The following is a 56,493-nucleotide window of genomic DNA, read 5'->3' on the forward strand; positions in this document are numbered from 1 at the left end:
GTCATTTTCTTGTCCGGGGTGGATCAATAAGATGGCAGAGGTGGATCCAACCTATGTCCTTCTTCATGCAGCGATAACGACATAAAAAGTGCATGCCATCGTGTTGCAGACATGCATACAAGACATTAAACTGGTCATGTATTATTCTGTAGATAATAGATCTGTGATAAAATCTTTGTCATTCATGTCTTGTATGCTGGAAACACTTCTATAATACCGCGATGAATGAGGCGAGCCACCAACAGTTGTACCAGCAAATTTCCACTGTTTTCAAATGAAACCGAGCAGTGCTTGCGAGATTTGTACAACACCATGTTTCAGAAAGGATGGTATGCTCTTGACGGAGCACAACAACAAACCATCCAGCAGAGCCTTCAAGAATATTCCGGCATGCAAACCCAACTCCCGCCAGGTAACATGCCCCACTAAGGATGAAAAAGGCCCCTTTAATAGGGAGCCAAGTGCTTTAAATGTATCAAAAATGTGCGATACATGCGCAAGACTAAGTGAGGGGTCCTAAAATGACAGCGTTGTACGAAAGTTATAAACAGTATAGCTGCAAGTAATAGGAGCTTTTCTTCAAAGAAAGGCTTTTTATTTTGAGCTGATTAAGTATATTTCAATGGATAAGTGCCTTAATTAAATAAAATTTTATTGTTTATCGATAAATAATGTGCTAAAATCAGTGATAAAATCAATTAATGTAATACATCAAATGATATGTGGGTCCGCACTCTTTTAAGAAGGATCTGCGAGGATTGGATTGCCAGCCTGGAGATAACACCTACAGACGCCTGAAAAGCTCCAGCTGGCATTTGCTTGTCCAGCCTTCTGCAGTACACGATGGTGTACGGTTGCGGGGGATAGGTGAGAATAAGAGTATTCGGGGAGGAAGAGGGTTCCAATGAAAATTCCTTTTATCAACGATAAACAATCGAAAGAATCCATAGTTTACCCGGAGGGGCCTGATCATATAGCCATCATTATGGATGGCAACGGCCGGTGGGCTCAGAAGCGGGGAATGCCCAGGATTGCAGGGCATAAAGAAGGTATATCTACTGTCGTTAAAATTGTCAAGGCTGCGGTTAAGTGCAAGGTGAAGTTCCTGACCATTTATACGTTTTCCACGGAGAATTGGAAACGGCCCAAGTCAGAAGTTGATTTTATTTTAAAGCTTCCCAAGGAGTTTTTACATACGTATCTGCCAGACCTTTTAACAAACAACGTACGTATTGAAACAATCGGTAATATGGAAGGTATTCCAGCCTCCACTCGGGAAGCTGTACAGTATGCAGTGGATCGGACGCGCCACAATGACGGTCTCCAGCTTAATATTGCCCTCAATTATGGTGGCAGAAATGAAATTCTGGACGCGATGAAAAAAATGCATGCAGACTTAATCGACGCGAAGTTGACCTTGGATGAAGTGAATGAACAGCAATTGTCAAATTACTTGGATACAGCCGGTGCGGCAGAACCCGACCTCCTTATACGAACCGGCGGGGAAAAGCGCTTAAGCAACTTCCTGCTCTGGCAGCTGGCCTATACGGAATTTTGGTTTACTGATATATTATGGCCGGATTTCTCTGAGAGGGAATTCCGGCAGGCGCTTGAAGAATTTCGGAACCGAAAGAGAAGGTATGGAAGTATATAGGGCAAACATCATCTGTGATCTCTGCTAAGTTGAAACTCATGATAAAAACACTATACCTGTAGGACTGTGTCCCCCAGGTATAGTGTTTTTGCAGTGATCTATCTGACTATATTTTATGTTTCATCCTTTTGGACATCCTTCTTCTTCATTGGGATGAAATTGAAAATTTCTTGTGTTTCAAAACTGTCAATGAGTCGTCCAAGCCAGTCATAATAATCCAGCCAACCTTGAAGCTTCTCCATGTCTGTTTGGGCATGTTCCTGAATTTCCTGAGACTCATCAGAGTTTCCCACCAGACCTTCTAACTCACTGATGGTTTCTTCAATCGCCTTCGTATTCATGGTGACGGCTGGTCTCCACTTGTTGATGAAGTAATCAAAAAAACGCTGATAAGAATCGTCCCTGACTACATATAAATCTTTTCTGACACCCTTTACCCAGGTCTTCTCCACCATATTTAAATCAAGCAGAGTTCTTACCGCAAGGCTCATGCTGGCTTTGCTCATACCGAGCTCTTCTTTCATATCATCAAGAGTTAGAGGTTCATTTGAAAAGAAAAGAAGGCAGTACAGCCTTCCCATGGAAGGTGAGACTCCATAAAGATTCATGTTTTGCGATATTGCTTTGGTCACTCTAGCTCTGGATTGTTCTAATGTTTCATTGCCTGTCATCGATCTCACATCCTATCACCTATGCTCTGCTCGTATAATTTAGCCTACATCGTCCACCAATAAATGTAAAGACGGCTTTCTTGATGAAAAATGGTTTGTAACTAAGCAATTTTGCTATATTCCGATATTTATTGCGTTTAGTATATATTAAATGGATTATATGGACAATAATAATTAAATATGAAGATTGTGGATAAATACAGCAAGACGATATAATTAAAAAGTCTTATCGAGCAAGTTTGTTAAATAAGAGCATTTTACTAGTACATACTTGTTAAAAAAGGAAATATAAAGGAGTGCTTTACAACATGTTTGGATTTAGTTGGAAAAGATTAGGGATTGTTGCTGGACTGTCGTTGTCTCTTGTAGCGGCTGGTTGTGGCCAGGATGATACAGAGGAAACTACGGATAACGCAGATAATAATGGAGATAATCAGACAGAGAACACGGCGAATATCGGAGAGGCAATAGAATATACGATAACAGGTATTGAACCTGGAGCTGGAATCACCCAGGCAACTGATGATGCACTAGCAGAATATGAAAACCTGGCTGGGTGGGAACAGGAAAATTCTTCAACAGCCGCCATGTTAACGGAATTAGGAGATGCTATCGACAATGAGGAACCGATCGTCATTGCCGGTTGGTCTCCTCATTATAAGTTTGCAAAATGGGATTTGAAATATCTTGAAGACCCGAAAGAGGTCTATGGCGGAGTGGAAGAGCTGACTACATTGGCTAGAAAAGGATTGCAGGAAGATATGCCTGAGGCCTATACGATTCTTGACAGATTCAAATGGGAACCTGAGGATATGGAATCTGTCATGCTAGCCGCACAGGATATGGACTTTGAACAAGCTGCCCAGCAGTGGGTGGATGAAAATCAGGAAACTGTCGCAGAGTGGACAGACGGAGTGGAATCTGTGGATGGTCAAGCAATTGAATTAGTACTGACTCCATGGGATACCGAGCGTGCTTCCACGAACGTGGTCAAATTGGTGTTGGAGGAAAAAGGATATGATGTGACAATGACACCTGTTGACCCATCTGTTACGTTCCAAGCTGTAGCGACAGGTGATGGTGATGCTACTGTTGCTGCATGGCTGCCTCAGACTCATGGCGCATTTTATGAGGAGCATGAAGGGGATTTTGATGACCTTGGAGCAAACCTGGTAGGTGCCAAGATCGGACTCGTCGTCCCATCCTATATGGAAATTGATTCGATCGAAGACCTCGAGCCTGCCGAGTAATAATGGAATAATATCTTGTGAAAAATATGCTTCCCTTTAATGGACCGGTCAGATCGGGACATCTAAGGGGGAGCTTTTTTATGGACAAGAGAAACATAACAAGAACGCGTGTTCCCTGTTTAATGAAGGACAGCTAATAGCGGATATGAAAAGAGAGAGGCTAGATGTAGGAACCTCTTCTCCCAAGGCCATTGCAAATGTCCCTAGGTTCCAGTAGGATAATGATAACATTCAATGACCTCTGATGATGATCATTTACATGGGAAGGAGAGGTATAGTGATGGCAACGGAAGCATTAAAGGTCTACCCGGTGGTGGTGCCTTCCTCATTTGATTTGCAATCTTTTAATTTCTATCTTGTAAAAACACAGGGCGTGTTGCTCCTGGTTGATGCTGGAATCAATTCCCGAAAGTGCTGGGAGGAATTGAATCGAGTATTGAAGGAAAACAGCATGTCCCTTAAGGAGATTGATAAAATTGTATTGACGCACAGCCACGCGGATCATACTGGCCTGGTGAACCGAGTATTGGCGGAGCATAAGGTACCGGTATATGCCCATGAAGACGCCGAAGCCCGCGTAAAGCGCGACGCCAACTATTTGGCTGAGCGGATTAAGTTTTTCAGGCATTTATATCAAGAGATGGGCTGTGGCAGCCGGGGAGAACAACAACTAAAGTTGCTGGAGAGGAGAGCGGTGGAAAATGCGTCCCTGGCGATAGTGGGAGATATCTATCCACTTCATGAAGGAGATGTGCTCGATGGCCTTGAGGTGGTCGAAACACCGGGGCACTGGCCGGACCATATCATCCTGTACCATCAGCAAGAAGGTGTATTGTTTGGAGGGGACCATTTGATTGAGCATATTTCCACTAATGCACTTATTGAACCCGATCTCAATGGAAATAAGTTGCCGACACTTGTCCAATATGAACAGTCCCTGAAAAAGTGCCAGAAATACGAGATGGATACGGTCTATGCTGGGCATGGGGAAATGATCAGGAACCCCCGTGGGCTTATTGAAAAAAGATTGAACGGAATAGAAAGAAAGGCAGAACGTATAAATAATCTCATTCACAATATAGGGTCTTGTACCGCAGATATGATCGCACGTGAATATTATTCCAAGGTATATGACCGGGAATTCCCATTAGTAATGTCAGAGATCATCGGCCATTTGGACAGACTGGAAACCAGTGGGAGGATTGAAAAAAGGAAAGTAAATGGGGAATGGATGTATCAGGAACTGGATACCTACACAGGTTGAATGGTCGCTAAAGGCTCGCAAACGGTGGTATAGCCCGGTCTGTAGTATGAAGTATAATGTACTAGGCATAACCGGCCCGAATGAAAGAAATCCCTGACCTATAAGGAGATCAGGAATTTCTTTCTTCCAGTTCAGGGATGCTCTGGTCGACGAACAATACAAGACTGCCACTGTCTGCCTGGTCGTAAAAGACGGCAGCTTGCTGATCGTCATACCCCATATCCTGTAAGGTGTCACGTATAGGATCATCACCAACCAGGAAATGTTTGAACTTATCTTTCCAGCTTTCCTCTTCTTTTGTTTGTACGACGGTATCCGTAGTGCCGCGGACCAGAGATATATCTTCCTTATTCTTGGTCATGACAAACACCTCTGATTCTTTATAACCTTGTCCTTTTAAATCCCGCAGTTTTTCCAACACTTCTTCTTCCTGTTCATACGTGCCAACATGTTTTGTTGAAGGGCTCATTGCAGATTCCTCCTCGTTTCTTGTATCTACTATCTACATACCTATTTCCTTTTATGGAGGGATTGAAACAAGGAATGACTGTGCAGAGAATTTATCCTTCATTAAAGGGATGAAGTAGTTTATCCTTTGTCATTAACGGCAATAGTTCTAAGAAGCCGATGATCGGCTGATCACGGAAAACTTCTATCAGGAGTTTAAAGGAGGTTATGCACATGACAGTACTTCAAGATGTGATGACAGAGAGCGTTGTCGATGCAAAGCCTACGGATGATTTATTGACACTGGCAAAGGAAATGGAAACAAAAGATGTAGGGATGATTCCGGTAATGGAAAACGGAAATGTTTCAGGAATATTGACGGACCGGGATATCGTTACAAAAGGTTTGGCCAAGAATAAGGATATTGAGAAGGTTACTGCAAGCGAAATTATGAATGAGAATGTGGTGACAGCATTGCCGGATATGGATATCAGTGAAGCAGCAAAAGTCATGCAGGATCATCAGATTTCCCGCTTGCTGGTAGCGGAAGATAACCAGGTAAAGGGTGTCATCTCCCTCGGTGACATTTCCTTAAGAGATAATGATGAATTGAGTGGTGGCACATTGGAAGAAGTGAAGAAACCCAATCACTAATCGGTTATGAAAAGTAAAAATAGTTGAAAGCAAGCCTCCTACCATTTATGATGCAATGGTGGGAGGCTTTTTTGTTAAAAATAAAAGGGGTTGACAATATACCTTTAGGGGTATATGATGATATCAGACTTCCTCGAGAGGAGCTGCAAATGAATATTGTAATTGGAATTATCATTGCCTGGATTGTCGTCCAGTTATATAGAAGAAACATACCGGTTACCGGGGTAAGGAAAGTAGACTCACTCATCCCCACAGCAATTGAGGAAGATGGAATGCTGCTGGATGTGAGGGATTTTCAATCTTCTTCTGACAATCAGGTCGGCCAGGTCCAAAACATGCCATTGCCATACCTGCAGCGGTATTATAAGGAACTTCCGGATAAAAAGATCATCCTGATTGCCGCAGATCATGTAGAAAAGAATTTGGCCGCCCGTTTTTTAAAGGGAAAAGGTGTCAGTATAAATGGCTATTATTTGGATAAAAGTAATGGAAAGGAGCGATATTCCTATGAAATATGATGAAAAAGTCACCAATCGTATGAAACGGATTGAAGGGCAAATCCGAGGGCTGCTGCGGATGATGGAAGAAGAAAAAGACTGTAAGGACGTCGTTACACAGCTTTCTGCAGTGAAAAGTGCCATTGACCGTACATCTGCCTTGATTGTCAGTAAAAATTTGGAAGAGTGCATTCGCCAAGAGCAGGAGAATGGGCAGAGTGCAGAAGAACTGATCAATGAAGCGGTCAGCCTCCTTGTGAAAAGCAGGTAGTACCGCTTCCTTCCATAAATGTTGACGATAGTAATCAAATGTAGTACCATGTAATGAGTAAAGGCTGATGATATGCAGCCGTTATTTTTTAAGTAGAACTATACCCATACAGGTATATGTAATGATAAAATAACGGAAAGGGGAAAATATATATGGCAGAGAAGAAAAAAACAACAATCATTCTATTCAGTGGTGATTACGATAAGGCGATGGCAGCATATATCATTGCTAATGGAGCTGCCGCTTATGATCATGAAGTGACGATTTTCCATACTTTCTGGGGCCTTAATGCACTAAGAAAAGAGAATCAAGTGCCGGTCAAAAAGGGTTTTATGGAGAAAATGTTTGGGAAGATGATGCCTAGAGGCGCAGATAAGATGGGGCTTTCCAAGATGAATTACCTTGGAATGGGACCTAAAATGATCAAGGATGTTATGAAAAAGCATAACTCAATGCCTCTGCCGCAGCTTATTGAAATGGCGCAGGAGCAAGATGTGACATTGCTGGCATGTACCATGACCATGGATCTTCTGGGATTGCAAAAGGAAGAACTGCTGGATGATATCGAGTATGGTGGAGTGGCCGCCTATATCGGTGAAGCGGAAGATGGAAACATCAGCTTGTTCATCTAATATTTTTTTACGGTTCCACATACCCCATAGGGTAAATTGATAAAACTGATATAAATAGTGAGGATTAGAAAGGAGAGGTTTCCAAGATGAAGGAAATCACAGCAGAACAACTGGCAAAGAAAATTAAAAATGGAGAAAGCGTGAATGTTATTGATGTAAGAGAGGACGAAGAGGTAGCACAAGGGAAAATCCCTGGCGCTAAGCATATTCCATTGGGAGAAGTTCCTGACCGTTTGGATGAACTGGATAAAGGTGAGCATTATTATATGGTTTGCCGTTCAGGCGGGCGAAGTGGAAATGCAGCCCAGTTCCTAGCTGAAAAAGGATATGATGTAACAAACATGGCCGGCGGTATGCTGGACTGGAAAGAAGAAGTGCAGAAATAAGGAGGAGATGTATGATGAGTATCACTGCAAATGAAGTGCTGGATGCGAAGGGCCTTGCTTGTCCCATGCCGATTGTAAAAACAAAGAAAGCCATCACCAATCTGGATCCAGGACAGGTGATTGAAGTACAGGCGACGGATAAAGGTTCCACTGCCGACATCAAGGCATGGTCGGAAAGCACGGGGCATCAATACCTGGGGACAGTAGAAGAAGGAGAAGTCCTCAAGCATTATATCCGTCGTGCAAGTGAATCAGAGGCTTCTGAAGAAACACATCACGATATTGTAGCAGATCTTGAAGAATTGCGCAGTAAACTGGACGGAGATGAAGACATTACGGTACTGGACGTTCGTGAGCCGGCAGAATATGCATTCGGTCATATACCGGGTGCGGTGAATATACCGCTCGGGGAACTCGAGGGCCGGATGGAAGAGCTGGATAAAGACAAAGATATCCATGTTATCTGCCGTACAGGCAGCAGAAGTGACCTGGCTGCACAGAAACTGGCGGAAAAAGGATTCGGGAAAGTAACGAATGTGATACCCGGTATGTCCAAATGGGACGGACCGGCAGATAAAGAAAACTAAACAAACTATTGGAGGTTTTAAACCATGGCTAACACAAAAGTAGCAATCATTGCATCAAACGGAAGTCTTTTTGATGCTTACAAAGTATTCAATATCGCGACAGCTTCTGCAGCATCCGATGCGGAGGTAGGCATCTTCTTTACCTTTGAAGGGTTGAACATGATCCACAAAGAAGCACACAAGGATCTTCCATTGCCTGAAGGAAAGGAACATTTCCAGGAAGGATTTCAAAAAGCAAACGTTCCATCCATCGAAGAGCTTGTCAGTATGGCTCAGGAAATGGGAGTTCGCCTGATTGGCTGTCAAATGACAATGGACGTTATGAACCTGGAAAAAGATGCATTCATTGAAGGAATTGAAGTAGGCGGAGCAGCAACGTTCATTGAATATGCGAAGGACGCGAATATTACCCTGACATTCTAAGGAGGCGTTATTTTTGACAAAAGCAATCTCACCTAAGGAACTGGCTCAGCGAGTGACCAACCGGGAAGACACATTAATTTTGGACGTCAGAAACACGGATGAATTCGACGACTGGAGAATTGAAGGCGAGAATGTCGAAGTCTTGAATGAACCTTATTTCAATCTTTTGGACGGGATTGAACCTGTTGAGGGTAAACTGGAGAAAGATCAGGAAATTATTGCTGTTTGTGCCAAGGGCAATTCTTCCGAAATGGTGGCTGAACAGCTGGAAGAATCAGGATTCACCAAAGTATACAGCCTGGAGGGCGGTATGCAGGCGTGGAGCGAACACTTGGAACCTATCAAAGTAGGTGATTTGAATGATGGCGGAGCGATCTATCAGTTCGTCCGTCTCGGCAAAGGTTGCCTTTCTTATTTCATTGAGTCCAATGGCGAGGCAGCGGTCGTCGATACTGCTCGTATGATTGAGGATTATGAGCAGTTTGCCGAGAAGCAGGGAGTAAAGATCAAGCATGTTTTGGATACTCACCTGCATGCAGACCACATTTCCGGAGGGCGCGAGTTAGCAGATAAAACTGGTGCACCCTACCACCTTCCGCCTGATGATGCCTCCGAGGTTACCTATGAATATCAGCCGTTGAAGGAAGGGAATGATCTAGTGGTAGGCGGTACAGCTATCCAGGTGCAGCCTGTCTATTCACCTGGGCATACCATTGGCAGTACCTCACTGATTATTGAAGACAAATATTTGCTCACCGGTGATATCCTGTTTATTCAGTCCATCGGCCGTCCGGATTTGGCCGGGAAGGCAGAAGATTGGGTAGGTGACCTTCATGAAACCTTGTATAAGCGCTATAAAGAGCTGTCAGATGACTTGATCGTCCTTCCGGCCCATTATTCTTCCATCGAAGAGCAAGGAGAAAAGGGCGAAGTAGCTGCACGCTTGGGCGATCTATATCAAGAGAATTCCGGCCTGCAGGTTGATAGTGAAGAGAAGTTCCGTCAGATGGTAACAGAAAACCTGCCGCCACAACCGAACGAACATGAAAAAATCAGAGAAACAAATATGGGTAAAGTTAATCCTGACCATGATGAACAAAAAGAAATGGAAACAGGACCAAACCGCTGTGCGGTTTCATAAATAAAGGAGGAGAATAAAATGGAAGCAACAAAAGTATTGGATGCAAAAGGTCTGGCATGTCCGATGCCAATCGTGAGAACAAAGAAAGCAATCGAGGAAATCAATGCAGGGGAAGTATTGGAAGTTCATGCGACAGATAAGGGAGCTAAGAGCGACCTCACTGCATGGGCGAAATCCGGTGGTCATGAATTGCTGGAGGATACCGAAGAAGACGGCGTATTGAAGTTCTGGATTAAAAAAGGCTAAAAAAGGAGACCCGATTTGATTGATCGGGTCCCTCTTATTTAGGGGGAATATAGGGGGAGTATATACCAATGGAATACAGTTTATTATTTATCATCACTCTTTTTCTTATCGGTTTCGTCGGTTCCTTCATCTCGGGGATGGTAGGCATCGGTGGATCCATCATCAAATATCCAATGCTGCTGTATATTCCGGCAATGGTTGGCCTTTCAGCGTTCACTGCCCACGAAGTTTCCGGGATCAGTGCTATTCAAGTGCTGTTCGCCACGATTGGCGGAGTTTGGGCGTACCGGAAAGGCGGATACTTGAATAAATCACTGATACTATATATGGGAATTGCCATCTTGATAGGAAGCTTTATCGGAGGGTACGGGTCCCAGTTCATGGATGAAGGTGCTATTAATATTGTTTATGGAATTTTGGCGACAATAGCAGCCATCATGATGTTTGTACCAAAGAAAGGTATTGACGATATACCTTTGGACCAGGTGACCTTTAATAAAGGAGTGGCATCAGTATCGGCTCTGATTGTAGGCGTAGGTGCCGGTATTGTTGGTGCCGCAGGTGCATTCGTTCTCGTGCCGATCATGCTGGTCGTTCTTAAAATACCGACAAGGATGACCATCGCCACCTCACTGGCGATTACATTCATTTCATCTATCGGTTCAACTACAGGGAAGCTTCTGACCGGACAGGTGTTGTTCGTTCCTGCTGTCATCATGATTATTGCAAGCTTGATTGCTTCTCCACTCGGAGCGAAGGCAGGTCAGAAGGTCAATACGAAAATCCTGCAAGGCATATTGGCCGTTCTCATACTTGGAACAGCGATTAAAATTTGGACTGACGTATTTTAATCGGCGTATCATCGTTTTTCTCTCCTCATCCAGGGGAAGGATAATGGTAAAGGAGATGATGGAATGTTCGATTATACGGTTACTACCAAAAAGTCCGTTGATGAAGCTATCCACTCTTTAGAAGAAGTATTGAAAGAGGATCAGTTTGGAGTGCTTTGGAACTTCGATATCAGGGATACTCTAGGAAAAAAAGGATTTGATTACGACAAGGAATTCCATGTTCTAGAAGTATGCAATCCGGGGGCTGCCAAGGAAGTATTGACCAATAACCATATGGCTGGATACTTTCTCCCATGCAAAATCGTCGTTTATGAGCATGAGGGGACTACCCACATCGGCATGCCGAAACCGAAAAAATTGATGGAATTGACCGGAGATCATTCATTGGATGAATTTGCCGAGGATATCGAAAACCGTTTGATCTCAGCCATGGACAAGGCTAAGTAAGTATTCCCTTGGCACCGGCTGCTGGCCGGTGTTCCCTCTTTTATATTCAGTCTAGATAGATCAGTTGTTTGACAAATATACCCCGGGGTGTATAATGTAATTAGAACATGAGGGAACAAAAGGAGGAACAATCAATGGATATGTTTACATGGCTGCTCATCATCGTTGCCGCATATTTTCTGATAAGCAGAATGATGCCTGCAAAAGGTGTAGCCAACATTACCACAGAGGAAGCAAAAGGGAAGTTCAAGGAGAAAGGCACGCAATTTGTAGATGTGCGCACTGCTGGTGAATATAAGGCAAATCATCGTAAGCCATTTAAGAACATTCCCCTGCATGAGTTGAAAAACCGTCTAGCGGAGTTGGATAAAAATAAGGAAGTCGTAGTGATCTGTCAGAGCGGGATGAGAAGCATGAAGGCTGCTAAGGTTTTAAAAAAGCAAGGCTTTCATAATATCAGCAATGTACGCGGTGGCATGGGTGCGTGGAGTCAATGATCTGCCAATAAGGAATCATTTATATTTTTTTGAATCCAATATACCCTTATAGGTATTAATTTGGAGGTGTGAAAATGAATTCCATTACTGTATTCACAACAACACAGTGTCCATATTGTGTGATGCTGAAAAGTTTTTTGACGGCACAGAACGTGGATTTTGAAGAAGTGAATGTAGAACAGAACCCGGAGATTATGCAACAACTTGTTGCCGAGACCGGGCAGATGGGTGTTCCGCAATCCAAGGTGAATGGCCAATGGGTTGTAGGTTTTGATCCCGATGCCATTGCAGGTTTGCTAAAACAGTAGAGTCAAAAATGAAACTAAATGTATGGAGGGAATGCATGATGTCAATGAAGGCAATGACTGCTAGTGAAGCAGCAAAAAAAGTGATCAATAAAGAAGAACTTTTCGTTTTGGATGTAAGAAACACAGAGGACTATGAAGACTGGAAGATTGAAGGAGAAAGGTTTGAATACTTGAATGTCCCATATTTTGATTTGATTGATGGGGTGGAGGGTATTTTGGACAAACTTCCATCCAACAAAGAAATACTTGTCGTATGTGCAAAAGAGGGGTCATCTGTCATGGTAGCGGATATGCTATCCGAACAAGGCCTTGATGTTTCCTATCTACAAGGTGGGATGAAAGCGTGGAGTGAGCATATGGAGCCTGTAAAAGTCGGCGATTTAGATAACGGAGGGGAGTTGTATCAATTTGTCCGTCTTGGCAAAGGGTGCCTCTCTTACATGGTCACCTCTCACGGAGAAGCTGCTGTCATAGATGCAACTCGGATGACCAATATCTTTACAGACTTTGCAAAAGAAAAAGGTGTGGAGATCAAGCATGTCTTCGATACACACCTTCATGCGGACCATATTTCTGGAGGCAGAAAGATTGCGGAGCAGACAGGTGGACAATACTGGCTTCCTCCAAAAGATGCAGGTGAAGTGACATTCGATTATCAGCCGCTCGAAGACGGGGAAAGTGTGACGATTGGAGAAACGACAATTGAAATCAACGCCTTATACTCCCCGGGGCATACGATCGGCTCTACTTCCTTTGTAGTGGATAACAGCTACCTGATGTCTGGAGATATCCTATTCATTGACTCCATTGGTCGTCCGGATTTAGCAGGTATGGCGGAAGATTGGGTTGGTGATTTAAGGGAAACATTGTACAATCGTTACCGTGCTCTTTCTGAGGAACTGGTTGTTCTCCCTGCTCATTTCATGATCATCGATGAGTTGAATGAAGACGGATCAGTTGGACAAAAACTTGGAAAACTGTTGGAGGAGAATCATGGGTTGAATATGGAAGATGAAGGAGAGTTTCGTCGAGTGGTTACGGAAAACCTACCGCCACAGCCTAATGCATACCAGGAAATCCGAGAAACCAATATGGGAAAGATCACACCGGAAGAAGAGGAACAGCGTGAAATGGAAATTGGACCGAACCGCTGTGCAGTAAGGTAATCATATACAGTTATAAGCAAACCGGAGCCGTTCCTGCAGAGCGTCTCCGGTTTTAAATATAATGAAACAACATAGTGTTTTTACATATTTTAACGAAACTTTCATATTCCACCTATATAATGGATGCATCGTAGTGTCGGATACCGAGGATAAGGAGATGGTCACTAATGAAAAAAATCTTGATAGCTATTATATTGGCGGCGATGTTCGGTTGGGCGGTATATGACTTTGTCTCGACAGATGAGTCCCCGGAGGATAGTGGATTCCAGGCAACGGATCAAACGGAGACAAAGGATGCAGGGGAGGGGGCCGAAGCGCAGACTGGACTGGACATAGGGAATCAGGCCCCTGATTTTACCCTGCAAAGGCTGAATGGAGAGGAAATAGAATTGTCAGAACTCCGCGGCCAAAGGGTGATGCTTAATTTTTGGGCTACATGGTGTCCGCCGTGCCGGGCGGAAATGCCGGATATGGAGGAGTTCTACCAAAATGAAAATGTTGTTGTCCTAGCGGTGAACTTGACGGAGACTGAATCGAGCAGACAGGGCGTAGAAGACTTTGTTGAAGAATATGGGCTATCGTTCCCTGTATTGTTGGATGAAGATACTGTGGTGGCTAATGCTTATGCGATCCAGCCAGTACCGACCACATACATGATCGACTCCAATGGCGTTATTCAATACAAAGCGTTTGGGGCGATGAACTATGACATGATGGTCCGGGAGTTTGAAAAAATGGAATAGCTGTCCTTCATTTCGTATACTCAAATGTAGAGGTGGTTTAGATGAACCAAACCGTGCTCATAGTGGAAGACGATAAGATGATCCGGGAGCTCGTGAGCATTTATTTGAAAAGAGCCGGATACCAAGTGTCTGAGGCTGCAAATGGAACAGAAGCGAAAGAAATGTTCCTGAGACACCATCCATGCCTGGTTATCCTGGACCTTATGCTGCCGCATATCACAGGAGAAGAGCTGTGTGGCTGGTTCCGCAGTCATGAGAGAAATGAGGTATCCATTATCATCTTGTCTGCTAAAGCGCGTACAGAGGATAAAATCAATGGCTTGAGGTTAGGGGCCGATGATTATGTCACGAAGCCTTTTGACCCGGAGGAACTGATGGCACATGTGGAAGCTGTATTAAGGAGAACAGGGCAATTCTGCCAAAAAATTGCTTATGGAGGGCTATGCATAAAACCGAGGAAAGGTGAAGTCCTCCTGTTTGATCATCCTGTGAAGCTGACCAAGCATGAGTTCAATTTGCTATATCATTTCATGGAGAATCCAAATGTAGTCCTTTCCAGGGAAGATTTGATTCAGCATTTATATCCGTTTGCGGACCGGACAGTCTTGGATCGGACGATTGATGCACATATTAAAAAGCTGCGGGAGAAAATTGAAACTAACCCATCATCTCCCCGGAGGATCAAGACGGTAAGGGGAATGGGGTATAAGTTTACCGATGAGTGAAAGAAGAAATAACTGGATTCCTGGCAGATTCTTGTTGCGGTTGACCTTGCTGAATATAGTCATCGTTACCTTGTTCATACTGATCAGCGGTTTTGGTATTTATCAGACGGCATGTTTTCTTATAGATCGAATGGGAGTCATGAATGATGAGACTCAGCGCAGCTATAATGCTGCTCTACTTCAATATTTCTGGTATTTTGCAGGCGCTGCTATATTAACAGGGACTGTCAGCCACTATTATTTTACTAAGCGGCTGATCCGGCCGCTGAGGGAAGTAATAGAGTCTACCAGGAAGATGAAGGATGGGGAGAATCCCACATCCATTTCAGTAAAGGGCGGGGATGAACTCAGCCAGCTGGTCATCGATTTTAACCATCTCGTGCAGGATTTGAAGAAAAACCAACAATATCAGCAAAAAATGGTAGCAGATATTTCCCATGAGTTCCGCACACCACTTGCTAATCTTAATGGCTATCTGAATGCACTCCGGTCGGGCGTCATTACAGGTGATCAACAGCTTTATCAGTCACTGGCAGAAGAGTCTGCACGGCTGACAGGATTGGTGGAGCAATTGGAAGATCTGCAGAAATGGGACGGTGTGAAGGAAACTTTTTATTCTAATAAAAGCAGAACAGAGATAAGCCAACTAATCGAACAGACAGCAGCGATGTTCCGCTGTTCTCTAGAAAAAAAGGATATCCCTTTGATCACTGATATGAAAAAGGAATATGTACACGTGGAAGCGAATGGGATAGCCCAAGTGCTTAGCAATCTAATTGATAATGCCATTAATTACCATGTTGGAGACGGGCCTATTCAAGTAAAGGGTGAAGTTGTCGAAGGAGTTTACAAAGTTTCAGTTATGGGGCGAGGTGATCCGATTCCACCCGATCAGTGTGAGGCTATATTTGAGCGGTTTCACCGGCTCGATCCTTCCCGGGGGAGGGAGCGAGGTGGCAGTGGCCTGGGTCTCGCTATCGCTAAAGGAATCATCAGGAGCCATGGGGGTGAGATAGGTGTGGAATCGGAAACAGACCTGCACACTTTCTGGTTCACTTTGCCCTTAGAGAATCAAGAAAAAAAGAAGGAGTAGGTGTTGAAATGTCTAAAGAGCAATGGGATGACAGTTTTTCGGATGAAGAGTATGTATACGGAACAAGCCCGAATAAGTTCATAGAGAAAATGAGCGGATTACTTTCCGATCGATCGAATATCGGTTGTTTTGCTGAGGGAGAGGGAAGAAATGCCGTTTACCTAGCCAAACTGGGGCATACAGTCACAGCCTATGATCAGTCACCAGTCGGCCTGGCGAAGGCGGAGGATCTAGCTAAAGAGCATGGGGTCAACCTCCATACTGCTGCAGTGGATCTCACCAAGGAAAAAGTGGAGGCACAGCAATTTGATGCTGCTGTTATGGTGTTTGGTCATGTACCAAAAGAAAGTCAGTCCTTCTTGATTGAGAATATCCTGGATTCCGTCAAAGCAGGCGGTTATATTCTTTTGGAAGTATATTCAGAGGATCAACTACACTACCGGACAGGCGGTCCGAAGTCTCTGGACATGCTGTATCATCCTTCGCAGGTGCTGGAATGGATAGAAGATCATCAATGCCTGCATTTCTATTATGGAGAGGCGGAGAGAAATGAAGGGAAACGCCATCATGGTACAGGGCATGTGATACAAGCTGCTGTCAGGAAAAAAGAGGCGGATGAAGGATAACCGAAATCTCATGTAGTAATTTTTGCTGCTCTAACTCTGTTGGTTGCTGTATATACGGCTCAGATAAATAAGAAAACAACCAATATAAAGGGGCGTTCTGCTGATACCGGCAGGAACGCCCCTCTTATGTTCTGCTAGCTTTTCAAGTGGTCATCCAGGAACTGCATCCGTTGATTGAACAGAGTTGGATAGGATAAATAACCGAGCATGATGCTGGTCACTACTGCTGTTGTCAGAAGCAGGAACAGGATGAGCAATTGGAACATGACTGCTTGCACGGGGTCAGCCCCAGCGATGATTTGACCGCTCATCATACCTGGCAGCTGTACCAGCCCAATCGTCTTCTGGCTTTCAATCGTTGGGATGGTACTAGCCTGGATGGAAGTGATCAACTGGCTGTGGACGGCTTGTTTAGGTGTACCGCCAAGTGACAGGATCAGTTCTGTCTCTTCCTGCCGAGATTCCATTTCGGAAGTGAAACGGTTCAGGAACAGGATGCCAAGCACCATGGAATTGCCGATGACCATTCCGCTGATCGGGATGATATATTGCGCAGTCGGAGGTGTGATATCCAACCCAAGGAGAATGCCCTGTGTCAGCACTTCAACAAATAGGAAGGTGACAATTAATTTCCAGGTGATCCCTTTGATGGACGCTCCTTTTTTACGGGCATTCTGCGTAGCTGCTCCGATCATGAGCAGTACCATCAAAACAATATAAATCATATGTTCTGCGTCAAATACAAATTGCAAAATATATCCTACTGCCAGCAGCTGGATAATCGACCGTACTGTCGCAATGATAGTGTCTTTCTCAAGGCCCAGCTTAAATGTTTTCGAGAGGATCAAGGGGATGGCGACAAATATTAAGGTGAGTGTCAACGTTACAAAGTTCATTCCACTTCCCCCTTGACGAAATGCTTTACTCTTTCATTTTCCGGATGGTTCAGCAGGCTGCTTTCTCCTGTTTCCACTACTTCGCCCTCCATCATCACCCAAGTGTTGTCTCCCACGTTCAGAGCCTGTGTCAGGTTATGGGTGATCCAGATAATCGTCGTGTTGTATTTCTGATTGATTCGCTGGATCAGTTCTTCAATATCCTGTTGGGAAACCCGATCTAAGGAAGAGGTGATTTCATCCAGTAAAAGAATCTTCGGATTGTTGACTAACGTACGGGCAATGGACAGCTTCTGACGCTGTCCGCCGGATAAGTCTTTGGTTTTCCTGTCCAGAAAGCTCTTATCAAGACCTACTGTTTCCATCAATTCTTCCGCATCTTTTTCCGGAAGTTCTTTTGTTTGAAGTTCCAGCGGCAAAGCCAAGTTTTTTCTCACACTGCCACGTACCATAGCAGCATTTTGCAAGGCAATTCCTACCTGACGACGAAGGGACGTTGGTTCATACTCGGTTATATGCTGTCCACCGATATATATATCACCGGAAGAAGGAGATCTCAGTCCATTGCAAAGCCGGAAAAGAGTTGTTTTACCGGCCCCGGAAGGTCCTACTAATGTAGTTATTCTTCCTTCTTCAAAAAAACCCGTAATATTTTTCAAGATATCAAGCCCATCTACTGAATAACTTACATTTTCCAGACGGATGGCTGCCTTTAGGTCCGCAGACATATATGTCACTTCCTTTTCAAAATCAGTCCAACCATATCTTACGCTTTTTCTTCTTATGTTTCACGTATAACCATTTATTTATCCTGCTTAACATGTCTAGCGTTTACCAGTTGAGCTGCTTTCAGAATGAAGGGAAAAGGCATATAAAAAGCCAGCATTCCGCTGGCTTGGAAAATATCGGGTTGTTCCTTACTCATGTTGAGTGTTGTCTTTGTTTCATAGGTTTACGGGGTGACGTTCTGCTGTGTTCCATGCCAGGAAGGGGGAAGGTCAACTGCCTTCCCCTTGCTTTTTGAGGGTGAACCACCTGATAACGGCACCGATGCCAAGCCCGATCGGCAGAAATAGCATGGGTAGCCACATGGGACCGATGAGGTATCCAAATAAAGTGAAGTTTGGAGAAAGGATCAAGCCTAATGTGACAAAGTAGGCGGAAAAAACCAAAGGAAGATAGGCAAAAGGCCTTTCATTTCCACCTGCATCCCTGTATGCATCCCAGATGGCGAAGAAATAAAGGCAGGGATAGAACATCAGCCACATATAGTCCGTCTGTTCCACTGCTTCTTGGGTGTGTCCGTGGAAACTTAGCACAATGATCCGATTGAAATTTCCCATCACGTTGATGATGAATTCCAATGCGATAAGCAGAATCCCTTTCACATATTTCCGATTCAATAATTGAGCGAATCCCGGCAGGGCGACACTCCAGAGAACTGCTTCCAATTTCCTGCTTCGTTTCATGGCAATTGTATTCATAGTCGTATCAATTCCATTATTTTTTTATAGGTACGTCTATAGTTTATCGGTAAAATTAAGAATTTATACAAGGACTGACCTTACAAGTTTTGTACTGGAAAAGATGCATATGAAAATTGATTTGCTGCGTATAATTCTGCCTAATTTATTCCTTAAAGTGTAGATAACATCACGGTATATTGCATAAAATAAGGGATCAAAGCTGGAAACGGCAGCAACAGCAGAAGTAGAAGTGATGCTCCTCCGCTGTCTGGATGTTACACTTTTGGTAAATACGCGGCAGAGGAGCGGATAAAATGGATCATAGAACCTATCGAAAACTGGATGCAATAGATCTGACGGAATTGCTGAAGCAGAAGGAGATATCTCCGAGGGAACTTTTGGAAACAAGCTACCGGCTGATGGAAGAAGCAAACCCGGAATTGAATGCGGTCATTCATTCACGGAAGGAAAAGGCGTTGGAGGAAGCGGAGGATGTTGACGTAGAGGCATCCCCTTTTGCCGGAGTGCCGATTCTGCTGAAAAATATCTCACAAAGTATGAAGGGGGAGCCGCTGACTTCCAGTTCCAGGCTTCTTAGCGGGTTGGTCGCACAGCAGGATTCCAATCTTGTGGACAAGCTGCGCCATGCGGGTTTTCAATTTATGGGTCATACCAATACACCGGAGTTCGGCTTGAAAAATATCACGGAGCCAGTTGTGGCCGGTCCCTCCAGAAATCCGTGGAATACCGCTTATTCACCGGGAGGGTCTAGCGGTGGCTCAGCGGCAGCTGTTGCAGCAGGTATTGTTCCGGTGGCAGGCGCGAGTGACGGTGGAGGATCTATCCGCATACCAGCATCCTTCACTGGGATATTCGGACTGAAGCCGACACGGGGACGTACCCCAGTAGGTCCAGGAACAGGAAGACAGTGGCAGGGAGCTTCAATCGATTTCGTTCTGTCCAGGACAGTCCGTGACAGTGCGGCCATGTTGGATATCTTACAGGTATTCCAACCCGAAGCGGCCTTCCATATACCTATGTTCGATGGCAGCTACCAGCAGGCCATAAAGGAAGACTTCGATCGCAGGCTGCGCATTGCCTATACAACGGAATCACCAGTCGGGACGCCAGTTTCCCGAGAAGCGGAAAAAGCTGTCGATAATACCATCTATTGGCTGGAAAAACAGGGGCACATCGTCGAGGAAAAGCGGAACGAGGTAGATGGTGTTCAATTAATGAAAAACTACTATCTGATGAACAGTGGAGAAATTTCTTCTGTTGTGAGGAAACTCGAACAGTCCATCGGCAGGGAACTCACGTCAGAGGACATGGAAATAGAGACATGGCTGTTGAATCAGGCAGGCAAGAATGTGTCAGCAGCAGAGTTTTCTGCCAGTCTGGCAGCGTGGGACGAGGCGTCTGCCAAGATGGAAACCATGCACGCTACCTATGATCTATACATCACACCGGCTACAGCCTGGGCGGCTCCTAAAGTCGGAGAACTCACTTACAGTGAAAAGAACCAGCAGGAACTGCGTGATGGGATAGCAGCATGCAGTCCCGAAGAACAACAGCAACTGATCTACGATATGTTCCTGCCAAGCTTGACGTACACACCGTTCACCCAGCTTGCCAACCTTACTGGACAGCCTGCTGTTTCCATTCCCGTTCACCTTACAGAAGAAAGGCTGCCCCTTGGAGTGCAGATGATGGCAGCTAAAGGGAAGGAAGATCTTCTGCTGCAGTTGGCCTTCCAGATGGAACAGAGCGGATTATGGATGGATCCAGGAAGGAATCCCTTTATGTCTCCATGCCTTTGAGTAGAAAGAATCGGGAGTTAATTCACAATTAGAGACAATATAGCCAGTATTAGACCAAGGCCAACTCTTGCGAACTATTTCATTATTTTTATTTTAAGTTATAGTATTTAAATTATCCTCTAACCTGTATATAATGAAATTCTCACAAAAATACAAACGCCATTTTCAGAATATTATCGATTTGGTTATAGGGAAGGGGTATTAATAATGGCTAAAGGTAATAAAGGTTTTTTTCAGCGTTCCTTGGATGGTATAGAAGTAGTCGGTAACAAGTTGCCGCATCCTGTGACGTTGTTCGCTATTCTGGCCTTCCTCGTACTTCTGCTCTCCGCTGCCCTCCAGCCATTGGGCATCAGTGTTGAACATCCCGGAGAAGAAGGAACGATGGTGGAGATCAAGAACCTTCTGAATGCAGAAGGACTTGAATATATATTTGGAAGCATGACCGATAATTTCATCGGCTTCGCACCGCTCGGTGTGGTACTGGTTACCATGCTCGGTATCGGTGTGGCTGAGCGTACAGGTCTGATCAGTGCATTGCTTCGCGGATTTGTTTTGTCCATACCAAACCGGTTCATCACGGTTGGACTGGTGCTGGCAGGTATCATGTCCAGTGTAGCCTCTGATGCTGGCTATGTTGTCCTCCCGCCTCTTGGTGCGTTGATTTTTGCCGCATTGGGAAGGCATCCACTCGCCGGTCTGGCAGCCGCGTTTGCCGGAGTTTCGGCAGGATTCAGTGCGAACTTCTTGTTATCCGGTACAGATGTCATGCTTGGTGAATTGACTATTGCTGCAGCGTCCATCATTGATCCGGCATACGCCGAACAGATGAACATTGCGATGAACTGGTTCTTCATTTCAGCATCTGTATTAGTACTTACGTTTATTGGAACTTGGGTAACCGAACGTGTCGTTGAACCGCGCCTTGGATCCTATCAAGGAGAAGAGAAAGAGGAGGAACTGGAAGGACTTACTTCTATCGAAAGGAAGGGGCTTATCTGGGCTGGTGTTTCACTAGCAGTGGGTCTAATCCTGACGGCTCTGCTGATACTCCCTCCGGACGCTCCGCTGCGTGGGACGGAAGGGAATACGATGGATCAGATTATACAGTCACCATTCATGAGTTCCCTTGTGCCAATTATCACCATACTCTTCTTCATTCCTGGTTTGGTATATGGGTTGATAACAAAGTCTATCCGCAATGATAAGGATGTGGCAGCCCAGATGACTGAGACCATGGCCTCCATGGGAATGTTCATTGTTCTTGCCTTTACGGCAGGTCAGTTTGTTGCATATTTCAATGAGACGAATATGGGTCTGGTTTTAGGTGTCTATGGCGCAGAGTTCTTGAATAGTGTAAACCTGACAGGCATTCCATTGCTTCTGTTGTTTATCTTGATCACTGCTTTCATCAACATTTTCATCGGAAGTGCTTCCGCCAAGTGGGCGATGATGGCACCGGTGTTTGTTCCGATCATGATGCAGCTGGGTTATTCGCCGGAACTTACCCAGATGGCTTATCGTGTGGCTGACTCCACCACTAATATCATCTCGCCATTGATGACATATTTTGCCATAATCATAGCTTTTGCGCAGAAATACGATAAAAAGATGGGAATCGGAACATTGATATCCACCATGCTTCCTTACTCCATCTACTTCCTGGTCGGTTGGACAATCATGCTGATCGTCTGGATGCTGTTCGGGATTCCATTGGGACCGAACGGGCCACTCCATTATTAATAGATAAGATGAGAGACAGCACATTTCTCCTTGTGAGGAAAGTGCTGTCTCTTTTTATTTTATGGAGATCCTCCTCTATCTGCTGGTTGTTTCAATTCTTATAGTGAGGGATACATATAAAATAGGTAAGGAAGGAGGTACGGTATGACAGCGGAAGTAGTGATCATGAATAAGTTGGGCATGTCTCTTGCTGCAGACAGCGCCATCACCAGCGGCAGGGATGGGATACAGAAAGTGTATAATTCAGCCAATAAGTTATTCTCTCTCTCCAGGGAGCATCCTGTCGGCATCATGGTGTATGGTGCTGCTTCTTTCATGGAAGTGCCTTGGGATGTGATCATCAAGTCGTACAGAGATTACTTGGGAGATAAGAAATTTGATGATTTGACCGATTACGCAGGTGACTTGATGGATTTCCTGCGGAGGGATGAGCGTTTTGCCAATAATGATGTGGAAAGCATCATTGTCTACCGGACATTTTCCGATGTACTTAAACGAGTGGTCAGAGAAGTGGAAGGCCATATTAGTGAAGCGGAAGAAGTAGAGGATGAGAACGTGACAGAATGGTTGGAAAGCTGTGTGAAAAGGAAGGTAGAGGAATTCAGAGAAGAAGATACAGAGTTTGTTGAGCTGGACTATCAGCATTTCAAAGATGCATTCGGCTCTGTCATCCGGGAAATTAAAGAAGAGCTCATCACCTACGAACTTCCAGATGAAGTGAAGGAAGACCTTTATATGCTGGCTTTTCAAGCCCTGAAAAAGGACTATTTCAGTGTGGGCAGCACTGGTTTGGTAATCTGTGGTTATGGAGAAAAAGAGATTTTCCCCCATATGCTGAATTACCGTCTGGAAGGATTTGTTTTCGGACAGATGAAATATAAACTGCTGAAGGAGCGGAAAATCAGCTATACTAATGATGAAGCAGACGGGACTGCATCCATCACCGCCTTTGCACAACGAGAAATGGTTGACTCCTTCATCGGCGGCATCGAGCCGAATATGGAAGAAGCCATTTTTGGAATCATTGACCGGGTCCTGACAAGCTATGATGAACAGGTGCAAAAACATTTGGGGATCAATTTTTCAGCAGAACAGGTTACAGAACTGAAGAATTTGGGTAATGAATTATATGACTCCATTGAGGAAGCGGTGGAAGAATACCAACGGAACAATTATATTGAACCCCTGCTTGGTGTTGTAAGATCCCTGCCGAAAGAAGAACTTGCGGAAATGACGGAAGCCTTGATCAACTTGACTTCCTTCAAAAGACGGGTGACACGGGCTACGGAATCGGTAGGACCGCCGATAGATGTTGCTGTCATAACAAAAGGTGACGGCTTTATATGGATGAAACGCAAGAATTATGTGAATGCGGAGATCAACTCCCGTTTTTAAGGGAGAAAGGGGTGAAGGCATGGACACCAAGAAAGAGAAGCCACAAAAGAATTCATTTTTCCGTTTGCCACAGGAAGATCGGATCGACTTTGAACTGGAAGATAAACAAAAGCAGGAAAAAGATACTGCAGCTGAAAAAGTACTGAATAAATTAAATGATAAATATACCAATAATTAAGCTGAAAGCGCCGGGGAACCGGCGTTTTTTTGATTGGCTGGGGGACGGCGGTACAGCAGATGGAGGAATGCGAAATCGGCAGGAGCGAGGATATATCCAACGGAGAGCGGGAGAATGAATTTATCGGCAGGACGCCTGGGATATCCTCCGGAGCGGCTGGAAATCGGCAGGAGAGCGGAGATATCCTCCGGAGTGGCCGGAAATCGGCAGAAGGACAGATTTATCAGCGTGAGGAGGTGAATATCAGCAGGACGCCTGGTATTTCCTCCGGAGAGTGGATGAATCGGCAGGAGGATCCGCATATCACCAGCACGGCTGATAGATCAGTTCGTTCTGGATCATCGGAAGATCACGCACCTTATGTTTATTTCATTCAAGTTACAAATCTACCAATATGAGTCCCCTATGTTTAAGAATAATTTGAGGTGGAAAATAAATTAATGTAGGCGAGAGAATACCTAATCCTATTTAGAGAGGAGATGACTGAAAGTGGCAAATAACAATAAACGCGACAATAACCAGAAGATGTCTCTGGAAGAAGCAGGCCGTAAAGGCGGCAAGACAACTGCCCGCAACCATGACCAGGAGTTCTTCGAGGAAATTGGTAAGAAGGGCGGCGAAGAACGCGCTCGCCAAAGTGAAAACAATAACTCTTAATTCTAGCAGAAATTTAGGTGTTTAACAACAAAAGCGATGTGGAAAACACATTAATGAGACGGCGGAAAGCCGAAATTACTGAAAGGAGATGTTAAGAATGGCAAATAACAATAAACGCAACAATAATAACAATATGTCCCTAGAGGAAGCAGGTCGTAAAGGCGGCAAGACAACTGCCCGCAACCACGATCAGGAATTCTATGAAGAGATCGGTAAGAAAGGCGGCGAAACTACTTCCCGCAACCATGATCAGGAATTCTATGAAGAAATCGGTGAAAAAGGCGGCAAGGAACGTGCCCGTCAAAACCGTAACAATAAATAACTGAAGCATTAAAAAACAAGATGTTTCAATGAAAACTGAAAGTGGAAATGGCTTAGTGAAGAAACTTTACTGACTATACCGAAAGGAGATGTTAAGAATGGCAAAGAATAACAATAGACGTAACAATAACAACAATATGTCTCTAGAGGAAGCAGGACGTAAAGGCGGCAAGACAACTGCCCGCAATCACGATCAAGAATTCTATGAAGAGATCGGTAAGAAAGGCGGCGAAACTACCGCACAAAACCATGATCAGGAATTCTATGAAGAGATTGGCCAAAAAGGCGGAGAAACTACTTCCCGCAACCACGACCAGGAATTCTATGAAGAGATCGGCCAAAAAGGTGGAGAAACTACTTCCCGCAACCATGACCAGGAATTCTATGAAGATATCGGTCAAAAGGGCGGAGAAACAACTTCAAGAAATCATGACCAGGAGTTCTACGAGGAGATTGGTCAAAAAGGTGGGGAGACCACTTCCCGTGAACATGGCCAAGATTTCTATGAAGATATCGGTCAAAAAGGCGGAAATGTTCGTGGCCGCCAACAACAAAAGAATAACAACAACAATTCTTAATTTCAAGTAAGAACTATGAAGAAATTATGAAGAAATCGGAAGGGATGTTTCAATTCCCTTCCGATTTTTTTATGCACCATTTTACTAGAATACTATGTCTGATTCCGGGTGGTAGATGGTTTAGAAACCGCATTTCCTGACAATACTAGTCTAGTACGCGGGTTCTTTTACTTCATATGCTTTTCTAGTATAGTTATATTATGCTCGTACGTACCATAATCGATGGAGGGGGCAGAAGATGAAATGCAGAATACAATGGCCTATAACGAAAAAGTAGAAAAAGTTTTGAGCAATATAAATAAAGTGATGATAGGGAAAGAAGACGTAGCTGCACTCAGTTTAGCAGCCTTATTGGCGGAGGGGCATGTTTTGCTTGAAGATGTGCCAGGTGTGGGGAAAACCATGCTTGTCAGGGCGCTGGCAACCTCACTTGACTGTGATTTTCGGAGAATCCAGTTCACCCCCGACCTCCTGCCTTCCGATGTCACCGGTGTATCCGTCTACAACCCGAAAAAACTTGAGTTTGAATTCCGTGCTGGACCCATTTTGGGAAATGTCGTACTCGCGGATGAAATCAACCGTACCTCTCCGAAGACGCAATCATCCCTGCTTGAAGCAATGGAAGAGAAGAACATAACGGTAGACGGTCGGACCATTCCACTTAGCAAACCCTTCTTTGTAATGGCCACTCAGAACCCGATTGAATATGAGGGCACTTACCCTTTGCCGGAAGCTCAGCTGGATCGTTTCCTATTCAAGTTGAAAATGGGTTACCCGACATTTGCGGATGAATTGGAAATGTTGGAACGTACCTCATCCAATCACCCTATCGAGAGTGTAGAACCGGTAATTTCCCGTGACGAATTGGTTGCTGTACAGGAAGAAGTGAAGAACGTATATATTGATAGGAATGTACAGCACTATATTATCAATCTGGTTACAAATACAAGGAGTACTCCGTCCATCCGGTTGGGAGTAAGTCCTAGAGGATCGATTGCCCTGATGCGGGCGGCGAAAGCATATGCATTTATCCAGACAAGGGACTATGTCCTCCCGGACGATGTAAAATTTCTAGCGCCGTACGTCCTGTCCCATAGGATCGTCCTGACTGCTGAGGCAAGATACAGTGGTACGACAAATGAGCAAGTGATCGATTCCATCGTAAAGCATACCCATATCCCAATACGGAGAGGTTTTCGTTGATGAACAGCATTATAAGACTCATGGGGAATTTGCTGTTTATTTTTCTCCTGTTTGCTGCTTTATTTTCCTATGCCATGTTTCAGGGTGGCTTTACCAGCTGGTTCCTGTTTTTCGGTTTCCTGCCTATATTCCTTTACCAGGTGGCTTTATTGTTTTATCCGCTGCGCCATTGGAAGGTGAAGCGTCACCTGCAAAGAGAAGCAGTGAAAGCAGGAGGGAATGTCTCGGTGACCATCACCGTTGAGCGCGGTTTACCTTTCCCGTTGTTCTATTGTGTATTTGAGGAGGTATTCTCGGAAGGGCTACATAGGAAAGACGACGGTAAGCGTAAATACAGGCACATGGATCGTCCAGGCCATTATAATATGGATAGGGAAGTGAAAAGGGCCGTGTTCCCATCCTTCCGCCGACGAATTGAGGTTTCCTATCAGTTGGAGGCGCTGCCCAGAGGAGTCCATCAGTTGGAAGGAGTCACCATCCGCTGCGGTGATTTGTTCGGTTTGGCCAGGAAAGAAGTCTTCATTCCATTGGAGGATCAATTGCTGGTCTATCCGGCGCAGGACGACGTACGTCTTACGGGTTCATGGAGCAGCTTGGATGAAGGTGGAAAAGCCTCTTCCTGGACTTGGCATCATACCAATATTGCTGTAGGGGCCCGGGAGTATGCACCAGGGGATAAAATTTCCTCCATTGATTGGAAACAGACAGCCCGCAAGAATGAAGTCATGACGAAGGAGTTCGAACAAGAAGAGGGAATGGATGTATTGCTCGTCCTGGACAGCTGCTGGCATCAGGGAATGAATCCTTTGGCCTTCGAAGCGACGGTTGAACTGGCCGCGTCACTTGTTCGTGCCATGCGCAGGCAGTCGATTCGGACGCGTCTCCTTATCGTTGGAGGAGAAAGTGTTTATATTCCAGGACATGGCGAGGAACAGATGGCTGTTGCTCAGCGTCAACTTGCAAGAATCCAACCATCCCGCAGCGGGCCCTTTGTCCTGAAATTGCGGGAAGAGATATTCCGGGTGAAAGAAGGGAATGTGGTTCTGCTGATCACGTCCCATGTGGACAGGGCATGGCTTGAGGCCATACAGCCAATGAAAACCCGATCGAAATATATGGTGGTGCTGTTTGTCCAGGCATCCACTTGGATATCGGAGGAAGAAAGAGATCTATTGACACAAATGGAAATGGAGGGGATGGAAGTAATCCCCATGACAGAGAGTGAACTGGTTCAAACACCGGTGGAGGTGAGAGGGAAATGAGAAGTGCGGTACAAGCAGGATATCAATCATTCATTTTATCCTCTATTTTATACCTTTGCGGTTTATTTCTTTTTTTGGAATGGATGTATCCGGTCAGTGAGCTGACTGACACCGGAAGTGTTATGGTTTTTGCAGTTTTCGCCGTGTATAGCTTTCTCATCACTTTGCTTCAAGTGAAATGGTGGGTCAGTCTTCCTATGAAAGCTGCAGGCACCATGCTGCTAATGCAGCTGCTTTATTTTCAGGGGCCCGTCCTGAACCTTGCTTGGCTTGGGGAATTATCCCGCGATGTTCTCATCAATTTGGACCTCATGTTATCTCAGCAGTGGTATGCGCTGACGCCGATGTTCCGTACGTTATTGTTTTTCATGCTGATCTGGCTGATGAGCTACCTGCTTTATTATTGGTTTGTGGTGATGAAACGGGTATTTTTGTTTGTTCTGCTGACGCTCGTTTATATTACAGTCCTGGACACCTTCACTGGCTACCAAGCAGAGTTTTCCATTATCCGCTCCTTCGTTCTTTCCTTCATTGCGTTGGGATTGGCGCATTTCATGAGAGAGTTGAACAACGGATCTGTCAAGATATCGCGACAAGGTAATGCCCTTGTTTGGCTTCTGCCACTCATCGCTATTGTCCTGTTTGGATCAGTTGTAGGGTTCGTGGCTCCTAAGCCTGCACCACAATGGCCGGACCCCGTTCCGTTTATCCAGAGTGCAGCAGAAGGAGCGGGCTCGGATGACAGCGGGTCTGTTGTACGAAAAGTGGGTTATGGAGAGGATGATTCCCGTCTAGGAGGATCTTTTATCCAGGATTATGCGCCTGTTTTCCGAGTGGAAGCGGAAGAGGACCAATATTGGAGAATCGAGACAAAAGACGTTTATACAGGGAAAGGTTGGGAGAGTTCAGGAGAGAGGAATTATCAACTTCAGGCGAATGGGGATATCTCCCTCGACACTTTTTCAAAGAATGTAGAGACAGAGGAAGCGACAGCGGTCTTGGTGTTCCAGGAGAGCGCGGATATTGATAAGCTTGTTTATCCATACGGGATTGAACAGGTTGATCATCCGGAAGCCCAGTTTTTACTCGACGATGGCACGGAGGCTGTCCAAACAAAGAAGGAAGGTGAAGTGGTGAATTTGGATGGGTACACCCTTACCTATGAGGACCCGTCATTTGAGATTAACAAGCTGAGGGAAGCTGGTACTGAGGACCCTGAAGAGATAGTGGAGAGATATACCCAGCTCCCAAAAGATATGCCAGAGCGGGTGAGAGAACTGGCCCGGGAAGTCACCAAGCCGTTTGAGACTCGCTACGATCAGGCGAAAGCAGTCGAAAACCACTTTACCGAAGCTAATGGATTTACGTATCAAACTTCCAACGTTCCCGTACCTGGGGAGGAACAGGATTATGTGGACCAGTTCTTGTTCGATTCAAAAGCAGGATACTGTGACAATTATTCCACCTCGATGGTAGTGCTTCTGCGCTCCTTGGATATTCCAGCAAGATGGGTCAAAGGCTTCACCGGCGGGGAAATGCTCGGTAGTCAGAACAGCTCGTTGAGCGATGAGCATCAAGTGTATGAGGTGACGAATTCCAATGCCCATTCGTGGGTCGAAGTCTACTTCCCTGAAGTTGGCTGGGTGCCATTCGAACCGACCCAGGGCTTTTCCAATCCAATCGATCTCTATACCGATTGGGGTGAAATCGATGCTCAGGAAAACCAGGAAGATCGACAGAACCCAGAAGATGAGCAGGAAGTAGAGGAGCCGGAATTGGAAGAGGAAGAAGCAGCAACGGTGATGGCTGAGAGTGATGTTGATAAAGGGAGTGGCTCCTCTTGGGGCTGGCAGTGGCCAGTTGCTGCCGCTGCAGTTGGACTTCTTGCTTTCCTTCTCTACCGAAGCCGTTTTCGGTGGCAGACCTACCTTTTGGAGCTCCGTTTTCGTCATAGGGGAGGAGCGGAAGCGTATCAGCATGCATATCTGCATGTGATGAAAATTTTGGAAGCGAAGGGGTGGAGAAGGAAGCCTGATCAGACACTGAGAGAGTATGCAAATATGATCGACCGTCGTTATGGGACAGGTGAAATGGGTCGTTTGACTGCCCAGTATGAACGAATGCTCTATAAAGGAGAAACTGATCAGACGCATCTGAAGGAACTGAGGCAATTATGGAAAAATTTAATCAAACGGATATTGGGTTGACCTTGCCTGCTCCCATTAGTATGATTAGAACATATTATTCTGCAATCAATTATGCCTTTCGTATATCCTCGATAATATGGTTCGAAAGTTTCTACCGGGGCACCGTAAATGCCCTGACTATGAAGGCAGTTATCTGACAGGTGTGTGACCGTCTTCTGTTCATGAGCATGGAAGAGGACCATGGCCTTGTGTTACCCGGATATCTGCCTTTTTGCAACCCGCTTTGTTCGGGTTTTTGCAAAAGGCGGATATCCGGGTTTTTTAGTAGGTATATCCATATGCAACAGATAGGGGAGAGAAGAATGGAAACAAATGACATGATTCTGGTGTTGGACTTCGGCAGCCAGTATAATCAATTAATTACCAGACGGATCAGGGAATTCGGCGTATACAGTGAACTCCATTCCCATAAAATGACAGCGGAGACCATCAGGAAAATGAATCCGAAAGGGATCATCCTTTCCGGCGGACCGCATAGTGTCTATGACGAGAACAGCTTCCGTTGTGATAAAGAAATCTTTGAGCTGGATATTCCGATCCTAGGCATCTGCTACGGTATGCAGCTGATGGCCCTCCATTATGGCGGTAAAGTAGAGAAGGCGGCAAACCGGGAATATGGCAAGGCAATGATTGATGCAGATAAAGATACTGCCTTGTTTAAGAACTCGCCGGAACACCAATCTGTATGGATGAGTCATGGTGATAAAGTGGTGGAGGCACCTGCATCCTTTACAGTGGATGCAACAAGCCCGTCCACTCCGATTGCTGCGATGAGCAATAAGGAGAAAAAATTATATGGTGTTCAATTTCATCCGGAAGTGCGTCATACAGAACATGGCACCCAATTGCTGAAAGAGTTCGTCAATGACGTTTGTGACACGGCCGGTGACTGGACCATTGAGAACTTCATCGAATTGGAAACGGAGAAGATCCGGCAACAGGTGGGTGATCGTAAAGTACTATGTGCTTTGAGTGGTGGTGTTGACTCTTCCGTGGTAGCGGCACTGATCCATAAAGCAATCGGTGATCAGCTCACATGTATTTTCGTCGATCACGGTCTGTTAAGGAAAAATGAGGCAGATGATGTGATGAAGGTATTTGCAGAAGATTTCCATATGAACATTATCAAAGTGGATGCCAAAGACCGTTTCCTGTCCAAACTGCAGGGTGTGGACGATCCAGAGAAAAAGCGGAAAATCATCGGCAACGAGTTCATTTATGTGTTTGATGATGAAGCTGGCAAGCTGAAGGATATTGATTTCCTCGCCCAAGGGACTCTCTACACAGATATTATCGAGAGCGGGACCGACACGGCTCAGACCATCAAATCCCATCATAATGTCGGCGGCCTGCCTGAAGATATGCAGTTTGAATTGATCGAACCGCTGAATACCTTGTTCAAGGACGAAGTAAGGGAGCTTGGCACCCAATTGGGAATTCCTGACAATATTGTATGGCGGCAGCCTTTCCCTGGACCGGGTCTTGCCATTCGGGTATTGGGGGAAGTCACCGAGGAGAAGTTGGAAATTGTCCGTGAATCCGATGCAATCCTTCGGGAAGAAATTGCAGCAGCCGGATTGGACCGTGATATTTGGCAGTATTTCACCGTATTGCCGAACATTAAAAGTGTGGGTGTCATGGGAGATTCCCGGACATATGACTACACGATCGGCATCCGTGCGGTGACTTCCATTGATGGTATGACATCTGACTGGGCTCGTATTCCATGGGATGTCCTTGGTAAAATCTCCACTCGGATTGTCAATGATGTGCAGCATATCAACCGGGTGGTGTATGATGTAACCAGCAAGCCACCTGCCACCATTGAATGGGAATAAACGAACTTTACATGATTTAAAATTATTTTTGTTCGGTTTTTGTTGACTGTTTCTGCGATCAGTAGTATTATAAGGGTACATTCTCATATGAAATGCGTATAATTCCGGGAATATGGCCCAAGAGTCTCTACCAGATCGCCGTAAATGATCTGACTACGCAGGAACAGTAATACAGCCTTGAATCAACAGGCTGGTATAACCTACTGAAACTGTACCTTTGCGCTCTTGGGTCCCCCAGGAGCGCTTTTATTATATGAAATAATAGTAGATTGGTAGGGATCAACAACATGAAGAAATATTTCCACTTTGAAGAATATGGCACAAACTACCGGACAGAATTCATTGCAGGCCTGACAACATTCCTGGCAATGGCTTATATTCTGTTTGTCAATCCCGCCACCCTGGCACTCGTAGGGGTTGAAGAGCTGCCAGAAGGTGTTACCCGTATGGATCAGGAAGCAGTGTTTGCCGCGACGGCCATTGCAGCGGCAGTTGGTTCCCTGATAATGGGGATACTGGCGAAGTATCCTATTGTTCTGGCACCGGGGATGGGACTTAATGCATTTTTCTCCTATACTGTCATCCTTGGTTATGGAATTCCTTGGGAAACTGCGCTTGCCGGTGTACTTGCTTCTGGTTTCATCTTTATCATTTTGACACTGACCGGTCTGCGCGAACGGATTATCAATGCGATACCCGGAAACCTCAAACTCGCAGTGGGGGCGGGGATCGGGTTGTTTATCGCCTTCATCGGTCTGCAGAATGCCGGTATCGTTGTAGGGAACGATGCAACACTACTGGCACTTGGAGATCTAACGTCCCCAACGGTATTGCTCGCTATTTTCGGTTTGATTATTTCGATCATCCTGTTGACGGTTGGTGTGAAGGCTGGAATCTTTTTCGGCATGATTCTGACAGCTATTGGCGGAATGCTGTTCGGCCTCATCGCAGTGCCTTCTGGTATCAGTGGGGTTGTGAGCGGTGTACCAAGTATGGCGCCTACCTTTGGACAGGCATTCCTGCATTTTGGTGACATTTTCACACTGGAGATGCTTGTTGTTATTCTGACCTTCCTGTTCGTCGATTTCTTTGATACAGCCGGGACATTGGTAGCTGTTGCCACCCAAGCCGGTTTGATGAAGGATAACAAGCTCCCGCGTGCTGGTAAAGCATTATTTTCTGATTCGGCAGCAACTGTTGTTGGGGCGACGATGGGTACGTCCACGACAACATCCTATGTGGAATCCACTGCAGGTGTCGGTGTCGGAGGGCGTACCGGATTCACTGCCGTTGTGGCAGGAGGGTTCTTCTTATTGTCGCTGTTCTTTTCACCATTATTGAGTGTGGTGACGGCGGAAGTGACAGCACCTGCTCTGATTATCGTCGGCGTTCTGATGTCCTCCGCCTTGAAAGGTATTGACTGGGACAAGTTTGAAATTGCCGTACCAGCCTTTTTGACCATTCTGGCAATGCCGCTTACGTACAGCATTGCTACTGGAATAGCGATCGGTTTTATCTTCTACCCGGTAACGATGCTGTTGAAAGGAAGGGCCAAAGAAATTCACCCTATCATGTATGTGTTGTTCGTCATCTTCGTCCTTTATTTCATTTTCTTAAGTTAACTGAAAGACTTCCGGAGTTTTCCGGAAGTCTTTTTTAGATGGGGCAACCCCGGTCAAAGCTAATGCCTCTGTCCCAGAGGATGGAAGGGGGGGCTGCTGGTATACCGGCCCTCCGGCGGATATCCCGCTCGTGCAGCCGATATCCGTCATGAACGGCTGATCGGCAGAAGGTTGCGGGAGATATAGGGAGTGTGCTGCTGATAAACGGGTGGTACAGCGGATATACGGTCGGTCCTGTCGATAAAATTTTTCTTCGGGGGATATATTTTTTCTTCTGGCGATAATTTACGAATCCCGCTGATAAAGCGGTCTTCCTGCGGATATCCCATCCCTCCTGCGGATATCCCATCCCTCCTGCTGATAAACCATTACATCTGCCGATTGATGCTGCTTTGCGACCTGGCCTGTAAATAAAAAAGCTCTCCGCCTGCGGAGAGCTTTCGTTATATTAGTAGCCTCTTTCTTTCACGGGATTTTTACCGAACGGCTGAATATGGTAGATTGTCATCAATATAGTCCCGGCCAATGCTAGAGCTCCCATGGTGAAATAGAGAGTGGCCCCGCCGAAAGCTTCCATGATTGCACCGCCTCCTAGAGAACCGATGATGCCGGAAAGCCCGAAGAACGTGGCGAAAAAGACAAGATGGCCCGTTGCCTGCAACAGGCGAGGGATGAGTCTGGTTACATATTCGAAGGCAGATAAGTAAAAAATGCCGAATGTCAGACCATGCAGGACTTGTAAACCTAGCACATATACAGGGTCCTCCACCCATGAATACAAAAACCAACGAAGTGTATACAGAATACCTGCCAGGATAATGAAAATGAGCGGATGAAATTTACGGAACCAGAATCCGGCAGTTGCAAACACTGCTGCCTCGGTCAGGACGCCGATGAACCAGGCGGTACCGACCAGTCCTTCTGACCCGCCAAGCTCGGTAATATACAGGCCGATATAGCTGTCATTAGCACGGTGGCTGATCGTGAGACACAGCATGATTCCAAGGAATAGCAGGAATGGCTTGTTCCCTGACAATTTACGTACATCCTTGAGTTGGACAGGTTTTGCATCCATCCTCACATCACTCAACTGGAAGACGACAAGCAAGGCGAGGAATCCAAAGAACAAGTAAGGCAGGAGCATATACTGGACACCGATGATATCGAGAATCGCTCCAATCAACAGGGAGGAAATGGCGAACCCGATGGAACCCCATGTGCGGATGGTTCCAAAAGAGATGTTCAGTTCATCTGCTCTCCGTTGAGCCAGGCTGTCACCCAAAGCACCGATTGGAGTGGTGAAAAAGTAAAAGACCGCCCCCATGAGAATGATGGTAAGAAGGGTATTCATCTGAAAGAACAGTGTGCTTCCGATGATCAGGCCGATAATGCATACCAGCAGTATCCACTTCACCGTCTTGAATTTATCACTCAAATAACCCCAAAATGGCTGGGCGAAGATCGATGCTAGGGGGCCGATGGCAAGCACCCAGCCAATTTCCGTTCCATCCAGACCTTTGAACTGCAGGTATAGAGGTAAAAAGCTGAGGATAATGGTATTGGACGCATGAAAACTGAATAAGAGCATTTTTAAAGGAATTAAAGAGTCACTTTTAAACAACATATGGCGGCACCTCATTTTCTTGTTGACTATAAAATAGCTGATTACTCCACTATATCATTATTTCATTTATTTATCATAGGAAATAGAGGACGAGTCTGGACTTCCTTGCAGCTGTCAATTAAACTGAAACAAAATCATATGCTGGATTGATGGGAAAGGATAGGGGGAATCAGTTCATGAAACCAGTAATAGGGGTTACTTCCTCTATGGAAGTGGATGAATCGCATTACGCTGTAACACATCGGAATATCAAAGCGATCACGCGTGCAGGGGGGCTGCCTGTCATGCTGCCATACTTCCTGAATCAGGAGGATGTGGAAGACCTAGCAGGGAAGATTGATGGGGTGTACGCAACAGGGGGATATGATATCGATCCGACCATCTTCGGGGAGGAGCCGCACCGGGAACTAGGCACCATTATCCCTGCGCGCGATCAATCGGAAATAGCTCTGATCAAAAAAATGCTGGAGATTGAAAAGCCGGTGCTCGGTGTGTGCCGAGGTGCACAGATACTCAATATTGCCGCTGGTGGAGATATGTATCAGGATATCTATACACAAATAGATGAAGAGCTGCTTCAGCACGCCCAGAAGGCGCCGTTCAGTCATGCCTCCCACTTTGTTCAAGTGTTGGAAGATTCATTGCTGCACCGGCTCACCGGATCAGATAGGCTGCGGGTCAACAGCCTTCATCATCAAGCCAATCGTGATGTGTCAGCGGATTTTCAGATCAGTGGGACAGCTAATGACGGAGTCGTCGAGGCAGTGGAAAGCAAGAACCATCGCTTCGCTCTCGGGCTTCAATGGCACCCGGAGGCATTGGCGGAGACAGGTGACCAGGTATCGTTGAACATTTACCAAGCATTCATCGAAGAGTGTGCAAAGAAATAGTCGTATGCCAATGGTATACGGCTATTTCTTTTAGTAGGCGACCGAATGGTGTGTTCGAAAGGTAAAATGAATTTCCAAAATAGTAAGTTTTCGTATAAAATGGAAACATACATAAAGGGGGCGGAAGATATGGAAGCATGGACAGAGAAGGTCCTGGTCGGCAGGGTGAAGACTGCCGGCATCCCGGCAGATAAACCTTGGGAGAGCGGGATGTTCAAAGAAGATAGTAGTGTCAGATTGTGGCTTGGGGCCGTGGGCCTTGAAGGAGATGAGGTTGCTGATAAGAAAAACCATGGAGGGCCGGAAAAGGCTGCTTTTGCCTATCCCAGTGGCCACTATAGCTATTGGCGTGAGAACCTGGAGTTGAATGGAATCGAGGCAGGCGCAATGGGGGAGAACTTCGCGGTGAAAGGACTCTATGAGGGAGACGTCTGTATTGGAGATACATATGCAATGGGCGAAGCGGTGGTGCAGGTATCCCAGCCGCGTAAACCTTGCTGGAAACCGGGCAGGCGTTTTGGAAGGCGGGATTTTGCCTTGCGGATCCAGGAGACGGGGCGGACCGGATGGTATTTTCGTGTGTTGCAAGAAGGGCTGGTAGGAAGTGGTGACTCGTTGGTATTGCAGGAACGGCCACATCCTCAGTGGTCGGTTGAAGTCTGCAACCAACTGATGTTTTCGAAAGAACCTGATTGGGGACTGGTGGAGGAGCTCATTACCTGTCCACTGCTTGCCGATACGTGGAAGGAACCGTTGGAGAAGAAGTGGAGGAAGCAGGTGCAGCTAGAGGGATAGAAGATCGGAAGCCTGTAACTTTCCCTTTCAACAAAGAAAGACGTGCAGCATACAGCACGTCTAACCACTAGCTATCCAGGCTATTTTTCCCATACCGTTTCGATGAATTCATCTCTGCCGGATTTGGCTCTGTCTGCCTGGTATTCTTGTTCATTCTTTTTATAGAAATCCTGGTGGTAGTCTTCGGCGGGATAGAAGGTCTCCGCAGGAAGAATGTTGGTCACAATCGGCTTGGAGAACCTACCGCTTTGGGCAAGTTTTTCTCGGGAAGCTTCTGCTGCTTGCTTCTGTTCCACGTTATGGTAGAAAATGGCAGTTCGGTAAGAGTCTCCCCGGTCATGAAATTGGCCGCCGTCATCGGTTGGATCTATCTGCTGCCAGTAAATATCCAGGATTTCTTTATAGCTTATGATGCTTGGATCATAGGTTATTTCAACAGCTTCATAATGGCCGGAAGTACCGCTCTTCACATCTTCATAGGAAGGGTTTTCCAAATGTCCGCCGGTATAACCGGAAATCACACGGTAGACGCCGTCCCATTGGTCGAAGGGTTTGACCATGCACCAGAAGCATCCTCCGGCAAATGTCGCTTTTTCTTTCGTTGTCATGATTGCCTCCTTTACAGCCAACCCAATAGTTGCTGTCGGAAATTGAGAGTAGTATTAAATATATCATAAGTGAAAGCTGGTGGCATGATGGATGAACCATTTGTACATAAAATTTTCAGCGGGATGGTACAGCAAAAAAGAGAAGGAGCTATGCCATTCCCTTGGCGACTAACCATTGCAGAAACAATGGAATTGGAAAGTGCAAGAATACAGACAAGGGGAATAAAAAATAAAAGCCGCTTATACCGTACCCCTGACAAGGCGTTGTTTGCTTATCCGATCAAACATTATGCCGATTGGCAAACGGAACTTGCGGATGAAAGCATATCATATGGAGCGATGGGGGAGCATTTATCTTTGTTGGAGATGGAAGAGTATACTGTGTGCATTGGAGATGTGTTCCATCTGGGAACTGCGGTAATACAGGTTTCCCAACCAGGCCTACCGTATCTCGATGCAACTACTCCCTTCCGCCATATAGGTTTTTCCCGAAGAATCCAGAAGAGCGGTCGTACTGGATGGTATTTCAGGGTACTGGAAGAGGGGGAGGCCCATTGTTCCACTGATCTAGAACTTATGGAGCGTCTTTCTCCTGCCTGGACGATAGCCGCTTGTAATGAAGTGATGCATGTGAGGAAGGAAGATCTTCGCCTGGCAGAAGATCTTGCAGCTTGCGAAGGGCTTGGAGAGAGTTGGAAGAAGGCACTGAACAAGAGAATCCGCGGCTATTGAAATCCAGTGAACCGTACATGATTGCAAATTATTTTCATATCCTTATATATATTGTATTCTATAGAAACAGAAAATATAGGAGGGTTTGCTTTGCTGGAAAATGCACTGGTCATGGTAAGCATCATTCTCGTCATCAATATTGCGTATGTCTCGTTGTCCACCATGCGGATGATCCTGACGCTGAAGGGGCGGAGATACATAGCGGCCTTTGTCAGCATGTTCGAGATTATTATCTATGTCGTCGGGCTAGGGTTGGTACTTGATAACCTGGATCAAATCCAGAACTTGATTGCATATGCCGTCGGTTTTGGGCTTGGTGTCATCATCGGTACCAAGATTGAGGAAAAGCTGGCGCTCGGATATATTACGGTAAATGTGGTATCTTCGAATCCAGACATAGATTTCACCCGTAAATTAAGGGATAAAGGATATGGTGTGACAAGTTGGTATTCCTATGGAATGGATGGTGACAGACTCTCCATGCAGATCCTCACACCGAGGAAATATGAGCTGCAGCTTTACCAGACCATACAGGAAATCGATCAGAAAGCTTTCATTATTTCCTATGAACCAAAGCAGATCTACGGCGGTTTCTGGGTGAAACAGGTACGCAGAGGAAGGTTGATGAATCCGAGGAAGAGTAAAGCTGCTGCTAATGTGACGCCGACTGAGCAAGCAGTGGTCAGCACCCAACCAAAAAGTGATGGCGTAAAGAAAGAGAAAGAGTAGGTGTCAAGGTGTCGCAGGCGAAATTGCGGCTATATATAAGGATAGAAGGAATGGCTTGGGTTTTATCCAGGCCATTTTTTTATGTCATCTTCCTTCTGGCAGAGCCTTCGGGTATTGGAATAGAGTACTTCACATACTTCATACGTGAAGTACTCTCCCCTCAATTAATAAATCATCACTAGCATTCGCTCCGGCAGAACGCTTCGCTTTCCGTGGGCACGGCCTCAGTCTCCTCGGAAGCAAAGAGCGCTTTCTGTGGGGCCTTCAGACTCGTGCTGTTCCCACAGGAGTCTACGCATTCTGCCTCCACTGGATTGGTCTGTGTCTCCTGCGTATACTTTCATCCTGCTATTGAAAAAAGAGTTCTACTGACTCTGGTAGAATAATGGTGACTACATCCGCTGCGACAAAATACTTCGCTTTCCGTGGGCATGGTTTCAGTCTCCTCAGAAGAAAGGCACTTCTTCCGGGGGCCTTCAAACTCGTACTGTTCCCACTAGAGTCTGCGTATTTAGTCTCCGCTGGGTGTGAATTTATGTTTCAGGAGAAGCGACGGGCATGTCGGTTGTCAGCTTCTCTCTTCACTCTTGCTAATCTTCTATAGAAACGAGAAGGACTGCCACCGCTGCGACAAAATACTTCGCTTTCCGTGGGCACGGCTTCAGTCTCCTCGGAAGCAAAGGACGCTTCCTGCGGGGCCTTCAGACTCGTGCTGTTCCCACAGGAGTCTACGTATTTTTTCTTCGCTTGGTGTAGTTTTCTGGTTGTTGAGTGGTTATGAAATCTGAAAAAGCTTAATGGAGTTATCTCACAAAAAATTGATGTTTCATTTATGTGAGAAGCTTCGACTGTTTCAGTTCATAAAGCAACTAACATCATTGAGATTGTAATAACTAGACCAGCGGAGGAAATCCAAGAAGACTCCTGCGGGAATCGTGACCAGAGTGAGATCCCGGAGAACGTTAGTTCGAGGAAGCTCACGGGTCGCCCGCGGAAAGCGAAGTGGAGTTTCCGCAGCGGTGTGTGAGGCTCTACTTGTGGCTTACTAGGAAACAGAGCCATCATACCTTTATTTCACGAGTTATCATGAAAACTGCGTGTATGTCGTATCGGAGATGAAGCATATTCCACGATTATATTTTGCCAGCTGTCCACCCATAATACAGCGTGTTTGTCAAAAACCGAACATTACATGTTTTTTATATTTAATTGTTCGATATTTTATTGATTTTCGGCCCGTGTTTTGGTATGCTTGAACCAACAAATAAATACGGAACCTCATATATCATTGGGAATATGGCCCAGAAGTTTCTACCCGGCACCGTAAATGCCGGACTATGAGGGGAGATGAATCATTGTGTAGGCAATGATCCGTTTGAATGTCTGTCCGGACGCTTCAAGCCTGTTCATCTTCTCTCATCTATGAGGGAAAGAACAGGCTTTTTATATATCGGCAGATAGAACAATAGATAGAGAGGGTTTTGAACATGCAAGTTGGCGTTATCATGGGGAGTATATCCGATTGGGAAACGATGCAGCATACGTGCAAGGCACTGGATGATCTGGAGGTGCCCTATGAAAAGGAAGTGATCTCTGCTCACAGAACACCTGATGAAATGTTTGCGTATGCCAAGTCCGCCAGGGAACGAGGACTGAAAGTGATCATAGCCGGAGCTGGAGGAGCAGCACATCTGCCGGGTATGGTCGCATCCCAGACCACTCTGCCCGTGATAGGAGTGCCAGTACAGAGCAAGGCATTGGATGGGTTGGATTCCCTATTGTCCATCGTCCAGATGCCTGGTGGCGTACCGACGGCGACCGTGGCCATCGGCAAGGCAGGTGCCACGAATGCGGGCATTCTGGCGGCGCAGATGATCGGCGCTTTTGACGGAGTAGTTGCAGGAAACCTCAAAAATTATCGTAAGAACATGCAGGAAAAAGTTGCAGAAATGAGGGATGAACTTGAGCAGAAATGATGTACTTCTACCACCGGCGATGATTGGTATCATCGGCGGCGGACAGCTTGGGCGTATGATGGCCATTGCAGCAAGATATATGGGATATCAGGTGGCGGTGCTTGACCCGACACCGAACTGTCCCACTGTACAGGTGGCCGACCGCCAGCTTACTGCGGCTTATGATGATATGGATGCCATCAAGGAACTGACGGAGATCAGTGATGCGGTCACATACGAATTTGAAAATGTGGATCTTACTGCGGCCCGTTACATCGAAGAACAAGGGAAATTGCCGCAAGGAGCCCTTGCCCTGGAAATCACCCAAAACAGGGAGAAGGAAAAAGTGACCATGCGTGATGCTGGTCTGCCTGTACCGGAATTCCGGATCGTCCAGAATGGAGCCGAGTGCGAAGAGGCGCTGGCGGACTTTTCTTACCCTGCCGTCATTAAAACCTGCAGTGGTGGTTATGATGGGAAAGGACAGGTCAAACTGGAGTCCTCGGAGGATGCACAAGAAGCCATTGATTTTGCAGAAAAGAATGGGCACTGCATCATCGAAGAGTGGCTGGCATTCGATAAGGAAGTGTCTGTGGTATTCACGAGGGCGCTGGACGGCAATATTTCCTTCTTCCCGCTGTCGGAGAACGATCATAAGGATCACGTCCTCTATCAGACCACTGTTCCGGCAGACGTGGATAAGAAATTGGAAGTCAAGGCATACGAAGCTGCAGAAAAGCTTGCCGAGAGCATGGGCATTGTCGGGACCTTTGCCATTGAAATGTTCGTAAAAGGGGATGAAGTATTCCTCAATGAAATGGCACCACGCCCGCATAATTCGGGACATTATTCTATCGAGGCATGCAATATTTCCCAATTCGGCCAGCATATTCGAGCCATTTGTGGTCTTCCGCTTACAGAAGTGAGGCTTCTGAACCCATCTGTGATGATCAATATCCTTGGTGAAGATCTCGAAGGAGCCCTGAATGCGATGGAGAAAGTGCCTGATGGATTTGTCCACCTTTATGGGAAGGCAGAGGCAAAAGTGAAACGGAAGATGGGCCATGTTACATTTATTGCAGCAACAGAAGAGGAATTGCAGCAGCAGATACAGACATTCGAGGAGGCAAAACGATGATTGAACGGTATACACGAGAAGAAATGGGCAGCATTTGGACGGAAGAGAACAAATTCAAGGCATGGCTGGAAGTGGAAATTCTCGCTTGTGAAGCTTGGAGTGAGCTTGGAGTCATCCCGAAAGAAGATGTGCAAAAGCTTCGTGAAAATGCCTCTTTTGATATCAATAGAATCTACGAAATCGAGCAAGAGACCAGGCATGACGTAGTGGCATTCACCAGAGCCGTATCGGAAACGCTTGGTGAAGAGAGGAAATGGGTCCATTACGGGCTGACCTCGACAGATGTGGTGGATACTGCTCTATCTTACCTGCTCAAACAAGCAAATGATATCATCCGAAGAGATTTGAATAACTTCTTATCCATTCTGGAAGATAAAGCAATAGAGCATCAGCATACCGTCATGATGGGACGGACACATGGCGTCCATGCCGAGCCTACCACATTCGGGTTGAAGATGGCACTTTGGTACGAAGAAATGAAACGGAACATCGAACGGTTTGAACTGGCAGCGAAAAATGTCGAATTCGGAAAGCTTTCCGGCGCGGTCGGAACCTATGCCAACATCGACCCTTATGTCGAGCAGTATGTTTGCGAGAAGCTCGGTACTTCTCCTGCTCCGGTTTCCACACAGACTCTCCAGCGTGACCGTCATGCCGCATACATGTCGGCATTGGCATTGATTGCCACTTCCATCGAGAAGTTTGCGACAGAGATCCGTGGGCTTCAGAAAACAGAGACAAGAGAAGTGGAAGAGCGTTTTGCCAAGGGGCAGAAAGGTTCCTCGGCCATGCCGCATAAGCGTAACCCGATCGGATCGGAGAACATGACAGGGATGGCCCGGGTGGTCCGTGGCTATATGATGACGGCTTATGAAAATGTATCTCTTTGGCATGAACGGGATATTTCCCATTCATCTGCAGAGCGTGTCATTCTGCCGGATGCCACCATTGCCCTCAATTATATGCTGAACCGGTTCGGCAATATCGTGAAGAATCTCACCGTGTTCCCGGAAAATATGAAGCGGAATATCGACCGGACACATGGTGTCATCTTCTCCCAGCGTGTACTCCTTTCCCTGATCGACAAGGGGATGGCCCGGGAAGCCGCCTATGATCTTGTCCAGCCGAAAGCGATGCAGGCTTGGGAAACAGCTACACACTTCAAAGAACTGGTAGAGGCGGATGAACAGGTTACATCAAAGCTGACCCAGGCAGAAATCGATGATTGTTTCGACTATACCTATCACTTGAAAAACGTAGATGCAATTTTTGACCGAATCGGACTGAAGAAGGGTGAATAAGATGAAAGCTGATCTTTTATATGAAGGCAAGGCAAAGCGGGTATACCGGGCGGAAGGAAAGCCGGGACAGCTAGTGTTGTCCTATAAGAATGATGCCACTGCATTCAATGGCGAGAAAAAGGCCCAATTCGATGGCAAGGGCCGGTTGAATAATGAAATTTCCTCCAAGATCTTCACCTCCCTTCATTCCAAGGGAGTGGAGACCCACTTCATTGAAAGGTTGAATGAAACGGAACAGCTGGTGCATCAAACGGAGATCATCCCATTGGAAGTGGTGGTCCGCAACATCGCTGCCGGCAGTATCACCAAGCGGCTCGGCTTCAGAGAGAAGACGCTGTTCGAACCGCCTCTCGTTGAATTGTTTTATAAAAATGATGACTTGGGTGATCCGCTCATCAATGATGATCATGCCAAGTTGCTGTCGGACATTACCGACCTCGAATTGAAGCAGGTGAAGGAAAAGGCGCTCCTCGTCAATGAGCGTCTGACCACACTGTTTGCATCCATGGGCATTAAATTGGTTGATTTCAAGCTTGAATTTGGAAGGAAAGCGGATGGGAACATTGTCCTGTCTGATGAAATATCGCCTGATACCTGCCGGCTTTGGGATCTGGAAACAGAGCAGAAATTGGATAAGGATGTATTCCGGCAAGGAACCGGCAATTTGATTGAAGTTTATGAAGAAATTTTGAAGCGTCTGGAGGGACAATCATGATAAAGGTAACGGTACATGTAACATTGCGTCAAGGTGTGTTGGATCCACAGGGAAAAGCAATCAAGGATTCCTTGAATTCTCTCGGATATGCAGAAGTCCAGGAGGCCAGGGTAGGAAAGTCGATAGAGCTGATGGTGGAAGAAGGCCCTGACTTGGAGGCACGTGTCGAGGAGATGTGTGAAAAGCTATTGTCCAATCCTGTCATGGAAGACTATCGTATCGAGGTGGAGGGGGCTGTTCACTCGTGAAGTTCGCTGTCATCGTTTTTCCGGGATCCAACTGTGACCGGGATATGTATCACGCCGTAAAAGAAGTGATGGGGATGGATGCCGACTTGGTCTGGTATCAACATAGCAATCTAGAAGACTATGATGCCATCCTGCTTCCAGGAGGTTTCTCATATGGGGACTACTTGCGCTCCGGTGCGGTCGCCTCTGCGTCAGAGGTGGTCCAGCAAATCAAGGAGCATGCTGCGAAAGGAAAGCCGGTCCTCGGTGTCTGCAATGGATTCCAGGTGCTGACAGAATCCGGGCTGCTTCCGGGAGCATTGATGCGCAATAAGAATCTTTCTTTCATGTGCCATCACGAAACATTGGTGGTCGAAAACGATCAGACAGCCTTTACTTCCAGCTATGAACAAGGCGAGACGGTACGTTTTCCGATCGCCCACGGAGAAGGCAACTATTTCTGTGATCAGGAAACTTTGGGCGAGCTGAAGGCAAATGAACAAATCGTCTTCACTTATCAGAATAACCCTAATGGGTCTGTCGCAGATATTGCCGGAATCGTCAATAAAGAGGGGAATGTGTTCGGAATGATGCCGCATCCGGAGCGGGCAATGGAAAAGCTGCTCGGAAGTGATGACGGACGGAAACTATTTCAATCCATGATCAAGAACTGGGGGTACACCTATGCTGCAAACGTCTGAAATCAGTCCAGAACAAGTCGAACAGGATCAGTTGTATAGAGAAATGGGGTTAAGTGACCAGGAATACGATATGGTCAAACAGATTTTGAAGAGGCGTCCGAATTTCACTGAAACCGGAATTTTCTCCGTAATGTGGTCCGAGCATTGCAGCTATAAAACATCGAAACCGCTGTTGAAAAAATTCCCCACCAAAGCTCCGCATGTCCTTCAAGGGCCTGGAGAGGGTGCAGGGGTCATTGATATCGGTGATAATCAGGCAGTCGTGTTCAAGGTGGAAAGCCATAACCATCCATCGGCCGTGGAACCATATCAGGGTGCCGCTACAGGTGTCGGAGGCATTCTCCGTGACGTATTTTCCATGGGAGCACGTCCGGTAGCACTGATGAATTCACTAAGGTTCGGCAACCTCACCACCGATCGTGTGAAATATCTATTCCGTGAAGTGGTCAATGGAATTGCCGGATATGGAAACTGTGTCGGCGTTCCGACCGTCGGCGGGGAAGTGCAGTTTGATGAAAGCTACGAAGACAATCCCCTTGTCAACGCTATGGCAATTGGATTGATCAATCATGATGACATCCAGAAAGGACTCGCGTCCGGCGTTGGGAATACGGTCATCTATGCAGGTGCACCAACCGGAAGGGATGGCATCCATGGGGCCACTTTTGCTTCGGATGATCTGGGAGAAGACGCGTCCAAGGACCGGCCATCTGTCCAAGTTGGCGATCCGTTTATGGAAAAACTGCTGATTGAGGCTTCCTTGGAGGTCATTCATTGTGAAGCATTGGTCGGCATGCAGGATATGGGAGCTGCAGGCCTCACTTCCTCAGCCAGTGAAATGGCAAGTAAAGCGGGCACCGGCATGGAAATGGATTTGGATTTAGTGCCACAGCGAGAACAGGGTATGAGTGCCTATGAAATGATGTTATCCGAATCACAGGAGCGGATGCTGCTGGTGGCCGAAGAGGGTCGTGAACAAGAAATTATCGATATATTCGAAAAATATGGACTCGAAGCAGTAGCTGTCGGCAAGGTCATCGAGGAGAAAGTGTTCCGGATTAAACAGCATGGAGAAGTGAAGGCGGATATCCCGGTTGATGCATTGGCGGAAGAGGCACCGGTTTTCCACCTCCCATCCAAGGAGGCAGCATACTACCAGGAATTCCAGCAGATGGTCGTCAACCAACCGGAAGTGAAGGACCACACGGATATGCTGAAAAAACTGCTACAACAGCCGACCATTGCCAGCAAGGAATGGGTCTATGATCAGTACGACTCGATGGTCCAGACTAATACGGTGCTTGCACCAGGTTCCGATGCGGCAGTCATACGGGTCAAAGGGACAAATAAAGCTTTGGCCATCACGACGGATTGCAACTCTCGCTATCTGTACTTGGACCCTGAAACAGGCGGCAAGATTGCGGTCGCAGAAGCAGCCAGGAATATTGTCTGTTCTGGTGCCAGACCACTGGGTATTACGGATGGGCTCAATTTTGGAAATCCTACCAATCCGGAAGTGTTCTGGCAGATGGAAAAGAGCGTGGATGGGATGAGTGAAGCATGTACAGCACTGGGCACACCGGTGATTGGTGGAAATGTTTCCCTCTACAATCAGTCCAAGGGAAGGGCGATCTACCCTACTCCGGTAGTCGGCATGGTTGGCATGCATGAGAGCCTGGAGCATATTACACCAAGCCATTTCCAGACGTCTGGTGACTTGATCTATCAAATCGGTGAAGCGGAAGCCGAGTTCGGAGGCAGTGAACTGCAACAGGTCATCCAGGGGAAATATGAAGGAAAGGCCCCTCATATCGATATGGAAGTGGAAGCAGAAAGACAGAGCCAGCTCCTTACAGCGATCAAGCAGGGTGCTGTCCAGTCGGCACATGACCTTTCGGAGGGTGGATTGGCTGTGGCACTTGCAGAGAGCCTATTCGGCAAGGAAGGCCTTGGAGCAGAGGTCGAATTGGATGGGGACGCAACAACTGTTTTATACAGTGAGACACAATCCCGTTTCCTTGTCTCCGTCAAGCCAGAGATGAAAGAAGATTTTGAACGGATTGTCAAAGATGCCCGGTTGATCGGGAAGGTGACGGCAGATGGTGTCTGCTCTGTAAAAGTTGGAGAGAAACAGGCGGTGAAAGAAGACACGGCAATATTAAAAGAAATCTGGAGAGGAGCTATCCCATGCTTGCTGAACTCAAAGGCATAAACGAGGAATGTGGTGTATTCGGAATTTGGGGACACGAAAAAGCAGCAGAGCTGGCCTATTATGGTCTGCATTCGATGCAGCACCGAGGCCAGGAAGGTGCTGGTGTGGCTGTAAGCGATGGCCGTGAACTGAAGGCACATAAAGGACTCGGACTGGTCAATGATGTGTTCAAACATGCGGAATTCGACACATTGCAAGGTCATGCGGCAGTCGGGCATGTAAGGTACTCCACTCAAGGCGGCAAGGGAATTGACAATGTCCAGCCGCTCCTGTTCCGTTCACAGACAGGGAGCATGGCACTCGCCCACAACGGCAACCTCATCAATGCACATCAGCTGCGCGGGGAATTGGAAATCCAGGGAAGCATCCTGCAGACCTCATCGGACACCGAGGTGCTTGCACATTTAATCAAAAGGAGCGGCATGGAAACAACAGAGACATCGATTGCCAGTGCGTTGACACGTATCAAGGGTGCCTATGCCTATCTGATTTTGAAAGAGGATAAAATGTATGCTGCACTCGACCCGATCGGCATGCGGCCACTTTCCATCGGGCGTCTTGGCGAGGCATATGTGGTTGCTTCGGAAACCTGTGCATTCGATCAGATCGGGGCGGTCTTCGAACGGGAAGTGATGCCGGGTGAACTGGTCACCATCAGTGATGAAGGGATCAAATCTACCCAGTTCGCTATGCCGAGGCAGCGCCGCATGTGCGCCATGGAATATGTTTACCTGTCCAGGCCGGACAGCGATGTGAACATGGTGAATGTCCACGCATCCAGAAAACAGATGGGGAAGGAACTCGCCAAAGAAGCACCAGCTAATGCCGACATTGTCGTAGGTGTTCCGGATTCCAGCATTTCTGCTGCGATTGGTTATGCCGAGGAGACAGGGTTGCCATATGAGATGGGTATCATCAAAAATCGCTATGTCGGCCGTACGTTTATCCAGCCTTCCCAGGAGCTGAGGGAGCAAGGAGTACGGATGAAGCTTTCACCTGTACGAGGGATCGTCGAAGGTAAAAGCATTGTGATGATCGATGATTCGATTGTGCGCGGCACGACCAGCAGACGAATTGTACAGATGCTGAAAGAAGCGGGTGCGGCCGAAGTCCATGTTCGGATTGCATCACCTGCGATCCAGCATCCATGCTACTACGGTATCGATATGTCAACAAGGGAAGAGCTGATTGCGGCCAACCATACGCCAGAAGGGATCAGCGACATCATTGGGGCAGACAGTGTTTCCTATCTTTCCGAAGCAGGTCTGGAAAATGCAATCCTCAAAGATGACTCCCTCAGCCAAGGGATCTGCACGGCCTGTATGACCGGTAAATATCCAGTGACAGAAGATAAGGATAACAACAAAGAAATGTCCTACATTGGCTGGTGATGGAGAGAGTTTCAGAAAGGGCATGAGTGATAATCAGTTCTCTGGTAGAAAACAAAGTTAATAGAAAAGGTGGGTACAGGATGTCGAACATATATAAAGATGCCGGAGTGGATGTGGAAAGGGGCTATGAAGCTGTCGAGCGCATGAAGAAGCATATTGCCAAAACAGCACGGCCTGAAGTATTGGGTGGAATCGGCTCCTTTGCCGGGCTGTTCGATCTGACCTCGTTCACCTTCCAGGAGCCTGTGCTAGTATCCGGCACGGACGGGGTAGGCACGAAACTGAAGCTGGCCATCGAACTGGATAAACATGATACGGTAGGTAAGGACTTGGTTGCCATGTGTGTGAATGATATTGCGGCACAGGGAGCCCAGCCCTTATTCTTCCTTGATTATATTGCCTGCGGAAAGAATGATCCAGCCATGATCGAGCAGATCGTCGCAGGAATTTCCGCCGGCTGTGCAAGCGCCGGAGCGGCATTGATCGGTGGAGAGACGGCGGAAATGCCGGGGATGTACCAGGACAACGAATATGACCTGGCCGGTTTCACGGTGGGAATCGCTGAGAAATCAAAATTGATCACAGGAGAATCCATCCGTCCGGGAGATGTGCTGGTCGGCATGCCTTCCAGTGGCATACACTCCAATGGCTATTCGCTTGTCCGGAGAATTGTTGCCAACCTTGATTTGGAAGAGATCTATGAAGGATTATCCGCCCCTCTTGGAGAGGTGTTGCTGACACCTACCAGGATTTATGCGAAAGCCTTGGCGGAACTGCAGAAAGAATGTGAAGTGAAGGGGATTTCCCATGTCACAGGCGGCGGTTTTTATGAAAATCTACCACGCATGCTTCCAGAGGGACTGGGTGCCGAACTCCACCCAAGCAATTGGAAGGTGCCGGAAATCTTTCCATTTCTACAAGAGCAGGGAAATCTTCCACTTGATGAGATGTATGGTGTCTTCAACATGGGAATCGGTATGGTTCTGGCTGTCGATGAAGCAGAAGCAGAGAATGTCGTCCGCCTGTTGAGGCAGAACGGGGAACAGGCTTCCGTCATTGGTATGGTAACCGGCAAAGAAGGGGTGCATTTCTTGCCATGAGAAAGGTTAAAGCAGCCGTTTTTGCCTCGGGTACGGGAAGCAATTTTCAGGCTATCATGGAAGCGGGGCCGATGCCTTGTGAAATAGCTGTACTTGTCTGTGACCAGCCGGAAGCGCCCGTCATTGAAAAGGCAGAAGCATTTGGAGTGCCGGTTTTTTCCTTCCGTGCAAAGAACTATGCATCCAAAGAGCATTATGAGAGAGAGATTGTTTCCAGGCTGGAGGAATTAGGTGTAGAATGGATTTTCCTAGCCGGTTATATGCGAATCTGCGGGCCGACATTGCTTCAAGCCTATACGGATCGGATGATCAATATCCATCCTTCCCTTCTGCCTGCTTTTCCGGGCAAAGATGCGATTGGCCAGGCATTTCAGGCCAACGTCGAAGCCACAGGAGTTACCGTCCACTACGTCGATGAAGGTATTGATACAGGGCCGATCATTGCCCAGCAGGAAGTGCCAGTCATGCCGGATGATTCGGAAGGGACACTCAAAAAGAGGATACAGGCAGTGGAACATCAACTATATCCGGCAGCCATCAAGGAGTTAATACTAATAAAGTGAGGGATTTTTTCATGCCGAAACGTGCATTAATCAGTGTATCCAACAAAGAAAACATTGAAGAGTTTGCAAAAGGACTGTCTGAACTGGATGTGGAAATCATCTCCACCGGCGGAACGCTGAAGGCTATAAAAGCAGCAGGCATTCCAGCTACGGCAATTGATGATGTCACAGGGTTTCCGGAAATCATGGATGGTCGTGTCAAAACACTTCATCCGAAAGTCCATGGCGGGCTACTTGGAAAACGTTCCAATGAGAGCCATATGGCACAAATGGAGGAAAACGGGATTTCACCGATTGATATTGTTGTGGTCAATCTTTATCCATTCAAGCAAACATTGGAAAAAGAAGGTGTATCTGAAGAAGACATCATCGAAAATATCGATATAGGTGGACCTTCCATGCTTCGTTCTGCTGCTAAAAACTTTGAGGATGTAGCGGTAGTAGTGGACCCTGCTGACTATGCCGAAGTTTTGACTGGGCTGAAAGAAGACAGCTTGGATGCACAGAAGCGCAAGAGCCTTGCAGCCAAGGTATTCCGCCATACAGCGAATTATGATGCAATGATCGCCAACTACTTCTCTGCACAAACGGAGGAGGAATTTCCGGAGAATTATACCATTACATATGAAAAGGTCCAGACACTAAGATATGGAGAGAATCCGCACCAGGCAGCGGCCTTTTACAAAAATCCACTCAGCAAGGGCATGAGTCTGGCAGATGCAGACCAACTGCATGGAAAAGAACTTTCCTATAATAACATCCAGGATGCCAATGCTGCTCTTGAGATTTTATCAGAATACAAGCAGCCGAGTGCGGTTGCTGTCAAACATATGAATCCATGCGGCATTGGGGTAGGAGAGAATCTGTTCGATGCATTTGGCAAGGCATACGATTCCGATCCGATTTCCATCTTCGGCGGGATTGTAGCAGTCAATCGGGAAATCGAAGCAGATACCGCTGAGAAGCTGAGTGAGATTTTCTTGGAAATCGTGATTGCGCCATCCTTTACGGACGAGGCAATGGAGATTTTGACGCGGAAAAAGAATATCCGCCTGTTAAAATTGAACAGCAAAGAGGATGAGGAAGCATATCATCAACTGACAACAGTAAAAGGTGGGGTACTGATCCAGCATAATGACGCTGGAGAAGTGACGGAAGATGAATTGAAAGTGGCCACGCAAAGGAATCCGAATGAGAAAGAATTGGCAGATCTATTGTTTGCCTGGAAAGCGGTCAAGCATGTGAAATCCAATGCCATCGTACTTGGCAAGGATAACCAGACTATCGGTGTAGGTGCCGGGCAGATGAACCGGATCGGATCTGCCAATATTGCCATTGAGCAGGCTGGAGACAAGGCTAAAGGAGCAGTGCTCGCTTCGGATGCATTCTTCCCGATGCCGGATACGGTACAGGCTGCGGCAGAAGCGGGAATTACTGCAATCATCCAGCCGGGCGGATCCAAACGGGACCAGGACTCCATCGATGTCTGCAATGAACATGGGATTGCCATGGTTTATACAGGAATGCGCCATTTCAAGCATTAATAAACAAGCGGGGGGAGCTTTTCGATGAACATTTTGGTAGTAGGCCGCGGTGGTCGTGAACATAGTATTGTAAGGAAACTCTCGGAAAGTGGAAAAGTGACAAATCTCTATGCAGCTCCAGGCAATGGGGGAATTGAGGGTCAGGCGGAGTGTGTGCCGGTGGATGAAATGGATATCGAGGGGTTGGTGAACCTTGCCAAAGAGAAACAGGTTGATCTGACCATCGTCGGGCCGGAGAATCCGCTGAATGCCGGGATAACCAACAGTTTCCACGAGCACGGACTGACTGTTTTCGCACCGACAAAAGAGGCGGCACTGCTCGAGGGAAGCAAGAGCTTTGCCAAGGAATTCATGAAAAAATACGACATACCAACAGCAGCCTATGAAACATTTACTGATGCGGAAGAAGCAAAAGCATATGTAGAGGTGAAGGGTGCCCCGATTGTGGTAAAAGCGGATGGCCTTGCCGCGGGCAAAGGAGTCATCGTGGCTGAAACGACCGAACAGGCAATCGAGGCGATTGATGAGATGCTCGTCAATCAGGCTTTTGCTGATGCCGGCACGAAGGTTGTCATCGAAGAGTTCCTCGCAGGCCGCGAATTTTCACTGATGGCTTTTGTGAATGGGAAAAATGTTCATTCCATGGTCACGGCGAGAGATCATAAACGGGCATATGACGGTGATGCTGGTCCAAATACTGGGGGCATGGGAGCCTATGCACCTGCAGATGATATCAGCGAAGAACAGCTCGCTTATTCTGAACGGGAGATCCTGCAGAAGACCGCGGATGGCATGCTGGAAGAGGGCCGGTCCTTTACAGGCATCCTTTATGCAGGACTGATCATGACCGAGCAAGGGCCGAAAGTCATCGAATTCAATACACGTTTCGGTGACCCGGAGACACAGGTGGTGCTTCCCTTGTTGAAAAATGATCTGGTACAAGTGGTAATGGATGTCCTGAACGGTCAGGATCCTGAACTGGAATGGGAAGATAAGGCGTGTCTAGGTGTGGTTGTGGCTTCGGAAGGCTATCCGGGCTCCTATCAAAAAGGGGTGAAGCTTCCGGAATTCAAGCATGTGGATGATGCGTTCATGATTCATGCCGGTACCAAAAAGGACAATGGCCAGCTGGTCGCAGACGGAGGACGCGTGTTGTTGGCCGGCGCAAAAGCGGCAAACATGACGGAGGCAGGCAGCCTTGTCTATAAGCTGCTGGCGTCCGCCGGCACAACGGAAGGATTTTTCTACCGTCAAGATATCGGTGCCCATCCGATCAAGCATGAAACCATCTAATGGTTTCATGCTTTTTCTATGCCAAAATAGAAATCGCTTTCATGGCGGTCATGGCCATAAAAAAACTTTATCTTACTATTAAAAAGAATTAACTGAAACTTCACTGCAATAAAGCGACATATGTGATAAAATAAAAACAACTAATTGATAAAGAGTGGAGAGACATATAATGCTGGAGAATGGTACCTATTGGAGAAACCGCGAAATCAGAAGGCATGTCAGAGTCGTTGATGGGGAAGAAGCACCGACGCTGATCTTGAAGAATGGAACTTATTTGAATATGTTTACAAAGCAATGGCTTGAAGCGAATATATGGATAGTCGATGACCGCATCGTCTACGTTGGTGATAAACTGCCGGCCGATTCAGAGCGGACAGAGATCGTGGACTGTACCGGGAAGTACTTGGTGCCAGGCTATGTGGAACCGCATGCCCATCCTTATCAACTGTACAATCCAGAGGTACTCGCAAACCATGCGGCTAGATATGGAACGACAACATTGGTCAATGATAATATGCTTTGGCTTTTTTCTTTAAATAAAAAGAAAGCGTTTTCTTTATTGGAGGAATTCTGCAATCAACCGGTATCCATGTTCTGGTGGGCCCGATTCGATTCTCAGACAATGTCCCAGAATGAAGAAGAGCTGTTCAATACAGAGGATATACTTGACTGGATTTCCCATCCGGCCGTTGTGCAGGGTGGAGAGCTGACTTGCTGGCCGAGCCTATTGGCAGGGGATGATCGCTTGCTGTATTGGATACAGGAAACAAAGCGGCACGGCAAGCCGGTCGAAGGTCATTTTCCCGGAGCATCTGAAAAAACGCTCACCAAAATGAAATTGCTCGGGGTGGATGCCGATCATGAATCCATGACAGGTGATGAAGTGATCCAGCGGCTTCAGCTTGGGTATCAAGTCGGATTGCGCTATTCTTCGATCAGACCGGACTTGCCCCGCTTGTTAGAAGATATTGTCGGGTCCGACCTCCAGGCATATGATAACTTAACGATGAATACAGATGGATCGACGCCTGCATTTTATGAAAACGGCATGATGAATCAATGTGTGGAAATTGCGATAGAAAAAGGAGTACCGGTAGAGGAAGCGTACCGGATGGCAAGCTATAACGCCGCCAAGCACATTGGCATGGATGAACAGCTTGGCAGCATTGCCCCAGGAAGGCTGGCACATATCAACATCCTGGGTGATAAACGGAATCCTGTACCGGATAGTGTGTTGGCGAAAGGGAAATGGATGGTGAGAGAGGGAGAGCCACAGGATCATCAGACGTCCATCGACTGGAAGCAGTACGGATTCGGCCCCTTGGAATTCGATTGGGATGTGACCGAGGGAGAATTGCAGTTTTCCACCCCAGTCGGATTGAGAATGGATAATGATGTGATTATGAATCCATATGCGATCGATACGGATATCACGCTGGATACCATCCCTGACAATCGGCCTGACGCCTTCCTTCTGCTCTTGGACCGAAACGGAAAGTGGCGGGTGAACACGACCATCAAAGGTTTCACCCAGCGGCTGGGTGCACTGGCCAGTTCCTATTCAACCACAGGTGACCTGGTCTTCATCGGCAAAAGCAAACAGGATATCCTGCTTGCGTGGGAACGGCTGAAAGCGATAGGCGGCGGAATCGTCCTGGTCCATCAAGGGGAAGTGCTTTTGGAGATTCCGCTGGCACTAAGTGGCTTCATGTTTGACGGAACAATGACGGAACTGATTGAAAAGGAAAAACAGCTGAAAAGCTATCTGCAGGAGTACGGGTATGAATTTGGCGACCCAGTCTATTCGATCTTTTTCCTGTCTTCCACCCATTTACCGTATGTGAGAATAACACCACAGGGGATCGTAGATGTGAAAAAACGAGAGATACTTTTCCCTGCCACGATGTGTTAACATATAGTATTAGATAAAGAGTCTATGATGAAAAGGTGTGGGGGAATGAGAAAATATCTGTATGTTCTTCTGGCAGCAGGCCTGTTGCTTGGAGCATGTTCTGAAGAAGCGGATGGGGCACAGGAAGAGGCCGTGGACGAGAAGGAACAACAGAACGAATCGGCGGAGAATGTGGAAAAGGATGGGGAAGCTGAGGCCGAGGAATACACCGGGGTGTATCCTCTGACAGGGCTTGGCACCAATGACCAGACTGATCGGCGTATGGTGGCAGTTATGATCAATAATCATGCGAAAGCAAGGCCGCAGTCAGGTCTCACTGATGCGGACATGGTGTTTGAAATACTGGCAGAAGGGAATATTACGAGACTGCTTGCAATCTATCAAAGCGAGCTGCCGGAGAAAATAGGCCCCGTCCGGAGTGCACGGGAGTACTATTTTGAGCTGGCGGAGAACTATGGGGCGCTGTATATCTATCACGGTGCGGCCGGATTCATCAATGAGATGATAGCAAACCGCGGGATTGAACACCTGGACGGCGCAATGTATGATAATAATGGTATACTGTTTAAACGGGAGAATTTCCGCCAGGCACCGCATAACTCCTATCTTTTGACAGAGGGAGTAGATCCGGCGGCTGAAAGGAAAGGCTATGAACTACAGGCTGACTACGAGCCGCTTCCTTTCCTGAGCGAGAAAGAGGCAGGGGAGCTCAACGGCGAGGCTGTCAGCCATGCGGAAATCACCTATGGCAAGAATCCGATGGAAATCGTAGAATTCGAATATGATACAGGGACGGAAACCTATAAAAGGTACAATGATCGGGAACAGACAGTGGAACGTGAGACTGGCGAGCCGGTAGAGGTGGAGAATGTCTTTATTGTGGAGGCGGACCACCAAGTCATCGATGACCAGGGAAGACGTGCGGTTGATCTCGCTTCAGGAGGGGATGCCTATCTGCTCCAGAAAGGGACAGTACAACCACTGGAGTGGGAAAACAGGGATGGCAGAATTTTGCCTGTGAAAGATGGCAATCCTGCAGGCTTCGTTCCCGGCAGCACTTGGATTAATGTTGTGCCAGCCGACCCAGGTATCAGCAATTCCGTTCATCTTTCCCATTAATCTCGTAAACGCAGGAGGTCTCGTCGTGCAAATAGATAAATTACGTGGAGAACAGTTAGATCAATTATTCGACGCGATCCTTTCCTTGAAGGATCGCGAAGAATGCTATCGCTTTTTCGATGACATTGCTACCATGTCAGAGGTTCATTCCATCGCCCAGCGTCTTCAGGTCGCAAAAA

General features: G+C 46.7%; 60 protein-coding genes, 1 pseudogene and 3 riboswitches (1 of these 64 only partly in view). Of the genes and pseudogenes, 53 read left to right on the forward strand and 8 right to left on the reverse strand.

From position 1 onward, the window contains the following. Positions 1 to 904: 904 nt before the first annotated feature. Positions 905 to 1,654, forward strand: coding sequence for an isoprenyl transferase (locus ACFOGI_RS03935; RefSeq protein ID WP_390268733.1), 750 nt, complete (start codon positions 905 to 907; stop codon positions 1,652 to 1,654). A gap of 113 nt (positions 1,655 to 1,767) precedes the next feature. On the opposite strand, the gene ACFOGI_RS03940 is transcribed toward ACFOGI_RS03935, so the two are convergent. After that, positions 1,768 to 2,325 carry a GbsR/MarR family transcriptional regulator gene (locus ACFOGI_RS03940; protein ID WP_390268736.1) on the reverse strand — a complete coding sequence of 186 codons (558 nt, stop codon included), beginning with the start codon at positions 2,323 to 2,325 and terminating at the stop codon, positions 1,768 to 1,770. A gap of 308 nt (positions 2,326 to 2,633) precedes the next feature. On the opposite strand from ACFOGI_RS03940, the gene ACFOGI_RS03945 reads away from it, so the two are divergent. Together ACFOGI_RS03945 and ACFOGI_RS03950 are read left to right on the forward strand one after the other, a co-directional pair. Continuing rightward, entirely contained in the window at positions 2,634 to 3,575 is a 942-nt protein-coding gene (locus ACFOGI_RS03945; protein WP_390268742.1) for a glycine betaine ABC transporter substrate-binding protein, read from the forward strand. Positions 3,576 to 3,855: 280 nt separating this feature from the next. After that, entirely contained in the window at positions 3,856 to 4,839 is a 984-nt protein-coding gene (locus ACFOGI_RS03950) for an MBL fold metallo-hydrolase (protein ID WP_390268745.1), read from the forward strand. Positions 4,840 to 4,948: 109 nt separating this feature from the next. On the opposite strand, the gene ACFOGI_RS03955 is transcribed toward ACFOGI_RS03950, so the two are convergent. Beyond that, positions 4,949 to 5,308, reverse strand: coding sequence for a general stress protein (locus tag ACFOGI_RS03955; RefSeq protein WP_390268748.1), 360 nt, complete (start codon positions 5,306 to 5,308; stop codon positions 4,949 to 4,951). A 212-nt stretch (positions 5,309 to 5,520) separates the two neighbouring features. Between ACFOGI_RS03955 and ACFOGI_RS03960 the strand changes: the two genes are divergently transcribed. From ACFOGI_RS03960 to ACFOGI_RS04045, 18 genes are all read left to right on the forward strand, one after another. After that, positions 5,521 to 5,940: a CBS domain-containing protein gene (locus ACFOGI_RS03960; RefSeq protein WP_390268751.1), complete on the forward strand. Its 420-nt coding sequence runs from the start codon at positions 5,521 to 5,523 to the stop codon at positions 5,938 to 5,940. Positions 5,941 to 6,089: 149 nt separating this feature from the next. Then, on the forward strand, positions 6,090 to 6,458 hold the full coding sequence (locus ACFOGI_RS03965) for a rhodanese-like domain-containing protein (protein ID WP_390268755.1): 369 nt from the start codon (positions 6,090 to 6,092) through the stop codon (positions 6,456 to 6,458). Further along, complete coding sequence (locus ACFOGI_RS03970; RefSeq protein ID WP_390268758.1) at positions 6,448 to 6,708, forward strand: metal-sensitive transcriptional regulator; 261 nt, start codon at positions 6,448 to 6,450, stop codon at positions 6,706 to 6,708. The genes ACFOGI_RS03965 and ACFOGI_RS03970 overlap by 11 nt, the downstream gene beginning before the upstream one ends. Positions 6,709 to 6,860: 152 nt before the next feature. Then, a complete protein-coding gene (locus ACFOGI_RS03975) occupies positions 6,861 to 7,340 on the forward strand; it encodes a DsrE/DsrF/DrsH-like family protein (protein ID WP_390268761.1) in 480 nt (159 codons plus the stop codon). Between the two features lie 86 nt (positions 7,341 to 7,426). Then, positions 7,427 to 7,726: a rhodanese-like domain-containing protein gene (locus ACFOGI_RS03980; protein ID WP_390268764.1), complete on the forward strand. Its 300-nt coding sequence runs from the start codon at positions 7,427 to 7,429 to the stop codon at positions 7,724 to 7,726. 14 nt (positions 7,727 to 7,740) lie between these two features. After that, positions 7,741 to 8,313 (forward strand): sulfurtransferase TusA family protein, encoded by a 573-nt coding sequence (locus tag ACFOGI_RS03985; protein WP_390268767.1) that lies wholly within the window; start codon positions 7,741 to 7,743, stop codon positions 8,311 to 8,313. A 24-nt stretch (positions 8,314 to 8,337) separates the two neighbouring features. Further along, on the forward strand, positions 8,338 to 8,736 hold the full coding sequence (locus ACFOGI_RS03990) for a DsrE/DsrF/DrsH-like family protein (RefSeq protein ID WP_390268770.1): 399 nt from the start codon (positions 8,338 to 8,340) through the stop codon (positions 8,734 to 8,736). A 13-nt stretch (positions 8,737 to 8,749) separates the two neighbouring features. After that, positions 8,750 to 9,877: an MBL fold metallo-hydrolase gene (locus ACFOGI_RS03995; protein WP_390268773.1), complete on the forward strand. Its 1,128-nt coding sequence runs from the start codon at positions 8,750 to 8,752 to the stop codon at positions 9,875 to 9,877. Between the two features lie 18 nt (positions 9,878 to 9,895). Next, positions 9,896 to 10,123: a sulfurtransferase TusA family protein gene (locus ACFOGI_RS04000; protein ID WP_390268776.1), complete on the forward strand. Its 228-nt coding sequence runs from the start codon at positions 9,896 to 9,898 to the stop codon at positions 10,121 to 10,123. A 68-nt stretch (positions 10,124 to 10,191) separates the two neighbouring features. Then, a complete protein-coding gene (locus tag ACFOGI_RS04005) occupies positions 10,192 to 10,974 on the forward strand; it encodes a sulfite exporter TauE/SafE family protein (protein ID WP_390268779.1) in 783 nt (260 codons plus the stop codon). A 63-nt stretch (positions 10,975 to 11,037) separates the two neighbouring features. After that, positions 11,038 to 11,421 (forward strand): DUF302 domain-containing protein, encoded by a 384-nt coding sequence (locus ACFOGI_RS04010; protein WP_390268782.1) that lies wholly within the window; start codon positions 11,038 to 11,040, stop codon positions 11,419 to 11,421. Positions 11,422 to 11,555: 134 nt separating this feature from the next. Beyond that, entirely contained in the window at positions 11,556 to 11,918 is a 363-nt protein-coding gene (locus ACFOGI_RS04015) for a rhodanese-like domain-containing protein (protein WP_390268785.1), read from the forward strand. A 74-nt stretch (positions 11,919 to 11,992) separates the two neighbouring features. Further along, positions 11,993 to 12,226 (forward strand): glutaredoxin family protein, encoded by a 234-nt coding sequence (locus tag ACFOGI_RS04020; RefSeq protein WP_390268788.1) that lies wholly within the window; start codon positions 11,993 to 11,995, stop codon positions 12,224 to 12,226. Between the two features lie 38 nt (positions 12,227 to 12,264). Beyond that, a complete protein-coding gene (locus tag ACFOGI_RS04025) occupies positions 12,265 to 13,392 on the forward strand; it encodes an MBL fold metallo-hydrolase (RefSeq protein WP_390268910.1) in 1,128 nt (375 codons plus the stop codon). A gap of 167 nt (positions 13,393 to 13,559) precedes the next feature. Then, complete coding sequence (locus ACFOGI_RS04030; RefSeq protein WP_390268791.1) at positions 13,560 to 14,135, forward strand: redoxin domain-containing protein; 576 nt, start codon at positions 13,560 to 13,562, stop codon at positions 14,133 to 14,135. A 41-nt stretch (positions 14,136 to 14,176) separates the two neighbouring features. Then, the gene (locus ACFOGI_RS04035) at positions 14,177 to 14,860 is read left to right on the forward strand and encodes a response regulator transcription factor (RefSeq protein ID WP_390268794.1); all 684 of its coding nucleotides are present in this window, start codon (positions 14,177 to 14,179) and stop codon (positions 14,858 to 14,860) included. After that, on the forward strand, positions 14,853 to 15,953 hold the full coding sequence (locus tag ACFOGI_RS04040) for a sensor histidine kinase (protein ID WP_390268797.1): 1,101 nt from the start codon (positions 14,853 to 14,855) through the stop codon (positions 15,951 to 15,953). The genes ACFOGI_RS04035 and ACFOGI_RS04040 overlap by 8 nt, the downstream gene beginning before the upstream one ends. An 8-nt stretch (positions 15,954 to 15,961) precedes the next feature. Further along, a complete protein-coding gene (locus ACFOGI_RS04045; protein ID WP_390268800.1) occupies positions 15,962 to 16,579 on the forward strand; it encodes a class I SAM-dependent methyltransferase in 618 nt (205 codons plus the stop codon). A gap of 134 nt (positions 16,580 to 16,713) precedes the next feature. On the opposite strand, the gene ACFOGI_RS04050 is transcribed toward ACFOGI_RS04045, so the two are convergent. The 3 genes from ACFOGI_RS04050 to ACFOGI_RS04060 form a co-directional block, all read right to left on the reverse strand. Then, positions 16,714 to 17,475, reverse strand: coding sequence for an ABC transporter permease (locus tag ACFOGI_RS04050; protein WP_390268802.1), 762 nt, complete (start codon positions 17,473 to 17,475; stop codon positions 16,714 to 16,716). Then, positions 17,472 to 18,203, reverse strand: coding sequence for an ABC transporter ATP-binding protein (locus ACFOGI_RS04055; RefSeq protein ID WP_390268805.1), 732 nt, complete (start codon positions 18,201 to 18,203; stop codon positions 17,472 to 17,474). Before ACFOGI_RS04055 ends, ACFOGI_RS04050 begins: the two co-directional genes overlap by 4 nt. A 270-nt stretch (positions 18,204 to 18,473) precedes the next feature. Next, the gene (locus tag ACFOGI_RS04060; protein ID WP_390268808.1) at positions 18,474 to 18,959 is read right to left on the reverse strand and encodes a hypothetical protein; all 486 of its coding nucleotides are present in this window, start codon (positions 18,957 to 18,959) and stop codon (positions 18,474 to 18,476) included. Positions 18,960 to 19,255: 296 nt separating this feature from the next. Between ACFOGI_RS04060 and ACFOGI_RS04065 the strand changes: the two genes are divergently transcribed. From ACFOGI_RS04065 to ACFOGI_RS04125, 13 genes and pseudogenes are all read left to right on the forward strand, one after another. After that, the gene (locus tag ACFOGI_RS04065) at positions 19,256 to 20,761 is read left to right on the forward strand and encodes an amidase (protein WP_390268811.1); all 1,506 of its coding nucleotides are present in this window, start codon (positions 19,256 to 19,258) and stop codon (positions 20,759 to 20,761) included. A gap of 207 nt (positions 20,762 to 20,968) precedes the next feature. Continuing rightward, positions 20,969 to 22,504, forward strand: coding sequence for an AbgT family transporter (locus ACFOGI_RS04070; RefSeq protein ID WP_390268814.1), 1,536 nt, complete (start codon positions 20,969 to 20,971; stop codon positions 22,502 to 22,504). A 144-nt stretch (positions 22,505 to 22,648) separates the two neighbouring features. Beyond that, positions 22,649 to 23,899, forward strand: a complete 1,251-nt coding sequence (locus tag ACFOGI_RS04075) for a hypothetical protein (RefSeq protein ID WP_390268817.1) — start codon at positions 22,649 to 22,651, stop codon at positions 23,897 to 23,899. A gap of 19 nt (positions 23,900 to 23,918) precedes the next feature. Next, entirely contained in the window at positions 23,919 to 24,077 is a 159-nt protein-coding gene (locus ACFOGI_RS04080) for a hypothetical protein (protein ID WP_390268820.1), read from the forward strand. Between the two features lie 59 nt (positions 24,078 to 24,136). Continuing rightward, on the forward strand, positions 24,137 to 24,475 hold the full coding sequence (locus tag ACFOGI_RS04085; RefSeq protein ID WP_390268823.1) for a hypothetical protein: 339 nt from the start codon (positions 24,137 to 24,139) through the stop codon (positions 24,473 to 24,475). A 127-nt stretch (positions 24,476 to 24,602) separates the two neighbouring features. After that, positions 24,603 to 24,698 (forward strand): annotated as a pseudogene (locus ACFOGI_RS16785) (glucose starvation-inducible protein B); the annotation flags it as partial. A gap of 133 nt (positions 24,699 to 24,831) precedes the next feature. After that, positions 24,832 to 25,056 (forward strand): KGG domain-containing protein, encoded by a 225-nt coding sequence (locus ACFOGI_RS04095; protein WP_390268828.1) that lies wholly within the window; start codon positions 24,832 to 24,834, stop codon positions 25,054 to 25,056. Between the two features lie 97 nt (positions 25,057 to 25,153). After that, on the forward strand, positions 25,154 to 25,633 hold the full coding sequence (locus ACFOGI_RS04100; protein ID WP_390268831.1) for a hypothetical protein: 480 nt from the start codon (positions 25,154 to 25,156) through the stop codon (positions 25,631 to 25,633). A 243-nt stretch (positions 25,634 to 25,876) separates the two neighbouring features. Further along, positions 25,877 to 26,836 (forward strand): AAA family ATPase, encoded by a 960-nt coding sequence (locus ACFOGI_RS04105; RefSeq protein WP_390268833.1) that lies wholly within the window; start codon positions 25,877 to 25,879, stop codon positions 26,834 to 26,836. Continuing rightward, complete coding sequence (locus tag ACFOGI_RS04110) at positions 26,836 to 28,098, forward strand: DUF58 domain-containing protein (RefSeq protein ID WP_390268836.1); 1,263 nt, start codon at positions 26,836 to 26,838, stop codon at positions 28,096 to 28,098. The genes ACFOGI_RS04105 and ACFOGI_RS04110 overlap by 1 nt, the downstream gene beginning before the upstream one ends. After that, a complete protein-coding gene (locus tag ACFOGI_RS04115) occupies positions 28,095 to 30,305 on the forward strand; it encodes a transglutaminase TgpA family protein (RefSeq protein ID WP_390268839.1) in 2,211 nt (736 codons plus the stop codon). Before ACFOGI_RS04110 ends, ACFOGI_RS04115 begins: the two co-directional genes overlap by 4 nt. A gap of 38 nt (positions 30,306 to 30,343) precedes the next feature. After that, positions 30,344 to 30,445: riboswitch (purine riboswitch) on the forward strand. Between the two features lie 162 nt (positions 30,446 to 30,607). After that, positions 30,608 to 32,143 carry a glutamine-hydrolyzing GMP synthase gene (gene guaA, locus ACFOGI_RS04120; protein WP_390268842.1) on the forward strand — a complete coding sequence of 512 codons (1,536 nt, stop codon included), beginning with the start codon at positions 30,608 to 30,610 and terminating at the stop codon, positions 32,141 to 32,143. A gap of 74 nt (positions 32,144 to 32,217) precedes the next feature. After that, positions 32,218 to 32,319: riboswitch (purine riboswitch) on the forward strand. A gap of 111 nt (positions 32,320 to 32,430) precedes the next feature. After that, on the forward strand, positions 32,431 to 33,765 hold the full coding sequence (locus ACFOGI_RS04125) for an NCS2 family permease (protein WP_390268845.1): 1,335 nt from the start codon (positions 32,431 to 32,433) through the stop codon (positions 33,763 to 33,765). Positions 33,766 to 33,911: 146 nt separating this feature from the next. On the opposite strand, the gene ACFOGI_RS04130 is transcribed toward ACFOGI_RS04125, so the two are convergent. Both ACFOGI_RS04130 and ACFOGI_RS04135 read right to left on the reverse strand, forming a co-directional pair. Next, a complete protein-coding gene (locus tag ACFOGI_RS04130; RefSeq protein ID WP_390268848.1) occupies positions 33,912 to 34,094 on the reverse strand; it encodes a hypothetical protein in 183 nt (60 codons plus the stop codon). Positions 34,095 to 34,213: 119 nt separating this feature from the next. Beyond that, positions 34,214 to 35,386 (reverse strand): MFS transporter, encoded by a 1,173-nt coding sequence (locus ACFOGI_RS04135; protein ID WP_390268913.1) that lies wholly within the window; start codon positions 35,384 to 35,386, stop codon positions 34,214 to 34,216. 179 nt (positions 35,387 to 35,565) lie between these two features. On the opposite strand from ACFOGI_RS04135, the gene ACFOGI_RS04140 reads away from it, so the two are divergent. Together ACFOGI_RS04140 and ACFOGI_RS04145 are read left to right on the forward strand one after the other, a co-directional pair. After that, positions 35,566 to 36,279: a gamma-glutamyl-gamma-aminobutyrate hydrolase family protein gene (locus ACFOGI_RS04140; protein WP_390268850.1), complete on the forward strand. Its 714-nt coding sequence runs from the start codon at positions 35,566 to 35,568 to the stop codon at positions 36,277 to 36,279. A 129-nt stretch (positions 36,280 to 36,408) separates the two neighbouring features. Further along, positions 36,409 to 37,074, forward strand: coding sequence for an MOSC domain-containing protein (locus tag ACFOGI_RS04145; protein WP_390268852.1), 666 nt, complete (start codon positions 36,409 to 36,411; stop codon positions 37,072 to 37,074). An 80-nt stretch (positions 37,075 to 37,154) separates the two neighbouring features. Here ACFOGI_RS04145 and msrA read toward each other — a convergent pair whose 3' ends face one another. Further along, a complete protein-coding gene (msrA, locus tag ACFOGI_RS04150) occupies positions 37,155 to 37,682 on the reverse strand; it encodes a peptide-methionine (S)-S-oxide reductase MsrA (protein WP_390268854.1) in 528 nt (175 codons plus the stop codon). Positions 37,683 to 37,769: 87 nt separating this feature from the next. Between msrA and ACFOGI_RS04155 the strand changes: the two genes are divergently transcribed. The 17 genes from ACFOGI_RS04155 to ACFOGI_RS04235 form a co-directional block, all read left to right on the forward strand. Then, positions 37,770 to 38,414, forward strand: a complete 645-nt coding sequence (locus ACFOGI_RS04155) for an MOSC domain-containing protein (RefSeq protein ID WP_390268857.1) — start codon at positions 37,770 to 37,772, stop codon at positions 38,412 to 38,414. Between the two features lie 90 nt (positions 38,415 to 38,504). Then, entirely contained in the window at positions 38,505 to 39,143 is a 639-nt protein-coding gene (locus tag ACFOGI_RS04160; RefSeq protein ID WP_390268860.1) for a DUF2179 domain-containing protein, read from the forward strand. A gap of 1,258 nt (positions 39,144 to 40,401) precedes the next feature. Continuing rightward, positions 40,402 to 40,501, forward strand: a riboswitch (purine riboswitch). 129 nt (positions 40,502 to 40,630) lie between these two features. Continuing rightward, positions 40,631 to 41,119, forward strand: a complete 489-nt coding sequence (gene purE / locus ACFOGI_RS04165) for a 5-(carboxyamino)imidazole ribonucleotide mutase (protein WP_390268863.1) — start codon at positions 40,631 to 40,633, stop codon at positions 41,117 to 41,119. Continuing rightward, positions 41,100 to 42,236 (forward strand): 5-(carboxyamino)imidazole ribonucleotide synthase, encoded by a 1,137-nt coding sequence (gene purK / locus ACFOGI_RS04170; RefSeq protein WP_390268866.1) that lies wholly within the window; start codon positions 41,100 to 41,102, stop codon positions 42,234 to 42,236. The genes purE and purK overlap by 20 nt, the downstream gene beginning before the upstream one ends. Beyond that, entirely contained in the window at positions 42,233 to 43,537 is a 1,305-nt protein-coding gene (gene purB / locus ACFOGI_RS04175; RefSeq protein ID WP_390268869.1) for an adenylosuccinate lyase, read from the forward strand. The genes purK and purB overlap by 4 nt, the downstream gene beginning before the upstream one ends. Position 43,538: 1 nt before the next feature. Next, complete coding sequence (gene purC, locus ACFOGI_RS04180) at positions 43,539 to 44,252, forward strand: phosphoribosylaminoimidazolesuccinocarboxamide synthase (protein WP_390268872.1); 714 nt, start codon at positions 43,539 to 43,541, stop codon at positions 44,250 to 44,252. Next, positions 44,249 to 44,500: a phosphoribosylformylglycinamidine synthase subunit PurS gene (gene purS, locus ACFOGI_RS04185; RefSeq protein ID WP_390268875.1), complete on the forward strand. Its 252-nt coding sequence runs from the start codon at positions 44,249 to 44,251 to the stop codon at positions 44,498 to 44,500. The genes purC and purS overlap by 4 nt, the downstream gene beginning before the upstream one ends. Beyond that, positions 44,497 to 45,180 carry a phosphoribosylformylglycinamidine synthase subunit PurQ gene (gene purQ / locus ACFOGI_RS04190; RefSeq protein ID WP_390268878.1) on the forward strand — a complete coding sequence of 228 codons (684 nt, stop codon included), beginning with the start codon at positions 44,497 to 44,499 and terminating at the stop codon, positions 45,178 to 45,180. The genes purS and purQ overlap by 4 nt, the downstream gene beginning before the upstream one ends. Then, positions 45,164 to 47,392: a phosphoribosylformylglycinamidine synthase subunit PurL gene (gene purL / locus ACFOGI_RS04195; protein WP_390268881.1), complete on the forward strand. Its 2,229-nt coding sequence runs from the start codon at positions 45,164 to 45,166 to the stop codon at positions 47,390 to 47,392. Before purQ ends, purL begins: the two co-directional genes overlap by 17 nt. Then, entirely contained in the window at positions 47,368 to 48,783 is a 1,416-nt protein-coding gene (gene purF, locus ACFOGI_RS04200) for an amidophosphoribosyltransferase (RefSeq protein ID WP_390268884.1), read from the forward strand. Before purL ends, purF begins: the two co-directional genes overlap by 25 nt. An 80-nt stretch (positions 48,784 to 48,863) precedes the next feature. Further along, positions 48,864 to 49,883 carry a phosphoribosylformylglycinamidine cyclo-ligase gene (gene purM, locus ACFOGI_RS04205; protein WP_390268887.1) on the forward strand — a complete coding sequence of 340 codons (1,020 nt, stop codon included), beginning with the start codon at positions 48,864 to 48,866 and terminating at the stop codon, positions 49,881 to 49,883. Beyond that, positions 49,880 to 50,446: a phosphoribosylglycinamide formyltransferase gene (gene purN / locus ACFOGI_RS04210; RefSeq protein WP_390268890.1), complete on the forward strand. Its 567-nt coding sequence runs from the start codon at positions 49,880 to 49,882 to the stop codon at positions 50,444 to 50,446. The genes purM and purN overlap by 4 nt, the downstream gene beginning before the upstream one ends. A gap of 11 nt (positions 50,447 to 50,457) precedes the next feature. After that, on the forward strand, positions 50,458 to 51,990 hold the full coding sequence (gene purH, locus ACFOGI_RS04215) for a bifunctional phosphoribosylaminoimidazolecarboxamide formyltransferase/IMP cyclohydrolase (protein ID WP_390268893.1): 1,533 nt from the start codon (positions 50,458 to 50,460) through the stop codon (positions 51,988 to 51,990). A 24-nt stretch (positions 51,991 to 52,014) separates the two neighbouring features. Next, entirely contained in the window at positions 52,015 to 53,283 is a 1,269-nt protein-coding gene (purD, locus tag ACFOGI_RS04220) for a phosphoribosylamine--glycine ligase (RefSeq protein ID WP_390268896.1), read from the forward strand. Between the two features lie 169 nt (positions 53,284 to 53,452). After that, a complete protein-coding gene (locus ACFOGI_RS04225) occupies positions 53,453 to 55,195 on the forward strand; it encodes an adenine deaminase C-terminal domain-containing protein (RefSeq protein WP_390268899.1) in 1,743 nt (580 codons plus the stop codon). 45 nt (positions 55,196 to 55,240) lie between these two features. After that, positions 55,241 to 56,314, forward strand: a complete 1,074-nt coding sequence (locus tag ACFOGI_RS04230; protein WP_390268902.1) for a DUF3048 domain-containing protein — start codon at positions 55,241 to 55,243, stop codon at positions 56,312 to 56,314. 25 nt (positions 56,315 to 56,339) lie between these two features. Beyond that, on the forward strand, positions 56,340 to 56,493 hold the 5' portion of the coding sequence (locus ACFOGI_RS04235; protein WP_390268905.1) for a YerC/YecD family TrpR-related protein. 149 nt of this gene lie beyond the right edge of the window; only the first 154 of its 303 coding nucleotides appear in the window; its start codon is at positions 56,340 to 56,342; its stop codon lies off the right edge, out of view.

The organism is Virgibacillus xinjiangensis, assembly GCF_042643145.1.
Classification (GTDB): Bacteria; Bacillota; Bacilli; order Bacillales; family Amphibacillaceae; genus Virgibacillus_O; species Virgibacillus_O xinjiangensis.

Bases quoted from the DNA above. Each gene is read 5' to 3' on its own strand.
- ACFOGI_RS03935 (WP_390268733.1), top strand. From the start codon at position 905: ATGAAAATTCCTTTTATCAACGATAAACAATCGAAAGAATCCATAGTT.
- ACFOGI_RS03940 (WP_390268736.1), bottom strand. From the start codon at position 2,325: ATGACAGGCAATGAAACATTAGAACAATCCAGAGCTAGAGTGACCAAA.
- ACFOGI_RS03945 (WP_390268742.1), top strand. From the start codon at position 2,634: ATGTTTGGATTTAGTTGGAAAAGATTAGGGATTGTTGCTGGACTGTCG.
- ACFOGI_RS03950 (WP_390268745.1), top strand. From the start codon at position 3,856: ATGGCAACGGAAGCATTAAAGGTCTACCCGGTGGTGGTGCCTTCCTCA.
- ACFOGI_RS03955 (WP_390268748.1), bottom strand. From the start codon at position 5,308: ATGAGCCCTTCAACAAAACATGTTGGCACGTATGAACAGGAAGAAGAA.
- ACFOGI_RS03960 (WP_390268751.1), top strand. From the start codon at position 5,521: ATGACAGTACTTCAAGATGTGATGACAGAGAGCGTTGTCGATGCAAAG.
- ACFOGI_RS03965 (WP_390268755.1), top strand. From the start codon at position 6,090: ATGAATATTGTAATTGGAATTATCATTGCCTGGATTGTCGTCCAGTTA.
- ACFOGI_RS03970 (WP_390268758.1), top strand. From the start codon at position 6,448: ATGAAATATGATGAAAAAGTCACCAATCGTATGAAACGGATTGAAGGG.
- ACFOGI_RS03975 (WP_390268761.1), top strand. From the start codon at position 6,861: ATGGCAGAGAAGAAAAAAACAACAATCATTCTATTCAGTGGTGATTAC.
- ACFOGI_RS03980 (WP_390268764.1), top strand. From the start codon at position 7,427: ATGAAGGAAATCACAGCAGAACAACTGGCAAAGAAAATTAAAAATGGA.
- ACFOGI_RS03985 (WP_390268767.1), top strand. From the start codon at position 7,741: ATGAGTATCACTGCAAATGAAGTGCTGGATGCGAAGGGCCTTGCTTGT.
- ACFOGI_RS03990 (WP_390268770.1), top strand. From the start codon at position 8,338: ATGGCTAACACAAAAGTAGCAATCATTGCATCAAACGGAAGTCTTTTT.
- ACFOGI_RS04000 (WP_390268776.1), top strand. From the start codon at position 9,896: ATGGAAGCAACAAAAGTATTGGATGCAAAAGGTCTGGCATGTCCGATG.
- ACFOGI_RS04005 (WP_390268779.1), top strand. From the start codon at position 10,192: ATGGAATACAGTTTATTATTTATCATCACTCTTTTTCTTATCGGTTTC.
- ACFOGI_RS04010 (WP_390268782.1), top strand. From the start codon at position 11,038: ATGTTCGATTATACGGTTACTACCAAAAAGTCCGTTGATGAAGCTATC.
- ACFOGI_RS04015 (WP_390268785.1), top strand. From the start codon at position 11,556: ATGGATATGTTTACATGGCTGCTCATCATCGTTGCCGCATATTTTCTG.
- ACFOGI_RS04020 (WP_390268788.1), top strand. From the start codon at position 11,993: ATGAATTCCATTACTGTATTCACAACAACACAGTGTCCATATTGTGTG.
- ACFOGI_RS04025 (WP_390268910.1), top strand. From the start codon at position 12,265: ATGTCAATGAAGGCAATGACTGCTAGTGAAGCAGCAAAAAAAGTGATC.
- ACFOGI_RS04030 (WP_390268791.1), top strand. From the start codon at position 13,560: ATGAAAAAAATCTTGATAGCTATTATATTGGCGGCGATGTTCGGTTGG.
- ACFOGI_RS04035 (WP_390268794.1), top strand. From the start codon at position 14,177: ATGAACCAAACCGTGCTCATAGTGGAAGACGATAAGATGATCCGGGAG.
- ACFOGI_RS04040 (WP_390268797.1), top strand. From the start codon at position 14,853: ATGAGTGAAAGAAGAAATAACTGGATTCCTGGCAGATTCTTGTTGCGG.
- ACFOGI_RS04045 (WP_390268800.1), top strand. From the start codon at position 15,962: ATGTCTAAAGAGCAATGGGATGACAGTTTTTCGGATGAAGAGTATGTA.
- ACFOGI_RS04050 (WP_390268802.1), bottom strand. From the start codon at position 17,475: ATGAACTTTGTAACGTTGACACTCACCTTAATATTTGTCGCCATCCCC.
- ACFOGI_RS04055 (WP_390268805.1), bottom strand. From the start codon at position 18,203: ATGTCTGCGGACCTAAAGGCAGCCATCCGTCTGGAAAATGTAAGTTAT.
- ACFOGI_RS04060 (WP_390268808.1), bottom strand. From the start codon at position 18,959: ATGAATACAATTGCCATGAAACGAAGCAGGAAATTGGAAGCAGTTCTC.
- ACFOGI_RS04065 (WP_390268811.1), top strand. From the start codon at position 19,256: ATGGATCATAGAACCTATCGAAAACTGGATGCAATAGATCTGACGGAA.
- ACFOGI_RS04070 (WP_390268814.1), top strand. From the start codon at position 20,969: ATGGCTAAAGGTAATAAAGGTTTTTTTCAGCGTTCCTTGGATGGTATA.
- ACFOGI_RS04075 (WP_390268817.1), top strand. From the start codon at position 22,649: ATGACAGCGGAAGTAGTGATCATGAATAAGTTGGGCATGTCTCTTGCT.
- ACFOGI_RS04080 (WP_390268820.1), top strand. From the start codon at position 23,919: ATGGACACCAAGAAAGAGAAGCCACAAAAGAATTCATTTTTCCGTTTG.
- ACFOGI_RS04085 (WP_390268823.1), top strand. From the start codon at position 24,137: ATGGAGGAATGCGAAATCGGCAGGAGCGAGGATATATCCAACGGAGAG.
- ACFOGI_RS04095 (WP_390268828.1), top strand. From the start codon at position 24,832: ATGGCAAATAACAATAAACGCAACAATAATAACAATATGTCCCTAGAG.
- ACFOGI_RS04100 (WP_390268831.1), top strand. From the start codon at position 25,154: ATGGCAAAGAATAACAATAGACGTAACAATAACAACAATATGTCTCTA.
- ACFOGI_RS04105 (WP_390268833.1), top strand. From the start codon at position 25,877: ATGCAGAATACAATGGCCTATAACGAAAAAGTAGAAAAAGTTTTGAGC.
- ACFOGI_RS04110 (WP_390268836.1), top strand. From the start codon at position 26,836: ATGAACAGCATTATAAGACTCATGGGGAATTTGCTGTTTATTTTTCTC.
- ACFOGI_RS04115 (WP_390268839.1), top strand. From the start codon at position 28,095: ATGAGAAGTGCGGTACAAGCAGGATATCAATCATTCATTTTATCCTCT.
- guaA (WP_390268842.1), top strand. From the start codon at position 30,608: ATGGAAACAAATGACATGATTCTGGTGTTGGACTTCGGCAGCCAGTAT.
- ACFOGI_RS04125 (WP_390268845.1), top strand. From the start codon at position 32,431: ATGAAGAAATATTTCCACTTTGAAGAATATGGCACAAACTACCGGACA.
- ACFOGI_RS04130 (WP_390268848.1), bottom strand. From the start codon at position 34,094: ATGGGATATCCGCAGGAAGACCGCTTTATCAGCGGGATTCGTAAATTA.
- ACFOGI_RS04140 (WP_390268850.1), top strand. From the start codon at position 35,566: ATGAAACCAGTAATAGGGGTTACTTCCTCTATGGAAGTGGATGAATCG.
- ACFOGI_RS04145 (WP_390268852.1), top strand. From the start codon at position 36,409: ATGGAAGCATGGACAGAGAAGGTCCTGGTCGGCAGGGTGAAGACTGCC.
- msrA (WP_390268854.1), bottom strand. From the start codon at position 37,682: ATGACAACGAAAGAAAAAGCGACATTTGCCGGAGGATGCTTCTGGTGC.
- ACFOGI_RS04155 (WP_390268857.1), top strand. From the start codon at position 37,770: ATGGATGAACCATTTGTACATAAAATTTTCAGCGGGATGGTACAGCAA.
- purE (WP_390268863.1), top strand. From the start codon at position 40,631: ATGCAAGTTGGCGTTATCATGGGGAGTATATCCGATTGGGAAACGATG.
- purK (WP_390268866.1), top strand. From the start codon at position 41,100: ATGAACTTGAGCAGAAATGATGTACTTCTACCACCGGCGATGATTGGT.
- purB (WP_390268869.1), top strand. From the start codon at position 42,233: ATGATTGAACGGTATACACGAGAAGAAATGGGCAGCATTTGGACGGAA.
- purC (WP_390268872.1), top strand. From the start codon at position 43,539: ATGAAAGCTGATCTTTTATATGAAGGCAAGGCAAAGCGGGTATACCGG.
- purS (WP_390268875.1), top strand. From the start codon at position 44,249: ATGATAAAGGTAACGGTACATGTAACATTGCGTCAAGGTGTGTTGGAT.
- purL (WP_390268881.1), top strand. From the start codon at position 45,164: ATGCTGCAAACGTCTGAAATCAGTCCAGAACAAGTCGAACAGGATCAG.
- purF (WP_390268884.1), top strand. From the start codon at position 47,368: ATGCTTGCTGAACTCAAAGGCATAAACGAGGAATGTGGTGTATTCGGA.
- purM (WP_390268887.1), top strand. From the start codon at position 48,864: ATGTCGAACATATATAAAGATGCCGGAGTGGATGTGGAAAGGGGCTAT.
- purN (WP_390268890.1), top strand. From the start codon at position 49,880: ATGAGAAAGGTTAAAGCAGCCGTTTTTGCCTCGGGTACGGGAAGCAAT.
- purH (WP_390268893.1), top strand. From the start codon at position 50,458: ATGCCGAAACGTGCATTAATCAGTGTATCCAACAAAGAAAACATTGAA.
- purD (WP_390268896.1), top strand. From the start codon at position 52,015: ATGAACATTTTGGTAGTAGGCCGCGGTGGTCGTGAACATAGTATTGTA.
- ACFOGI_RS04225 (WP_390268899.1), top strand. From the start codon at position 53,453: ATGCTGGAGAATGGTACCTATTGGAGAAACCGCGAAATCAGAAGGCAT.
- ACFOGI_RS04230 (WP_390268902.1), top strand. From the start codon at position 55,241: ATGAGAAAATATCTGTATGTTCTTCTGGCAGCAGGCCTGTTGCTTGGA.